This window comes from Winogradskyella poriferorum, from assembly GCF_050618035.1.
Taxonomy (GTDB): domain Bacteria; phylum Bacteroidota; class Bacteroidia; order Flavobacteriales; family Flavobacteriaceae; genus Winogradskyella; species Winogradskyella poriferorum_A.
In genome coordinates, this window is record NZ_JBODPY010000002.1 from 288,357 (window position 1) to 346,027 (window position 57,671).

General features: G+C 34.6%; 43 protein-coding genes and 1 pseudogene (2 of these 44 cut by a window edge). 25 read left to right on the forward strand and 19 right to left on the reverse strand.

The features are described from left to right. The 8 genes from ACRHOC_RS06160 to ACRHOC_RS06195 all read right to left on the reverse strand — a co-directional run. Window positions 1–829, reverse strand: the 5' portion of a protein-coding gene (locus ACRHOC_RS06160) for an AMP-binding protein (protein WP_431157711.1). 668 nt of this gene lie to the left of the window's left edge; only the first 829 of its 1,497 coding nucleotides appear in the window; it begins with the start codon at window positions 827–829; the stop codon falls past the left edge of the window. Window positions 830–990: 161 nt separating this feature from the next. Next, on the reverse strand, window positions 991–2,370 hold the full coding sequence (locus ACRHOC_RS06165; RefSeq protein WP_431157712.1) for a nucleotide sugar dehydrogenase: 1,380 nt from the start codon (window positions 2,368–2,370) through the stop codon (window positions 991–993). A 92-nt stretch (window positions 2,371–2,462) separates the two neighbouring features. Then, window positions 2,463–3,485 carry an NAD-dependent epimerase gene (locus tag ACRHOC_RS06170; RefSeq protein WP_431157713.1) on the reverse strand — a complete coding sequence of 341 codons (1,023 nt, stop codon included), beginning with the start codon at window positions 3,483–3,485 and terminating at the stop codon, window positions 2,463–2,465. A gap of 80 nt (window positions 3,486–3,565) precedes the next feature. Then, window positions 3,566–3,943, reverse strand: coding sequence for a hypothetical protein (locus ACRHOC_RS06175; RefSeq protein ID WP_431157714.1), 378 nt, complete (start codon window positions 3,941–3,943; stop codon window positions 3,566–3,568). 9 nt (window positions 3,944–3,952) lie between these two features. Beyond that, the gene (locus tag ACRHOC_RS06180) at window positions 3,953–5,152 is read right to left on the reverse strand and encodes an alanine dehydrogenase (RefSeq protein WP_431157715.1); all 1,200 of its coding nucleotides are present in this window, start codon (window positions 5,150–5,152) and stop codon (window positions 3,953–3,955) included. Between the two features lie 68 nt (window positions 5,153–5,220). Continuing rightward, entirely contained in the window at window positions 5,221–5,775 is a 555-nt protein-coding gene (locus ACRHOC_RS06185) for a hypothetical protein (protein WP_431157716.1), read from the reverse strand. Window positions 5,776–6,017: 242 nt separating this feature from the next. Then, window positions 6,018–6,482, reverse strand: coding sequence for a tRNA (adenosine(37)-N6)-threonylcarbamoyltransferase complex ATPase subunit type 1 TsaE (gene tsaE, locus ACRHOC_RS06190; RefSeq protein WP_431157717.1), 465 nt, complete (start codon window positions 6,480–6,482; stop codon window positions 6,018–6,020). 98 nt (window positions 6,483–6,580) lie between these two features. Further along, window positions 6,581–8,128: a PglZ domain-containing protein gene (locus ACRHOC_RS06195; protein WP_431157718.1), complete on the reverse strand. Its 1,548-nt coding sequence runs from the start codon at window positions 8,126–8,128 to the stop codon at window positions 6,581–6,583. Window positions 8,129–8,295: 167 nt separating this feature from the next. Between ACRHOC_RS06195 and ACRHOC_RS06200 the strand changes: the two genes are divergently transcribed. The 19 genes from ACRHOC_RS06200 (at window position 8,296) to ACRHOC_RS06290 (ending at window position 27,984) form a co-directional block, all read left to right on the forward strand. Continuing rightward, window positions 8,296–9,399 carry an HD domain-containing protein gene (locus tag ACRHOC_RS06200; RefSeq protein WP_431157719.1) on the forward strand — a complete coding sequence of 368 codons (1,104 nt, stop codon included), beginning with the start codon at window positions 8,296–8,298 and terminating at the stop codon, window positions 9,397–9,399. A 48-nt stretch (window positions 9,400–9,447) separates the two neighbouring features. Continuing rightward, the gene (gene lpxD / locus ACRHOC_RS06205; protein ID WP_431157720.1) at window positions 9,448–10,476 is read left to right on the forward strand and encodes a UDP-3-O-(3-hydroxymyristoyl)glucosamine N-acyltransferase; all 1,029 of its coding nucleotides are present in this window, start codon (window positions 9,448–9,450) and stop codon (window positions 10,474–10,476) included. Beyond that, the gene (locus ACRHOC_RS06210) at window positions 10,463–11,869 is read left to right on the forward strand and encodes a bifunctional UDP-3-O-[3-hydroxymyristoyl] N-acetylglucosamine deacetylase/3-hydroxyacyl-ACP dehydratase (protein WP_431157721.1); all 1,407 of its coding nucleotides are present in this window, start codon (window positions 10,463–10,465) and stop codon (window positions 11,867–11,869) included. Before lpxD ends, ACRHOC_RS06210 begins: the two co-directional genes overlap by 14 nt. Before the next feature lies 1 nt (window position 11,870). Further along, on the forward strand, window positions 11,871–12,656 hold the full coding sequence (lpxA, locus tag ACRHOC_RS06215; protein ID WP_431157722.1) for an acyl-ACP--UDP-N-acetylglucosamine O-acyltransferase: 786 nt from the start codon (window positions 11,871–11,873) through the stop codon (window positions 12,654–12,656). 8 nt (window positions 12,657–12,664) lie between these two features. Continuing rightward, complete coding sequence (efp, locus tag ACRHOC_RS06220; protein WP_431157723.1) at window positions 12,665–13,231, forward strand: elongation factor P; 567 nt, start codon at window positions 12,665–12,667, stop codon at window positions 13,229–13,231. Further along, entirely contained in the window at window positions 13,232–14,173 is a 942-nt protein-coding gene (locus tag ACRHOC_RS06225; protein ID WP_431157724.1) for a UDP-3-O-(3-hydroxymyristoyl)glucosamine N-acyltransferase, read from the forward strand. It begins immediately after the preceding gene. A 73-nt stretch (window positions 14,174–14,246) separates the two neighbouring features. Further along, the gene (sucD, locus tag ACRHOC_RS06230; RefSeq protein ID WP_431157725.1) at window positions 14,247–15,116 is read left to right on the forward strand and encodes a succinate--CoA ligase subunit alpha; all 870 of its coding nucleotides are present in this window, start codon (window positions 14,247–14,249) and stop codon (window positions 15,114–15,116) included. Between the two features lie 131 nt (window positions 15,117–15,247). After that, a complete protein-coding gene (fabG, locus tag ACRHOC_RS06235; RefSeq protein WP_431157726.1) occupies window positions 15,248–15,994 on the forward strand; it encodes a 3-oxoacyl-[acyl-carrier-protein] reductase in 747 nt (248 codons plus the stop codon). 39 nt (window positions 15,995–16,033) lie between these two features. Beyond that, on the forward strand, window positions 16,034–18,067 hold the full coding sequence (locus ACRHOC_RS06240; RefSeq protein ID WP_431157727.1) for a VWA domain-containing protein: 2,034 nt from the start codon (window positions 16,034–16,036) through the stop codon (window positions 18,065–18,067). A gap of 12 nt (window positions 18,068–18,079) precedes the next feature. Beyond that, the gene (locus ACRHOC_RS06245; protein ID WP_431157728.1) at window positions 18,080–18,892 is read left to right on the forward strand and encodes a prohibitin family protein; all 813 of its coding nucleotides are present in this window, start codon (window positions 18,080–18,082) and stop codon (window positions 18,890–18,892) included. A 222-nt stretch (window positions 18,893–19,114) separates the two neighbouring features. After that, window positions 19,115–19,972: an ATP phosphoribosyltransferase gene (hisG, locus tag ACRHOC_RS06250; protein ID WP_431157729.1), complete on the forward strand. Its 858-nt coding sequence runs from the start codon at window positions 19,115–19,117 to the stop codon at window positions 19,970–19,972. Between the two features lies 1 nt (window position 19,973). Then, window positions 19,974–21,260 (forward strand): histidinol dehydrogenase, encoded by a 1,287-nt coding sequence (gene hisD, locus ACRHOC_RS06255; RefSeq protein ID WP_431157730.1) that lies wholly within the window; start codon window positions 19,974–19,976, stop codon window positions 21,258–21,260. After that, window positions 21,257–22,294 carry a histidinol-phosphate transaminase gene (hisC, locus tag ACRHOC_RS06260; protein ID WP_431157731.1) on the forward strand — a complete coding sequence of 346 codons (1,038 nt, stop codon included), beginning with the start codon at window positions 21,257–21,259 and terminating at the stop codon, window positions 22,292–22,294. Before hisD ends, hisC begins: the two co-directional genes overlap by 4 nt. Then, entirely contained in the window at window positions 22,291–23,424 is a 1,134-nt protein-coding gene (gene hisB / locus ACRHOC_RS06265) for a bifunctional histidinol-phosphatase/imidazoleglycerol-phosphate dehydratase HisB (protein WP_431157732.1), read from the forward strand. The genes hisC and hisB overlap by 4 nt, the downstream gene beginning before the upstream one ends. Beyond that, complete coding sequence (gene hisH, locus ACRHOC_RS06270) at window positions 23,424–24,005, forward strand: imidazole glycerol phosphate synthase subunit HisH (RefSeq protein ID WP_431157733.1); 582 nt, start codon at window positions 23,424–23,426, stop codon at window positions 24,003–24,005. Before hisB ends, hisH begins: the two co-directional genes overlap by 1 nt. A gap of 1 nt (window position 24,006) precedes the next feature. Beyond that, window positions 24,007–24,723 carry a 1-(5-phosphoribosyl)-5-[(5-phosphoribosylamino)methylideneamino]imidazole-4-carboxamide isomerase gene (gene hisA / locus ACRHOC_RS06275; protein ID WP_431157734.1) on the forward strand — a complete coding sequence of 239 codons (717 nt, stop codon included), beginning with the start codon at window positions 24,007–24,009 and terminating at the stop codon, window positions 24,721–24,723. A gap of 10 nt (window positions 24,724–24,733) precedes the next feature. Continuing rightward, the gene (gene hisF, locus ACRHOC_RS06280) at window positions 24,734–25,489 is read left to right on the forward strand and encodes an imidazole glycerol phosphate synthase subunit HisF (RefSeq protein WP_431157735.1); all 756 of its coding nucleotides are present in this window, start codon (window positions 24,734–24,736) and stop codon (window positions 25,487–25,489) included. Further along, window positions 25,486–26,085 carry a bifunctional phosphoribosyl-AMP cyclohydrolase/phosphoribosyl-ATP diphosphatase HisIE gene (hisIE, locus tag ACRHOC_RS06285; protein ID WP_431157736.1) on the forward strand — a complete coding sequence of 200 codons (600 nt, stop codon included), beginning with the start codon at window positions 25,486–25,488 and terminating at the stop codon, window positions 26,083–26,085. Before hisF ends, hisIE begins: the two co-directional genes overlap by 4 nt. 93 nt (window positions 26,086–26,178) lie before the next feature. Then, the gene (locus ACRHOC_RS06290; protein WP_431157737.1) at window positions 26,179–27,984 is read left to right on the forward strand and encodes a GEVED domain-containing protein; all 1,806 of its coding nucleotides are present in this window, start codon (window positions 26,179–26,181) and stop codon (window positions 27,982–27,984) included. Between the two features lie 110 nt (window positions 27,985–28,094). Here ACRHOC_RS06290 and ACRHOC_RS06295 read toward each other — a convergent pair. The 7 genes and pseudogenes from ACRHOC_RS06295 to ACRHOC_RS06325 all read right to left on the reverse strand — a co-directional run. After that, window positions 28,095–28,244 (reverse strand): annotated as a pseudogene (locus ACRHOC_RS06295) (T9SS type A sorting domain-containing protein); the annotation flags it as partial. Between the two features lie 114 nt (window positions 28,245–28,358). Continuing rightward, on the reverse strand, window positions 28,359–29,345 hold the full coding sequence (locus ACRHOC_RS06300) for a PorP/SprF family type IX secretion system membrane protein (protein WP_431157738.1): 987 nt from the start codon (window positions 29,343–29,345) through the stop codon (window positions 28,359–28,361). Window positions 29,346–29,366: 21 nt separating this feature from the next. Then, window positions 29,367–37,580, reverse strand: coding sequence for a T9SS type B sorting domain-containing protein (locus ACRHOC_RS06305; RefSeq protein ID WP_431157739.1), 8,214 nt, complete (start codon window positions 37,578–37,580; stop codon window positions 29,367–29,369). 63 nt (window positions 37,581–37,643) lie between these two features. After that, window positions 37,644–40,073, reverse strand: coding sequence for a PorP/SprF family type IX secretion system membrane protein (locus tag ACRHOC_RS06310; RefSeq protein ID WP_431157740.1), 2,430 nt, complete (start codon window positions 40,071–40,073; stop codon window positions 37,644–37,646). Between the two features lie 3 nt (window positions 40,074–40,076). Further along, window positions 40,077–41,495, reverse strand: coding sequence for a gliding motility-associated C-terminal domain-containing protein (locus ACRHOC_RS06315; RefSeq protein WP_431157741.1), 1,419 nt, complete (start codon window positions 41,493–41,495; stop codon window positions 40,077–40,079). 147 nt (window positions 41,496–41,642) lie between these two features. Continuing rightward, the gene (locus tag ACRHOC_RS06320) at window positions 41,643–42,965 is read right to left on the reverse strand and encodes a hypothetical protein (RefSeq protein ID WP_431157742.1); all 1,323 of its coding nucleotides are present in this window, start codon (window positions 42,963–42,965) and stop codon (window positions 41,643–41,645) included. Between the two features lie 256 nt (window positions 42,966–43,221). Continuing rightward, window positions 43,222–43,677 carry a hypothetical protein gene (locus ACRHOC_RS06325; RefSeq protein WP_431157743.1) on the reverse strand — a complete coding sequence of 152 codons (456 nt, stop codon included), beginning with the start codon at window positions 43,675–43,677 and terminating at the stop codon, window positions 43,222–43,224. 367 nt (window positions 43,678–44,044) lie between these two features. Here ACRHOC_RS06325 and ACRHOC_RS06330 point away from each other — a divergent pair, with 367 nt between their 5' ends. Then, window positions 44,045–44,629, forward strand: coding sequence for a hypothetical protein (locus ACRHOC_RS06330; protein ID WP_431157744.1), 585 nt, complete (start codon window positions 44,045–44,047; stop codon window positions 44,627–44,629). A 70-nt stretch (window positions 44,630–44,699) separates the two neighbouring features. Here the strand turns inward: ACRHOC_RS06330 and ACRHOC_RS06335 are convergent, their stop codons facing one another. Beyond that, on the reverse strand, window positions 44,700–46,892 hold the full coding sequence (locus tag ACRHOC_RS06335; RefSeq protein ID WP_431157745.1) for an amino acid permease: 2,193 nt from the start codon (window positions 46,890–46,892) through the stop codon (window positions 44,700–44,702). A 131-nt stretch (window positions 46,893–47,023) separates the two neighbouring features. Here ACRHOC_RS06335 and ACRHOC_RS06340 point away from each other — a divergent pair, with 131 nt between their 5' ends. The 5 genes from ACRHOC_RS06340 (at window position 47,024) to ACRHOC_RS06360 (ending at window position 53,084) form a co-directional block, all read left to right on the forward strand. Beyond that, window positions 47,024–47,446, forward strand: a complete 423-nt coding sequence (locus ACRHOC_RS06340; RefSeq protein WP_431157746.1) for an ABA4-like family protein — start codon at window positions 47,024–47,026, stop codon at window positions 47,444–47,446. Next, window positions 47,443–48,240, forward strand: coding sequence for a hypothetical protein (locus ACRHOC_RS06345; RefSeq protein ID WP_431157747.1), 798 nt, complete (start codon window positions 47,443–47,445; stop codon window positions 48,238–48,240). Before ACRHOC_RS06340 ends, ACRHOC_RS06345 begins: the two co-directional genes overlap by 4 nt. Before the next feature lie 58 nt (window positions 48,241–48,298). Next, window positions 48,299–49,054, forward strand: coding sequence for a helix-turn-helix domain-containing protein (locus ACRHOC_RS06350; protein ID WP_431157748.1), 756 nt, complete (start codon window positions 48,299–48,301; stop codon window positions 49,052–49,054). A 171-nt stretch (window positions 49,055–49,225) separates the two neighbouring features. Next, entirely contained in the window at window positions 49,226–51,532 is a 2,307-nt protein-coding gene (locus ACRHOC_RS06355; RefSeq protein ID WP_431157749.1) for a T9SS type A sorting domain-containing protein, read from the forward strand. Between the two features lie 106 nt (window positions 51,533–51,638). Then, the gene (locus tag ACRHOC_RS06360) at window positions 51,639–53,084 is read left to right on the forward strand and encodes a transglycosylase SLT domain-containing protein (RefSeq protein ID WP_431157750.1); all 1,446 of its coding nucleotides are present in this window, start codon (window positions 51,639–51,641) and stop codon (window positions 53,082–53,084) included. 534 nt (window positions 53,085–53,618) lie between these two features. On the opposite strand, the gene ACRHOC_RS06365 is transcribed toward ACRHOC_RS06360, so the two are convergent. From ACRHOC_RS06365 to ggt, 3 genes are all read right to left on the reverse strand, one after another. Beyond that, on the reverse strand, window positions 53,619–55,286 hold the full coding sequence (locus ACRHOC_RS06365; RefSeq protein WP_431157751.1) for a hypothetical protein: 1,668 nt from the start codon (window positions 55,284–55,286) through the stop codon (window positions 53,619–53,621). Window positions 55,287–55,424: 138 nt separating this feature from the next. Beyond that, entirely contained in the window at window positions 55,425–56,258 is an 834-nt protein-coding gene (locus tag ACRHOC_RS06370; protein WP_431157752.1) for a dienelactone hydrolase family protein, read from the reverse strand. 41 nt (window positions 56,259–56,299) lie between these two features. After that, a protein-coding gene (ggt, locus tag ACRHOC_RS06375) for a gamma-glutamyltransferase (RefSeq protein WP_431157753.1) crosses the window boundary here: on the reverse strand, window positions 56,300–57,671 show its 3' portion. It continues 341 nt past the right edge of the window; 1,372 of the gene's 1,713 nt are visible here — the last part of the coding sequence; its start codon lies beyond the right edge, outside the window; the stop codon is at window positions 56,300–56,302.

The following is a 57,671-nucleotide window of genomic DNA, read 5'->3' on the forward strand; positions in this document are numbered from 1 at the left end:
AATGCGACCACTTTTCAACAAGCCCAACAGGAGATGCTTCTGCTGTCAGGATACAGTACCTTAGTTTCTTTAAATTAATTTCATCAAAGTAGGGTTCTAACATTCTAATCATGCTTGGTGCAAATATTCCAAATGTCAATTCATGATCATCAAGCAAACCATATACATAACTATATTTAATCTGATTATGTGGAACAGTGTATATACATGCACCATGAATTAGAGGCACTAAAAATGACTGAACAGATACATCAAAAGTCAGGTCAAAACATTGTAAACATTTGTCATTTTTATTGATTTTAAAACCAGTAGACATAAAAGCATCTACGAAATTATCTAAATTTTTAAAGGTAATTTGTACTCCTTTAGGTTTACCAGTACTTCCAGAAGTAAATAAAATATAAGCTAATGAATTATCATTATTTATTATATGATTAAGATTTACTTCGAATGAATCTAAATTTGAACTGTTGATAACCATATTTGAGTCAAACTCAGAATCTGTAGAAGAGTCAAGTACATTCTTTATACTTGCTTGTTCAATAATCTCATAATTTCGCTCAATAGGAAATTTAGGATGAAGGGGTACATATGCCATGTCACTCATCCAAAGAGCAAAAATACTTGCATAGGTAAATATGTCATCATTTACAACTAATCCAACTTTATTATCGTCGAAAGATATGTCGTTAATAAGAGATCTTTGTTTTCCAATTAACTCTAGGAAATTACTATAAGTATAAAAGTGATCATCAATACAAAAGGCATTGTTGTTTGGAAAGTGATTAGCGATGAAAAGAAACTTTTCAATTATTCTTTTACTAAACATAATAGGTTTGTCGAATTGGTTGCAGTCAAATTAAACAATTTAAAAATCTTGATACAAATTTTGGTTTAAAAAGTCGATGAATTAATAATAATTCAGTATGTAATGAACTTCAAATGTATAATATCTTATAAAACAATGATTTATGTATAAAGGATGAAATGCTATTTTCCTATCGATGAATATTCAAAGCCAATTCTCTTCATTTCTTCTGGGTTTAAGATATTTCTACCATCGAATATGAAAGCTGGTTTCTTCATGGTATTGAAAATCTTTTTCCAATCATAAGATTTAAATTCATCCCATTCTGTCATTATAGCGATAGCATGGGCATCTTTAACGGCTTCATATGGATCATCATGGGTTTCAACAAAGGATCTATTTTCTTCATCACTGCGAGTTTGAAGATAATTTAAATCATCATAGACTTTTTTACCTGGAACTTTAGGATCATATACTGCAATATTTGCCTGTTCACTCAACAAATGATCTGCAACATAAATGGCAGCCGATTCTCTTGTGTCATTAGTGTCTTTTTTGAACGCCCAACCTAACATCGCAATTTTTTTACCAGAAACCGTATTATAAAGTGTACTGATTAGATTATCTGAAAATCTTCTTTTTTGATGATCGTTTAATATGATTACCTGTTCCCAATAATCTGCAACTTCATTCAAACCGTAACTACGCGCTATATAGACTAAATTTAAAATATCTTTTTGAAAACATGAGCCTCCAAATCCAATAGACGCGTTTAAAAACTTTGGACCAATCCTAGAATCCATTCCTATCGCTTTTGCAACCTCAGTAACATTTGCTTCGGTACGTTCGCACAATTCAGAAATAGCGTTTATAGATGAAATTCTTTGTGCTAAAAATGCATTTGCCGTTAGTTTAGACAATTCAGAAGACCAAACATTAGTTCTGAGAATTTGTTCTTGGGGCACCCAACTTCCATAGATGTTTGCTAGTGCATCAATCGTTTCTTCAGATTCACCACCAATTAACACTCGGTCTGGTGCTAACAAGTCTTGAATTGCAGTACCTTCAGCTAAAAATTCTGGATTTGAGAGTATTGAAAATTTAACATCGTTTCCAGTATTATGCAAAATACTTTTTATGGCTTCAGCCGTTCTTACTGGTAAGGTTGATTTTTCAACTACAATTTTATCTGTTTTAGCAACGTCCGCAATGTTACGTGCACACAACTCAACATATTTTAAGTCGGCCGCCATACCTTTACCTTTACCATAGGTCTTTGTAGGTGTATTAACTGAAATAAAAATCATTTCGGACTCATCAATAGCTTTCTCAATATTAGTTGAAAAATGCAAGTTCTTACCACGAGTTTCTTCAACTATTTCAGCTAATCCAGGCTCATAAATAGGTAATTTAGATACATCTTCATCATTCCAAGCGTCAATTCTTTCCTGATTAATGTCTACAATTGTTACCTGAATATTTGGATTCATTTTGGCAATAACAGCCATTGTAGGGCCTCCTACGTAACCGGCTCCGATGCAACATATTTTATTAATTTTCATTCTATTTTATTTTAGATTTTATGGTAAATAATTTTTAAAAATTGTATTCACCAATATGTCTCGTTTGAAGTTTATTAAATTCTAAGTTTGCGTTAATTTTTATAGTAAGATTTAAACCAGTCAATAAAAGCTTTAACACCTATTTGTATCGATGTATTTGGGCTATAGTCAAAGTCGTTAATAAGAGCTTCTACATCTGCCCATGTTTTTTCGACATCACCAGGTTGTATAGGTAGCATTATCTTCTCAGCAGTTTTATTTAAATTTAATTCGATTTCTTTAATAAAATCTAGCAATTTAACTGAATTGTCGTTTCCGATATTGTAGACTTTATATAATTGATTATTTTTCTTCCTATGCTCTAATTTAGATTCACAAATTCGCACAACACCTTCTACAATATCATCAACAAAGGTAAAATCTCGCTCCATCTTACCATGATTAAAGACTTTAATTGGCCTATCATTTATAATTGCATCTGTAAAAAGGAACATTGCCATGTCAGGCCTTCCCCAAGGACCATATACTGTAAAAAATCTAAGTCCTGTTGTAGAAAAATTAAATAAATGACTGTAGGTATGAGCCATTAATTCATTGCTTTTTTTCGTGGCTGCGTATAAACTTATTGGATAATCTACATTATCGTCAGTAGAAAATGGAATTTTCTTATTTAGACCATATACACTTGAGCTACTAGCATAAACTAAGTGTTTAATTTTATTGTGTCTACAACACTCGAGAATATTTAGAAAACCTACGAGATTAGAGTCTACATAAGTTTCTGGATTTTCTAAACTATATCTTACACCAGCCTGTGCTGCCAAATTACAAACAATATCAAAGCCTTCTTTTTGGAATAATTCAGGAAGACTTTCACGATCTTCTAAATTCATTCTTACAAATGAAAAGCTATATTTATCACTTTTCGATAGTTTGTTAAACTGTTCAGCGTGAGTTCTATTAATTCCTAATTCTTGAAGTCTAGAATATTTTAAGTTGACATCGTAGTAATCGTTGATGTTATCTAAACCAATAACGTCATGGCCTTTCTCGGCCAATACCTTTGAAGTAAAAAAGCCTATAAAACCAGCGGCTCCTGTTACAAGTATTTTCATTAAATGGTAGATTTTAGATTTGGGCTCAAATATTGCGAATATATTTTAATCATTAATATATATACTACGAAAACATCAATTTATTCGTTAACATAGCTCATTGATAAAATCTTCGACCGCGATTCACAATTTTTAACGATTAATTGCATCTCTAAATCTTTGAAAATGTTAGATATATGATAAATATTACATGAATCCAAATTAGTCTGACTTTTTGAGAAATCTACATCTCCATAACGGATAAGATCCTTTACGATTGTAGAATCTAACTTATTCTTTTCAATAAAATTTTGTGCACTATCAGAATACGCAAGTGGTTTTGAGCTAATATTCTTTACTGTTCTTGCATTTGGACCATAATCGCATGAGGCCTTTTTACCACCAAGAAAAAACATGAGTATAATGAGTCCAATGGCAAAGCCTCCGAGGTAATATCCTAGTCGATGGATAAATTTCATAAGCCTATTTTAAAATATAAGAAGATTAGCGTCATTGTAATCCAGGTCATACCAATCGGCTACTGATTTATTGGTTAAAATTCCATGGTAAAAATACAATCCACTTTTTAAACCACGATCAAAACGTAATGCATTTTCTAATCCACCATATTCACCAATTTGTAATAGATAAGGCGTAAATATGTTACTAATAGACACGGAAGCTGTTCTTGAATATCGTGCCGGAATATTTGGAACACAATAATGTATAACGCCACTATGCTCAAAAGTAGGATGGTCGTGGGTTGTCACCTCACTGGTTTCAAAACATCCACCCATATCAATACTTACATCAATAATAATAGAACCATTCTTCATATGGTCAACCATGGTTTCTGTTACAACAACAGGAGAACGGTTGGTGCCACGAACTGCACCAATAGCGACATCACAACGCTTTAAGGCTTTTAATAAATTTTTTGGTTGCATGGTAGAGGTGTAAACATTCTGACCAAGATTAGTCTGCACACATCTCAACTTAGTTATTGAACTATCAAATATTTTTACATTAGCACCTAGACCAATAGCAGAACGTGCAGCAAATTCTCCGACAGTGCCAGCACCTAAAATGACTACTTCAGTTGGAGGCACACCATTTATGTTTCCCATCATTAAACCATTACCACCATTTACGTTAGATAATAGTTCTGAAGCAATTAAAATAGAGGCTGTACCTGCAATTTCACTGAGGGACCTTACCGCTGGGTAGGCACCATCTTCATCTTTTATAAACTCAAATGCCAGAGCAGTTACTCTTTTTTTAGCCAAAGCTTCAAAATAGGCTTTGCTTTGAGTCTTCATCTGAAGCGCAGAAATTAAAATGGTTTGTGGATTAATGAGTTCAATCTCATCTAAAGAAGGTGGCTCAACTTTAAGAATAATAGGGCAGGAGTAAACTTTAGATTTATCTTTTGTGAACTCCGCACCAGCTTCGGAGTAATCTTTGTCTTTAAATTTTGCGCCTTCACCAGCACCAGATTCTAAAAGTACACGATGACCGTTGGCTGTTAAAGCAGAGATGGCATCTGGAGTTAAACAGACACGTTTTTCTTGAAAATGGGTTTCCTTAGGGATACCTATAAATAATTCACCTTTTTGCTTAAGAATTTCTAGGGTTTCTTCTTGTGGTAATAATTGAGCCTTTGTAAATGGAGTTAAAGACTTGCTCATGTAAGTTAGTTAATAGTGATCTTAATGCAAGATAGTGAAACTCACTTAAATGTTACAAATAATTAATTCTAGAAATACTGGCTCACCTTTCCCCAAAAAGATTTTGGTTTTATCATAAACTCCTCCTCAAGTTCTTCCATGGTTTTGTCATGATCATTTATCTTGTCGAACATCTTGGCTCTGATTAGGTAGATTGACGGTATGACAATTGCCATAAATGGTAGGAGCCAAATAATATGTAATTCATCCATGTACTTATTCTCATCATTTAGGGCGCTTAAGGTTTGAAATGAAAACATAACTATTGGAATTAATAATGCATGATACCACCAATGTTTGCAAGTAAAAAACCAAATTAGAGATAAGAATAATGGCACAAACTTCATCATCAAAACCCAAATACCAGTATTTGCACTTTCATAATGATTACTATGGTAGGTGAAAAAGTAGGTTTCCCATACTTTTACATCTGGAACATACTCATACAAATAAAACAAAAAGGGAGTACCAGCTATTAAAGTAGCTAGGATACTCCCAGTTAAGATTTTGCGATTATAAGCCTTTTTATCCGTGTGTTGGTGGCTTAAGTTTTGTTTTGTCAACTTGTGTTGTAACTTGCTCATCTATGTCGATAATGTTAGCTGCTTGAACAGTGAATAACATTCCTCCGAAGATCGCAATCGCTAAAACTAGTTTTTTAGTTTTCATAATACTAGGGATTTAATTAATTAATTACTACAAATTTAGAGTAGTAAAATAGCCTGTGAAAATGACTATATGTTAAAAACCTAGTTATTTTGAGGTTCGAGTTACGGTTTTTCCGTAATTGGATCACTATCTTCTTTGAAATGTTGGGTAAACTTGTTTAAAGTTTAGGTACTGTCATGGCATTATTTTCGGTTAAACTTCTATTATTCATGGTCAATTTGAGGGATCTTGACTGATTGTCTAATTCAATAATAGTAATGGCACATGCATTATCGGGCAATAGGCCTTCTATGCGTCCTGGCCATTCAATAAAAATCCAATTATCTGTATATAAATAATCTTCAATGCCAAAATTAAAGGCGTCATCAATACTTTCTATCCTAAAGAGATCAAAATGATAAACTTTATCTTTAGGAGTTTTATATTCGTTAACAATAGAAAAAGTTGGACTAGAGGCAACATCACTACTTCCTAAGGCTTTTAATAAAGCACTGATTAGTGTGGTTTTGCCAACGCCCATATCACCATAGAACAGAATAGTTTTGCTATCAAAATGTTGTAGTAAGTCCTTTGATACTTCAGCTAAGTCTTCTAATCGATATTTAATTTCTAGGGTCTGCACCTATTTTTGCTACGATATTGAACAGCAATAATAGCTATTAATTTTGATAAAACCTAGAAAAAAGTGCATTTCATCGGATAAATGTGCTTTTAACGGATTTATTTCGGATCCAAAACTACAAAAGGAATAATCATTTCTTCGAGTGAAACACCACCATGTTGATAGGTGTTTCTGTAGTAGCTTACATAATGATTAAAGTTATTCGGATAAGCCAAAAATAGATCGCCTTTTGCAAAAACAAACGAACTGCTCATAGTTAAGGCAGGCAGGTGCACTTCCTTTGGGTTCTTTATTGCAATGACGTCTTTACCTTGGTAGGTTAAACTTCGACCTGTTTTATATCTTAAATTTAAACTTGTATCTCTATCTCCTATGACCTTCGAAGGTGCTTTAACATTAATGGTTCCGTGGTCTGTCGTTAGAATTAATTTAAAACCTAATTGTTGTGATAATTGAATCATCTCTAGTAAAGGCGAGTTCTTAAACCAACTTACTGTTAGTGAACGGTAAGCCTTATCGTTAGAAGCGAGTTCTTTTACAACTTCCATTTCGGTTTTAGCATGGGAGAGCATATCAACAAAATTATACACTACAACTGTTAGATCATTTTCCTTAAGAGATTTAAAATTATCAACTAGTTTTTTGCCAGATTTAAGATTGGTAATCTTATGATATTCATAGCTAAGATGATTAAGTCCTAAACGCTTTATTTGTTCTCTCAAGAAATCTCCTTCATGTAAGTTTTTACCACCTTCATCTGTATCGTTTTTCCAATACTGAGGAAATAGTTTTTCCATGTCCGACGGCATTAATCCAGAAAATATGGCATTTCTTGCATATTGAGTCGCTGTTGGTAGGATGGAAAAAAATGAATGTTCTGAGGTTTTCTTATAATAATTATTCACAATAGGCTCAAAGGCTTTCCATTGATCATACCTTAAATTATCTATAACTACCATTAAAGTCGGTTGTTTATCCGATAATTCAGGGACAACTTTTTCCTTGAATAAAGTATGTGACATAATAGGAGCGTCCGAATGCGGTTTGAACCAGTTAGCATAATTTTTCTCAATAAACTTTCCAAATTGAGTGTTGGCTTCAGATTTTTGAGATTCAAGAATATCTGTCATACCAATATCTTCAATATCTTCTAATTGCAATTCCCAATAAATAAGTTTTTGATATAAGTCTACCCATTCCTCGTAATTGTTCACCAAGGCTAAATCCATGGCAATTTTTCTAAACTCCTGCTGATAGTTGGAGGTTGTTTTTTCTGATACTAGTCTAGAGTGATCTAAATTCTTTTTAAGACTTAATAGTATTTGATTTGGATTAACCGGTTTAATAAGGTAATCGGCTATTTTACTACCAATGGCTTCTTCCATAATGTATTCTTCCTCACTTTTAGTAATCATTACCACTGGAAGATTAGCGCGTCGTTCTTTTATTTCATTTAGGGTTTCTAATCCTGTTAATCCTGGCATATTTTCATCCAAGAAAACAATATCAAAGTTTGTGTCATTAATTATTTCTAAGGCTTCTGTACCACTTTGGCAAGTGGAAACCTTATATTCTCTTTGTTCAAGAAATAAGATGTGTGGTTTTAGTAAATCTATTTCGTCATCAACCCAAAGAATATTTATCATGTTCGTGTATATTTGTTTTTTAATTAATGAAATAAATACGCTGAATTATTAAGAATAAGCTCAAAATATTTAACGATCCAATTTACGGATTTATTACTATTCCAAACTCTTTAATTTTTGATCTCATTGAGCACAGGTACTTTCAAAGATTAAGAAGAATTACACAGATGGGTTTGTCTTATTTAGTCTATCCAGGCGCACATCACACAAGGTTTCATCATGCGTTGGGAAGCATGCATTTAATGCAAAAAGCTGTCAATGTATTGCGTTTCAAGGGTATAGAAATTAACGAGGAAGAAGAAAATGCCTTATTAATAGCGATTTTGTTACATGATATTGGACATGGACCATTCTCTCATGCCATGGAACATAGTCTAGTTAGCGATATAATGCACGAGGACATATCGCTTCAATTCATGGAAAAGCTAAACCTTGAGTTTAACGGAAGTTTAACGCTTGCCATTTCTATTTTTAAAGGGGAATATAAGCGAAAGTTTATGTGTCAACTAATTTCGAGCCAACTTGATATGGACCGAGCAGACTATTTAAAACGTGATAGTTTCTACACTGGAGTGGCAGAAGGAAATGTCAATAGTGAGCGCCTTATAACCATGCTCAATGTTGTTGATGATAAATTGGTGGTTGAAGAAAAAGGTATTTATAGTATTGAGAAGTTTCTAATTGCAAGGCGCTTTATGTATTGGCAGGTTTATCTACATAAGACAGGATTAGTTGCAGAGCAATTACTAACTAGAACCTTAAAACGTGCAAAAGAGCTTGTAAAATCAGGAGAAAGACTGAAGTGTAGCGAAGCATTATTCTATTTTTTAATTAATGAAATCGATAACACTAATTTTGATGATAAAACCTTAGAGATTTTTTCTAAGTTGGATGATATTGATATTTTATCGGCCATGAAAGACTGGCAATATCACAATGATTTTGTTTTGAGTAATTTGTGTGATATGATTATTAATCGCGACTTGCTGAAAATTAAATTTAAAGACAAACCAATAAATCAAAAGGAATTGTCAGAACATTTAACTTTTTTAATGGACAAGTACAATATCACAGAAAAAGAAGCGTCTTATTTTGTTTTTACAGGTTCAATTACTAATCAAGCCTACAATAATAAAAAGGATAACATTAATGTGTTATATAAATCTGGTAAGATCAAAGATGTTACTAAGGTCGCGAATCAATTAAATTTAAAGGCGCTGAGTAAACCTATTACACAATATTATATATGTTATTCCAAAAGGAAAATGTGAGACATTTTTTCTATTTTTGCACCACATCTAAACTATAGAATTATTTAATTGAAGTTTACGGCAGAACAAATTGCAGGTATATTGGAAGGTCAAGTAGTAGGAGACCCATCAGTAGAAGTTTCCCAACTGGCTAAGATAGAAGAGGGTAAAAAAGGAGCTTTAACCTTTTTGGCCAATCCTAAATACAAACCTTACATATATTCTACTAAAGCTTCAATAACTATTGTAAATTCTGATTTTCAACCTGAAGAAGAACTCTCAACTACCCTTATAAAGGTTGACGATGCTTATGGTGCATTTACCAAATTACTCGAATATTACAACCAAATTAAATTGAATAAATCTGGAATTGAACAGCCTAGTTTTATTTCAGATTCAGCTCAATTAGGAGAAAACTGCTACGTTGGTGCTTTTGCTTATGTGGGTGATAATGTTAAGATTGGTAATAATGTAAAAATTTATCCAAACGCGTATGTGGGAGCTAATGTAGTATTAGGTGACAATACAATATTATTTTCTGGTGCAAAGGTTTATTCAGAATGTGTTGTTGGTAATAGTTGTGTCATTAATTCAGGCGCTATCATTGGAGCAGATGGATTTGGTTTTGCTCCAAATGAAAAGGGAGAATATTCTAAAGTACCTCAAATAGGAAATGTTATACTTGAAGATAATGTTGATATTGGTGCTGGTACGACCATAGATAGAGCGACACTTGGATCAACGATTATAAGAAAGGGTGTTAAACTCGATAATCAGATTCAAATAGCACATAATGTAGAAATAGGTAAGAATACGGTGATTGCGGCTCAAACAGGAGTTGCCGGTTCTACCAAGATTGGAGAGAATTGCCAAATTGGGGGTCAAGTTGGTATTGTGGGTCACATTACAATAGGTAACAATGTGAAAATACAAGCTCAATCTGGTATTGGTAGGCATGTTAAAGACAATGAGGTCTTACAAGGTTCGCCGGCATTAACTTATGGAGACTATAACAAGTCCTATGTCTATTTTAAAAACTTACCAAAAATTGTCAAAAATATTAACGATTTAGAAAAGAAAATCGATGGCGATAATTAAGACAGAGATAAAACAAAAAACTATAAAAAATGAAGTAACACTTAATGGTGTTGGTCTTCATACAGGCACTGATGTTACTTTAGTGTTTAAACCAGGTCTTGAAAATTCTGGTTTTATCTTTGAAAGAATTGATTTAGAAGGTTGCCCAAAAATTGAGGCAGATGCTAATTACGTAACCAATACACAACGTGGTACCTGCTTAGAAAAAAATGGTGTTACTATTCAAACTTGTGAGCATGTTTTAGCGGCATTGGTTGGTCTCGATATTGATAATGCAATTATAGAGCTTAATGCTTCTGAACCTCCAATTATGGATGGGTCTTCCAAATTTTTTATAGAAGCTCTTGAGAAAGCTGGTATTGTTGAACAGAATGCATTTAGAGAGGAGTATGAAGTAACACAGGTTGTATCGTATTCAGATGAAGAATCTGGTAGCGAAATTTTATTAATGCCCTCAAAAACTTATCAGGTTACAACGATGGTAGATTTTGGTACTAAAGTTCTTGGAACTCAAAATGCTACTATGAACAACGTATCTGAATTTAAGACTGAGATTGCAGATGCGAGAACCTTTAGTTTTCTGCACGAACTCGAGATGCTATTGGAGCATGGCCTAATTAAAGGCGGTGACCTTAACAATGCTATTGTGTATGTCGATAAGGAACTTTCTAACGACACCATGGAGAAGTTGAAGGTTGCCTTCAAAAAAGATAATATCGCAGTAAAGCCGAACGGTATATTAGATAACTTAACATTACACTATCCCAACGAAGCAGCACGTCATAAATTACTGGATGTAATAGGTGATTTGGCTTTGATTGGCACTAAAATTAGAGGTAAGGTTATCGCAAATAAACCTGGACACTTTGTTAATACACAATTTGCAAAGAAAATATCCAAACTCATTAAGAATGAAAGGCGAAATAATGTCCCTCAAGTAGACTTGAATGCGCCACCTTTAATGGATGTTAATCAAATTATGAATATGTTACCTCATAGACAACCTTTCTTGCTATTAGATAAGGTTTATGAGCTAACAGATAATCATGTCATCGGAATGAAGAACGTAACGATGAATGAGGAATTTTTTAGAGGTCATTTCCCAGGTGCACCTGTGATGCCTGGAGTTTTAATTGTTGAGGCCATGGCACAAACAGGTGGTATCTTAGTACTTAGTACAGTGCCTGATCCTGAAAACTATCTGACGTTTTTCATGAAGATGGACAACGTTAAGTTTAAACAGAAAGTTGTTCCTGGTGATACGTTAATATTTAAATGTGAATTGATAACACCTATTCGAAGAGGAATATGCCATATGCAAGGGTATGCCTATACCAATGGTAAGCTATGTGCCGAAGCAGAATTAATGGCTCAAATTTCAAAAGTAAAATAACATGAACCAACCATTAGCATATGTACATCCTGGAGCAAAAATTGCCAAGAATGTAGTAATTGAGCCCTTTACAACTATTCACAATAACGTAAAAATTGGAGAAGGTACATGGATTGGTAGTAATGTTACCATTATGGAAGGTGCGCGTATCGGTAAAAATTGTAATATTTTCCCGGGAGCAGTTATCTCAGCTGTACCGCAGGATTTAAAATATAATGATGAGGATACCACAGTTGAAATTGGTAATAATGTAACTATTAGAGAATGCGTTACCATCAATAGAGGTACAACCGATAAAATGAAAACAGTAATTGGTAGTAATTGTCTGATTATGGCTTATTGTCATATTGCTCACGATTGTGTTGTAGGGAATAATTGTATTTTTTCAAATAACAGTACGCTTGCTGGTCATATAACGGTTGGAGATTATGTGGTACTTGCTGGTATGACAGCTGTTCATCAATTTTGTTCAATTGGCAATCATGCTTTTGTTACAGGAGGTTCTTTGGTGCGTAAAGATGTACCACCTTATGTAAAAGCGGCACGTGAGCCTCTATCTTATGTTGGTATAAATTCAGTTGGATTAAGACGCAGAGGATTTAGTACCGAAAAAATTAGAGAAATACAGAATATTTTTAGAATTCTATATCAGAAAAATTATAACAATACCCAAGCCTCAGAGATTATTGAAGCCGAGATGGAGGCAACTCCAGAGCGTGATGAAATATTGCAATTCATCAAGAATTCTCATAGAGGAATAATGAAAGGGTATTTTAAATCAAATTAATATTTTAAATGGCAAGTACATCTGACATTCGTAACGGGTTATGCATCAAGTATAACAACGATATTTATAAAATCATTGAGTTTTTACATGTAAAACCTGGTAAAGGACCAGCTTTTGTAAGAACAAAATTAAAAAGTGTAACTACTGGAAAGGTAATTGATAATACTTTCTCCGCTGGTCATAAAATAGAGGATGTTAGAGTAGAAACACATAAGTTTCAATACTTATATAATGATGGAGAATTCTATCATTTTATGAATGAAGCGGATTATACTCAAATTCGTCTTCTAGAATCTGCATTAGATAGAGCAGACTTAATGAAAGAGGGTGAAATCGTAACTATTCAGATTAATACTGAGGATAATATGCCATTATCTGTAGATATGCCAGCTACAGTAATATTGGAAGTTACGCACACTGAACCAGGAGTAAAAGGAAATACAGCTACTAATGCGACCAAACCAGCTACTGTGGAAACAGGAGCATCAGTTAATGTACCTTTATTTATAAATGAAGGTGATAGAATTAAGATTGAGACAGAAAAGGGTACTTATAAAGAGCGTATTAAGGAATAAATGAAATTCCCGAGGCCATATACTTTAAGTGAAATAGCATCATTAATATCCTGTGATTTTATTGGAAGTCCAGACTTTATGGTTTTGGGTATGAATGAGATTCATGTTGTTGAACCGGGAGATATTGTTTTTGTAGACCATCCTAAGTATTATGACAAAGCTTTAGAATCTGCAGCCACCATAGTTTTAATAAATAAAGAGGTCGATTGCACAGAAGGAAAAGCACTTTTAATTTCTGATGATCCGTTTAGAGATTTTAATAAACTAACCAATCATTTTAAGCCTTTTGCTCCTAGTAATGTTGGTGTAGCGTCTAGTGCTTCAATAGGAGAAGGAACAGTAATTCAACCTAATTGTTTCATAGGAAATAATGTAACGATTGGTAAAAACTGTGTCATTCACTCTAATGTGAGTATTTATGATGATACTATTATTGGTGACAATGTCATTATCCATGCTGGAACAATTTTAGGTGCCTCGGCATTTTATTATAAAAATCGACCAGAGGGCTATGATCGATTATTATCTGGTGGTCGCGTTGTAATTAAGGACAATGTCGATATTGGTGCGGCTTGTACCATAGACAAAGGTGTTACTGGTGATACTACTATTGGTGAAGGTTCAAAGCTCGACAACCAAATTCAAATTGGTCATGATACTATTATAGGTAATAAGTGTCTTATTGCATCGCAGACAGGTATCGCTGGTTGTGTAGTTGTTGAAGATGAGGTAACCATTTGGGGTCAAGTAGGAGTAACTAGTGGAATTACAATAGGTAAAAAGGCAGTTATTCTTGCGCAATCAGGAATAAGCAAAAGCTTAGAAGGCCATAAAACTTACTTCGGTTCTCCAGCTGAAGACTCTAGAAGTAAATTCAAAGAAATTGCAAGTATCAGACAAATTCCTAACCTTGTCAAATCAATAAAAAAATTATCACAATAAATACTAAAAGCATCTATTTAAAAAACGGAAATAGCTTATTTTTGCATCGTTTTTTAATAAAAAATTAAAATCAATGAGTGTATTAGTTAATAAAGATTCAAGAATTATAGTTCAAGGATTTACTGGTAGTGAAGGAACATTTCACGCTGGGCAAATGATTGAATACGGAACAAATGTTGTTGGTGGTGTAACGCCAGGGAAAGGTGGACAAACCCACTTAGATCGACCAGTTTTTAACACAGTTTCTGAAGCTGTTGAAAAAGTTGGGGCAGATACAACTATAATTTTTGTTCCACCTGCATTTGCGGCAGATGCAATTATGGAAGCTGCCGACGCAGGGATTAAAGTAATTATTACTATTACAGAGGGTATTCCAGTTGCAGATATGATTAAAGCTGCTGATTATATCAAAGACAAAGGATCTCGTTTAGTAGGTCCAAACTGTCCAGGCGTTATAACTCCAGAAGAGGCAAAAGTTGGTATCATGCCAGGATTTGTTTTCAAAAAGGGTAAAGTAGGGATAGTTTCAAAATCTGGAACGCTTACTTATGAAGCGGCAGATCAGGTTGTAAAACAAGGACTTGGTATTACAACCGCTATTGGTATTGGAGGAGATCCAATTATTGGTACAACTACTAAGGAAGCGGTAGAATTATTAATCAATGATCCAGAAACAGAGGCTGTTGTAATGATTGGTGAAATAGGTGGTCAATTAGAGGCAGACGCGGCAGAATGGTATAAAGCAAGTGGAAGTAATAAGCCAGTTATTGGTTTTATTGCCGGCGAAACTGCTCCTGCAGGCCGTACGATGGGTCACGCTGGTGCAATTGTTGGAGGTAGTGATGATACTGCGCAAGCTAAGAAGAAAATTATGAGAGCTTGTGGTATTCATGTTGTTGATTCACCTGCAGAAATAGGCAAAAAAGTAGCAGAAGTATTATAATACAGAGGCACATATAAAAGTTAAAAACCTTACAAAATCTTGTGAGGTTTTTTTATTTCGTGCAACTTGTAATTATTATATTTGAGAGAAGACATTGATAAAATTTAAACTAACTAATCAATAAATCATCTATGAAGTTATTAGAAGGAAAAACAGCAATTATTACAGGTGCTAGCCGAGGAATAGGAAAGGGTATAGCAGAAGTATTTGCAGACCACGGAGCTAATATAGCATTCACATACAGTTCTTCTGTAGATGCTGCAAAAGCTTTGGAAAAAGATTTAAATGAAAAAGGAGTTAAGGCTATTGGTTACCAAAGCAACGCTGCGAGTTTTGATGAGGCTCAAAAGTTAGCTGAAGATGTTTTAGAAGAATTTGGTTCTATCGACATATTAGTTAACAATGCAGGAATTACAAAGGATAATCTATTAATGCGAATGGGCGAAGAAGATTTCGATAAGGTAATTGAAGTTAATTTAAAATCTGTATTCAACATGACAAAAGCGGTACAGCGCACTATGCTTAAACAACGTAAAGGCTCTATTATCAACATGAGTTCTGTTGTTGGTGTAAAAGGTAACGCAGGTCAAACTAATTATGCTGCATCTAAGGCAGGGATTATAGGTTTTTCTAAGTCAGTAGCTTTGGAGTTAGGCTCTAGAAATATTCGAAGTAATGTGATTGCGCCAGGATTTATAGAGACTGAAATGACAGCTAAATTAGATGAAGAAACTGTGAAAGGATGGCGAGCCGCTATTCCTTTAAAACGTGGAGGTACTCCGGAAGATATTGCAAATGCATGCGTATATCTCGCAAGTGACCTTAGCGCTTATGTAACTGGCCAAACCTTGAACGTAGATGGTGGCATGTTAACGTAAAGGAAATATCAGGCAATTCTATTTTTGAGTTGCGTTATTATGCAAACAGAAACGATTTTATATATAATCATAGCTGGAATCGCAGCGCTTTCATTAGCGCTGTTTCAGTATATATATAAATCGAAAATAAACACAAAACTTAAGTACGGATTAACAGTTCTTAGGTCAATTAGTCTATTAGGTATATTAATACTTATAGTCAATCCTAAGGTTGAATCTGTTAACTATTACACAGAAAAACCTAATCTGGTATTAGCTATAGATAATTCAGAATCTATTTCATATTTAGATCAGGATTCTATTGCAAATTTGGCCATTAATGAACTAAGAAATAATTCAGAATTGAATGACCGTTTTGAAATCGATACATACACATTCTCAAAGGAGCTCAATTCTACCGATAGCATTTCATTTAATAAAAGTCAGACGAATATTTCCAGTACTCTAAGTCAGATTTCCCAGGTCTATAAAGAAAAAACGGCACCTATTATTTTAATTTCAGATGGTAATCAAACACTCGGGAATGATTATAGTTTTATGACTAATACTGTTAATCAGCCTATTTATCCCTTGATATTAGGAGATTCAACACTATATTCAGACTTAAGGATAAAACAGCTTAACGTAAATAGATATACCTTTTTAAAGAATAGGTTTCCAGTTGAAGTTATATTGAGTTATTCTGGTCAGGAAACCATATCTACTGAAGTTAAAATATGGAGAGGAAATTCAGTTGTTTTTAGCAAAACGGTTCAGTTTAGCGACACTAAAACGTCAGAAATAATTAATACTACATTACTAGCCAACAGTGTAGGAGTTAAAACATATAGGGTGGAGCTTGTTCCATTAGATGAGGAAAAAAATAAAGTAAATAATTATCAAAATTTTGGCGTTGAAGTCATAGATCAAAAGACAAATATAGCTCTCGTATATGATCAACTCCATCCAGATTTAGGAGCGCTAAAGAAATCTATTGAGAGTAACGAACAAAGAAGTGTTTCTATATTAAAGCCAAATGAATATATCTCTCAAATTGATAATTTTCAATTAGTTATATTATATCAGCCGAATAATAACTTCAATAATATTTTGAGGGAAATAAAACAAAGAAACTTAAATACTTTCATCATTACTGGTGTAGCGACTGACTATGAATTCATAAATAACACTAACCTTAAAGTTCTTTGGGAGATATCCAATCAGACCGAGGATTTTCAACCAGAACTTAATCGCAATTATAGCACCTTTATTGTTGACAATATTACTTTTGAAGATTATCCTCCGTTAAAATCTGAGTTTGGCGGATTTAATTTTTTAGTTCCTGCAGATGTCATCTTATATAAAACCGTAAATGGAATTAACACTGGTGATGCAATGCTTGCGACGTACGACTTTGATGATATGAAGCATGCCATGCTAATTGGAGAAGGTATTTGGAGATGGAGAGCCCAGTCCTATTTGGATACAGAAAGTTTTACAGACTTTGATAATTTTCTTGGCAAACTGATTCAATATTTGAGTTCTAACAAGAAGAGAAGTCGATTAAACTTAGACTATAAGTCTTTTTATAATGGCAATGATGATGTTATTATTTCGGCTCAATACTTCAATAAAAATTTTGAATTCGACCCTAAAGCTTCTTTAAATATTATCTTAAAGAATAGTGAGACAGATGAAATAAGAGAGCTACCACTTCTTATTAATGGCACTAATTATCGTGTTGATATAAGTGGTATAGATGCTGGTACTTATACCTTTACAGTAAGGCATACGAGCGAATCTGTTTCTGCTTCAGGTAGTTTTCAAATTTTGGAATATAATGTAGAACAGCAGTTTTTAAATGCTGACATTAATAGATTGCAGTCGCTAGGGAATAACAGTGAAGGCAAGGCATTTTATGCTACTGAGCGTATGCAATTAATTAACAATTTATTAAGTGACAGTCGTTATGTCGCAGTGCAGAAAAGCACCAAAAATATCGTACCTTTGATTGATTGGAAATATCTACTCGGAATTATTACAATAAGTCTATTTTTCGAGTGGTTCATTAGAAAATATAACGGATTAATTTAAATAGAATTTGTAATGGAAAAATTACCTAAGGTTGGATTACCAATATTAGTAGGAATTATTTTTTTAGTAATTGTAATTGCTAAATCAGCAGTAACTATAGGGCCTGGAGAAGGAGGCGTTATTTTTGAGCGTTTTGGAGATGGTATAAATGTAGAAACAACTTATGGAGAAGGCTTCCACATTGTGGCGCCATGGAATGACATGCTCATTTTTAAGGTAAGACAGCAGTCTATATCAGATAAAATGAATGTACTCTCTGTAGATGGACTTCAAGTGCAGGTAAATGGTACGATTTGGTTTGAACCAGAGTATAGTAACCTTGGACGTTTAATTAAAACCAAAGGTGCTGATTTTATTGTTGAATTATTAGATCCAGCAATTAATTCTGCGGCTAGAAGTGTGGTAGGACGTTACACACCAGAGCAATTATATTCAAGTAAAAGAGATGTTATTGAGCAAGAAATATTAGAAGAAGTTCGTAAAGAGCTAGATGGCCAATACATTAATGTAAAACGTGTACTTGTAGAAGATGTTACATTACCACCTTCAATTAAAGATGCGATTGAGCGTAAATTGAAACAAGAGCAAGAATCGTTGGAGTATGAGTTTAGACTAGTAACTGCCGAAAAAGAGGCTGAGAAGCAACGTATTGAAGCAAAAGGTAAGGCTGATGCTAACCGAATTTTAAGTGCGTCTTTAACGGATAAAATTCTTCAAGACAAGGGTATTGAGGCTACTAATAAGTTAGCAGAATCGCCTAATAGTAAAGTAGTAATTATAGGGTCAGGAGAGAGTGGAATGCCTATCATATTAGGGAATCAATAAAATTTTTAAAAAAGACTTGGAATTGTAAAATTATTTTACAAAACTTTGCTTTAACAAAATAAGTAATGTTAAACAATCAATTACATCATCATTTTCAGGTAATCGCTCAAGCGAGGTGAAGATGTATTGATTAATGTCAAAATATTTAATAAAACCCGTTTGAGAATATCAAATGGGTTTTTTTATTGACTCTATTGATGTTTTCAAGACAAAAAATTTAAAATGAGTACACTTAAAATTGCAGTTCAAAAATCAGGTCGATTAAATCAAGATTCTTTAAAGATTCTCAAAGAAATTGGTATTTCGATAGATAATGGTAAGGATCAACTTAAGGCTTCAGCAAGAAACTTTCCGCTTGAAGTTTTTTATCTCAGAAATGGTGATATACCACAGTATTTAAGAGATGGTGTTGTAGATGCAGCTATAATTGGAGAAAACGTATTGGTAGAGAAAGGCGATGATATTACAGTTGTTGAAAAACTTGGATTTTCAAAATGTCGTGTTTCAATTGCTGTACCTAAATCATCTGATGCTACAAGTTTAAAAGATTTAGAAGGAAAGAAGATTGCAACATCCTACCCAAATACAGTTAACCAATTTTTAAATCAAAATGGAATCAGTGCAAATCTTCATATTATTAATGGTTCTGTTGAAATTGCACCAAATATTGGTTTAGCGGATGGTATTTGCGATATCGTTTCAAGTGGTAGTACACTATTTAAAAATGGTTTAAAGGAAATTGAAGTATTATTGAAGTCTGAAGCGGTACTAGCAACTTCGCCTAAAATTTCACCTGAGAATCAAGCTATAATTGATAAAATTCAGTTTCGTTTAAAATCTGTTTTAAGAGGACGTCAAAATAAATACGTCTTATTAAATGCTCCAAATGATAAGCTAGATAAGATTATAAATATTTTACCAGGAATGAACAGTCCAACAATTTTACCTTTAGCTAAAGAAGGTTGGAGTTCGTTACACTCCGTGATTAATAAGAATGATTTTTGGAATGTCATTGATGAGCTTAAAGCAAATGGTGCAGAAGGAATTTTAGTTTGTCCAATTGAAAATATGGTATTGTAGTATGAAGATTTTTGAAAATCCAAATCCAAAAGACTGGGCAAAATTATTAGAGAGACCCACCAAAACCGTAGATGATATTGAAGCTATCGTTAATGATGTGTTTAGTGATGTAAAGGCCAATGGTGATAGCGCTATAAAGTCATACACATCCAAGTTTGATAAGGTAGATCTTGATAGTTTAGTTGTTTCTGAAGCGGAAATAGTAGAAGCAACAGAACGCGTGTCTAAGAAGCTTAAAAAAGCCATAAAGTTAGCCAAAAGCAATATTAAGGCGTTTCACAAAGCGCAAAGAACAAATAAGGTGTTCCTTAAAACCATGAAAGGTGTGACCTGCTGGCAAGAAAAGCGACCAATTCAGAAAGTAGGCTTGTATATTCCTGGTGGAACAGCACCTTTATTCTCAACGGTTTTAATGTTGGCTATTCCTGCTAAGATTGCTGGCTGTAAAGACATTGTTTTATGTTCACCACCAAACAAAGAAGGTAAAATTGCTGACGAGATTTTATATACAGCAAAGCTGTGTGGTGTAACTAAAATTGTAAAGGTAGGAGGAATTCAAGCGATTGCCGGATTAACCTTTGGTGCACCATCCATTCCTCAGGTCTATAAGATCTTCGGTCCTGGGAATCAATATGTAACTGTAGCAAAGCAATTAGCAACAAAATATGGTGTAGCTATCGATATGCCTGCAGGACCAAGTGAATTATTGGTTATGGCAGATGAGTCTGCGAATCCAGCTTATGTGGCGTCAGATTTATTAAGTCAGGCCGAACATGGATCAGATAGTCAGGTTATTCTAGTAACGACATCAAAGAGTTTTGCAGAAGACGTCAATACAGAAGTTAAATCACAATTAGAAGTCTTACCAAGAAAAGCTATGGCTTCAGATGCCATCAATAATTCTAAATCAATCGTAGTAGATAATAATGAGATAGCACTCGCGTTGATTGATGCGTACGGCCCAGAACACTTTATTGTTGCTACAAATGATAACGATTACTTTGTGGAAAATATTGGAAACGCAGGTTCTGTCTTTATTGGTAATTACACACCTGAGAGCGCTGGTGATTATGCTTCTGGAACAAATCATACATTACCCACTAATGGTTTTTCAAAGGCTTATTCAGGAGTTAATTTAGATAGCTTTCAAAAGAGCATGACCTTCCAGAAAATATCTCAAAAAGGAATTAAAAATATTGGACCTGCTATTGAGTTAATGGCGGAAGCAGAAGGGCTACAGGCTCACAAAAATGCAGTAACATTGCGTTTAAAAGATTTAGAATCATGAATATAGAAAATCTACTTCGTGATAATATAAAAAGCATTAAGGCTTATTCATCGGCTAGAGATGAATATAAGGATGCTTCTGCAGATATGGTTTTTATTGATGCTAATGAGAATCCATTTCAGTCAACTGTTAATCGTTATCCAGATCCTCAACAAACAGCTGTAAAGGAAAGACTGTCCTTACTTAAAGGTGTTGAGAAGTCACAAATACTTTTAGGTAATGGTAGTGATGAAGTTTTAGATTTAATCTTCAGAGCCTTTTGTGAACCCAAAACAGATAATGTCATAACACTTCCACCAACTTATGGCATGTACAAGGTTTTAGCCGATTTAAATGCTATCGATATCATTTCAGTTGAGTTAGATTCTAATTTTGAGCCTAAAGTTGATGAGATTCTCAAAGTACAGAATAGTAATTCAAAATTGTTGTTCTTATGCTCACCAAATAATCCAACAGCAAATAGTTTCAATGTTGATAAAATTGAAACTTTAATCAAAGGATTTAAAGGAATCGTGGTTATTGATGAAGCTTATATAGATTTTTCGAGTCAAGAGAGTTGGGTAAGTCGACTTAGTGAGTTTCCTAATCTTATTGTAACGCAGACCCTTTCTAAGGCTTATGGCTTGGCAGGAATTCGATTGGGGATTTGTTATGCGTCGGAATTCATAATTTATGTATTGAACAAAATCAAGCCACCATATAATGTTAATCAATTAACACAGACTAGAGCTTTAGAAAGACTTGAAGCCATTAGAGATGTGGAAAATGAGGTGGCTAACATTTTGGAACAACGTATTAGGCTAAGACAAGAATTAGCTTCTATATCATTTATAAGTAAGATTTATCCTTCTGATGCGAACTTTATTTTAGCAAAGGTAGATGATGCTAATTTGAGATATAACCAGCTTATTGAAAAAGGTATTGTAGTGCGAAATAGAACAACACAACCACTTTGCGAAAACTGCCTGCGTTTTACAGTAGGTACGGCAGACGAAAACGACATATTAATTAAGACATTAAATCAGCTATCATGAAACCAGTTTTGTTTATAGATAGAGACGGCACACTCATACGCGAACCAGCAGATGAGCAAATTGATTCATTTGAAAAGTTAGAGTTTTACCCTAAAGTATTTCAATACTTAAGTAAAATAGCTAATGAATTAAATTTTGAAATTGTAATGATTACAAACCAAGATGGTTTGGGTACTGAGGTGTATCCAGAAGATACGTTTTGGCCGGTACATAATTTTGTAATTAAATCATTTGAACAGGAAGGTGTTGTGTTCGAAGAACAATTTATTGATCGAACATTTGCAAAAGATAATGCACCAACACGCAAACCGAATACAGGACTTTTGACCAAATACTTCTCTGATGACTATGATTTAGCCAATTCATTTGTAATTGGTGATCGCCTTACAGATGTTGAGTTAGCCAAGAATTTAGGTGCGAAAGGCATTTATATTAACGATAATACAAATCTAGGAACTGACGAAGTAACTGTTAGTAATTCTGAACTGGATAAGTTTATAGCTCTTGAATCCAATGATTGGGAGGAAATCTATGAGTTTCTGAAAACTACTGAACGCAAAGGCAGTATTGAGCGTAATACCAATGAGACTAAGATTAAAATTGATTTGAATCTAGATGGTGTAGGGCAAAGTAATATTGATACAGGCATTGCCTTTTTTGATCATATGCTAGATCAAATCGCCAGACACGGTCAAATAGATCTAAATATTAAAGTTGATGGTGATTTAGAAGTCGATGAGCACCATACTATTGAGGATACGGCTATTGCACTTGGAGAAGTATTTGCTACAACACTTGGTAATAAACTTGGTATTGAACGCTATGGCTTTTGTTTACCAATGGACGACTGCTTAGCGCAGGTTGCCATAGATTTTGGAGGAAGAAATTGGTTGGTTTGGGATGCTGAATTCAATCGTGAAATGATCGGTAAAATGCCAACGGAAATGTTTTATCATTTCTTTAAATCCTTTACAGATGGTGCTAAATGTAACCTCAATATAAAAGTAGAAGGAACAAACGAACACCATAAGATTGAAGCTATTTTCAAGGCCTTTGCAAAGGCAATTAAAATGGCTGTAAAGCGCGATGTGAATAAGATGATTCTACCATCTACAAAAGGTATGCTCTAATGGATTTGAAAATAGTCAATTACGGTGCAGGTAATATTAAAAGTATTCAGTTTGCTTTTCAACGTTTAGGTTATGATGCAGTTTTAACTGCTGATCCTGAAGCTTTATTGAAAGCTGATAAGGTTATTTTTCCAGGTGTTGGGGAAGCGAGTTCTGCTATGCGTAAATTAAAGGAAAGCGGTTTGGATACTTTAATTCCAGAACTCAAACAGCCTGTTTTAGGGATATGTTTGGGGATGCAACTAATGTGTAAGTCTACACAGGAAGGTGATACAATAGGTTTAGGCATATTTGATACTGATGTAAAACGTTTTTCAAATGAAGTGAAAGTGCCTCAAATGGGATGGAATACCGTAACTAACCTAAAGTCTGATCTATTTAAGTCAATAGAAGAAGGGTCTTTCATGTACTTAGTTCATAGCTATTATGCTGAAAATTGCAACCAGAATATTGCAACGACAGCTTATGAGTTGGAGTATGCCTCTGCTTTAGAAAATGATAATTTCTTTGGTGTTCAATTTCATCCAGAGAAATCAGGAAAGGTTGGTGAACAGTTATTAAAGAACTTTTTAGAATTATAAGATGCGAATTATTCCAGCAATAGATATTATTAATGGACAGTGTGTACGCCTTACAAAAGGCGATTATGACACTAAAAAAGTCTACAATGAAAATCCCTTAGAAGTGGCCAAAGCTTTTGAAGACTCAGGAATTCAATACTTACACGTGGTGGATTTAGACGGTGCTAAGGCTAGCCATATTGTAAACTATAAAGTTTTAGAAACTATAGCTTCAAAAACCAATCTTAAAATTGATTTTGGTGGAGGATTAAAATCCAATGAGGATCTAAGGATTGCCTTTGAGTCTGGAGCCAATCAAATAACAGGTGGAAGTATTGCTGTTAAAAATCCAGAGGTATTTCAAGGTTGGATTACAAAATATGGTGCAGATAAAATTATACTTGGTGCAGATTGTAAAGATGAAAATATTGCCATTTCTGGATGGCAAGAAGAATCGAATTTAAAAGTTATCCCATTTATAAATGACTATCAATCGAAAGGCATTGCGTATGTAATTTGTACCGATATCTCTAAAGACGGCATGTTAAAGGGACCATCTTTTGATTTATATGAAAGAATTTTAAAGGAGAATTCAGCCATAAAGCTAATAGCATCTGGTGGTATTTCCCAATTTGACGAACTACCTCGATTGGCAGAAATGGGATGTGAGGGTGTCATTGTAGGTAAGGCGATATACGAGAATAGAATTTCATTAAAGGAATTAGAACAATTTATTTAAATAATTAATCATGCTTACAAAACGAATTGTTCCTTGTTTAGATATTAAAGATGGTCGTACGGTTAAAGGTGTCAATTTTGTCGATTTAAGAGATGCTGGTGATCCTGTAATATTAGCGAAACAGTACGCTGAACTTGGTGCAGATGAGCTCGTATTTTTAGATATTTCTGCAACGCAAGAAAAACGAAGAACCATGCATGATATGGTCTTAAAGGTTGCAGAGCAGGTTAATATTCCATTTACTGTTGGCGGTGGAATTTCTTCTGTTGAGGATGTCGATGATTTATTACACTGTGGAGCTGATAAGGTGTCCATTAATTCTGCGGCAGTAAAACGTCCAGAATTAATAAATGAGCTATCAAAAAAATTCGGAAGCCAATGCGTCGTAGTTGCGATTGATGCCAAAAAAATAGGAGAGGAGTGGATGGTTCATTTGGCAGGAGGAACAGTTCCTACAGAGATAGGATTATTTGATTGGGCTAAAGAAGTTGAAGAACGTGGTGCAGGTGAAATATTGTTCACCTCAATGAATCATGATGGGACAAAAGGTGGTTTTGCTAATGAAGCTTTAGCTAAGCTTTCAGAGCTTGTGAATATCCCAATTATTGCATCGGGTGGCGCAGGAACAATGCAACACTTTGTAGATACTTTTAAGCTAGGTAAAGCTGATGCAGCATTAGCTGCAAGTGTTTTTCACTTTGGTGAGATTCCAATTTTAGAATTAAAACAAGAATTAAAAAGAAACGGAATAGAAGTAAGATTATGAAAATAGACTTCAATAAAAGTAGTGATGGCCTTGTGCCAGCAATAATACAAGACGCGAAGACTAAAAACGTATTAATGCTAGGTTATATGAATCAAGAGGCCTACGATAAAACAAATGAAACTGGACTAGTAACCTTCTTCAGCCGTTCTAAATCTCGATTATGGACTAAAGGAGAGGAAAGTGGTAATGTCCTTAAATTGGTTGATATTAAAATAGATTGTGATAACGATACGCTCTTAGTCATGGTCAATCCCGAAGGTCCTACATGCCACACAGGGACAGATACTTGCTGGAACGAACAGAATGTTCAATCTTTTGGATTTCTGAGTACTTTAGAAAATGTAATTACCTCGAGAATTGAAAATGCAGAAGAACAGAAATCATATGTAGCTTCTCTATTTGCAAAGGGTATAAATAAGGTTGCACAAAAAGTTGGGGAAGAGGCCGTAGAAGTTGTTATTGAAGCAAAAGATGATAATGATGACCTTTTCTTGGAAGAAAGTGCAGATTTGTTGTTTCATTATTTGATGTTACTCCAAGCCAAAGGGTTCAAACTCCAAAATGTCATTAATGTTTTAGAGGGTAGACACAAATAGTGCATTTCATCGATTAAATGTAAATAAATACGATAAAAAGTAATTTTTTCAATTTAATGTGTATATTGCATACCGTTAATCAACCCAAATCTTATGAAAAAAATTACCTTATTACTATGTGGTTTACTTTTTATTTGTGTTTCGAGTCTTGTTAATGCACAAAGTTGTGCGTTCGACCAAAAACGTTTTGAGCTACAACAAGATCCTGCTTATATAGCTTTAGAAAGAGAGGCTGAAGAGAAGATTCAAAATTCTATTTTAAATGGGAATTTTACTGAGCGCAATGGTAATGTGATAACCATTCCCATAGTAGTTCATGTGTTGCACCTCGGAGAAGCCGTAGGCTCAGGTTCTAACATATCTGATGCACAAATTCAAAGTAGTATAGATAATCTTAATGACTTTTACCGTGGACAAACTACGAATAGTCCTATTGATTTTGAAATTGAATTTGCCTTAGCACAACGCGATCCAGATTGTAATGCTACAACTGGTATAAATAGAATCGATGCTTCTGGATTATCTGGGTATTCTCAACACGGTGTTAACGTACTTAATTCTAATGGAGCAAGTTATAGCGATATTAGTAATTTAATTAGTTGGCCTCAAACAGATTATTTCAACGTATGGATTGTTACTGAACTTGATGGAAATAATGGTGGCTTTGGATTTCAAGGTTATGCATATTTTTATAACGAGAACTTTGGTACTCATGGATCAGTGATGATGAGCACTGTATTCGGTTATGATCCTGGCAACACCAATGGATGGGGTTTAAATTCTAATGGCGATAATAGTACTGTTGTGCATGAGGTAGGACACTTCTTTCACTTATATCATACGTTTCAAGGTGATGACACAAATAATGATGGAGTTTCAGACGCTTGTCCTGCAGACGCTACTGTAGGAACAGATAGCGATGGTTGTAGTGATACTGTGCCTCATCAAAGAGAAACTAGTACATGTCCTGCAAATAATACTTGTACGGGAAGCGCTTGGGTAGACGATAATACAATCTATAATGTAATGAGTTATTACAATTGTACAGATCGTTTAACCAATGATCAAAAGACACGTGCTAGAGCTGCAATGGAAGGAACTGCATTGTCTTTGTCTAAAGGAAGTGAAGCTCCTGTGGTAGGTTTTACTGCTCCAATAGCTGCTACTTGTAATGTTAATTCGCCAGCTGTTAATAATTTTTCTGGTATTACCAGAATTACGCTTAATGGTACAACGTTAAGCTCCTCTACTACGGAAGGTGATTCTGGGAATTTAGATAAAAGTCAAAATTGTACAGGTTTGTTTTCTATTGATACTGGTACTACAAATACCATGAATGTAACAGTCACTGCTGGAAATTTCCACCAGTTAGGAGTGTGGATAGATTGGAATAATGATGGTGACTTCGAAGACACAGATGAACAGCAACATTTATCTAATGATATTGTTGGTAGTGGGACAGTTAATTTTGATTTAACATATCCAACTTCAATACCATATGATAGTTATATTAGAATGCGATTGGTTACCGATGTTGATGATCGCTTTGGTGGTGTGGATTTAATTGACTCTGCTTGTTATTCTTCATTAGTTTACGGACAATCTGAAGATTATGCGCTTTACGTAGAATCAGCAACTTTAAATGTAGTTGATGAAACCTTTGGACATTTACAGATTTATACAACTTCAGGTCCAAAACAATTGCATTTAGAAGGTCAGTTATTAACAGCCTCACAATTAAATCTATATGATATTAATGGGAGAAAAATCTCCAATTTTGGATTAGATCAAACTTCAATACATAATGTATTAGACTTGTCCAGTTTAAGCATTGGAGTCTACATAATTGAAATTACTGATAATACATTATCAAGAAAAGAAAAACTTATTGTAAGATAATAATTAACTCAACACTTTTAGACACTAGGCAAAAAGGCCAATATTTATTGAATATTGGCCTTTTATCATTTTTTGTTGAAACTTTATTATTCGAGTAAGAGAATATTCTACTAATTAATAATTAATTTCTGCACCTTGCTCTTTGCGTTATTATTGCTGAGTAATATGATGTAGATACCAGAACTTAAATTTGAGACATCAATTGAATAATCATTCGAGTTTATGGATTCTGATAAAATTTCACTTCGATGTATATTGTAAAATCTGAACTGAACTTTTTAAAAATCATCAGTTACTTTAATTATGTGATTTTGATTATTAGAAATTACTAATTATTAATTCACAGAGGTATATAAAGCAAAGAAGTATTCAGCCTACAGTCTATAATAACTCTGACTCGTTCCTCTTGTACATGCACAATTGCTGGCACCTTGGAAAAGATCTAAACCAATGGTTACAACGTGAGTTCCAGAATTAAAACCAGATAAATCATTCATGGTAATCTGATAGCTATAGGCGAAATATAATCCATTATGCATAATGCCACCCATAGGACCTATATTTAGTGGGTCTAAGAATTGATCATTAAGAAAGCGGTAAGACGCACCAACCCAGTAATAATTTCTATCTCTATTGAACTTACGATATTTAAAATTAATATCAGTAGCAGATCTATTATCACTGTCAAATAATTGGAAGAAAACTGAAGGCTCAAACTCTACATCTTTATTGGTTTTACTTCTTAACACTAAGCCTGAGTAGAGCTGGTAGTTAAGAAGTTGATTAGGCTCTACACCTGTAAAATCGTCAATATCTTTTTCAATTAAATTATTGGCATTAAGACTAATAAAGAAGTTTTTCCAACGGTATAAAATACCAGCATCAAAATTGTTATTATTGATAGAGCGATCGTCCGTAATAGCAGGATCTAATATTGGAATTTCATAGGTAGTATTAAAGTTTTCGATATCGATTCTGAAGCTGTTAATATTATATGAAATACCAAATGATAAATATTGCTTCGACTTATAGTCTAAGGTTAAATGATGCGCATATGAAAGCTTTAATCCTTTTTGCCTGGTATTACCATTCTTATCATTATAGGCAGAGACACCAATCCCTGATCGGTTAGCAAATCTAAAGTCTGCGTAAACAGATTGATTATCAGGTGCATTTTTAATACCTACCCACTGTGTTAAACCATTTGCTCTAATCTTTAGATTATCACCAATACCAGCATAGGTAGGTGAAATCACAAAATCATTGTCTGCTAAATATTGTGTCCAAACAGGTAAATTCAACTCTTGGCCAAAACCACAAGTTGTAATAAATATGAATAATATTAGTATTCTTTTTTTCATCTTAATTTCTTCAAATTTCAATTACCTGTAAAGGGTAAAATGTCCTACAAATTCTTTATCTACATTAGGATCGTTTGTTTTAACAACAAACCAATAATCACCAGTTGGCAATTCTTGTCCGTTATATCTTCCATCCCAAACTTCTCCCACTGTATAAGTAGCCACCATTCTTCCATATCTGTCAAAAATGTCGAATGTTAGGTTTGGATAGTTTTCTGTACAACCTGGAGACCAAGTGTCGTATTCACCGTCACCATTTGGTGTAAACCAGTTTGGAATACAGATATCAATAAACTCAAGCTCTATTTGAGCCTCGGCCATACAACCACTACTATCAACAACAGAAATGGTATAGATACCAGATTCTGTTATTATAAAAGAGGTTTCATTACCATAATCTTCACCATTCATAAAGAAGGTATAATTACCATTACCACCAGTTGCATTAGCAATTATTTCATTAAGGTCTCCTTCAGATAATTGTAGTTCTACAGGTTCAAAGCCTTCAATATCAAATAGGGGTGTTGTCTGTTCACAACCATTAGTGTGTCTAACAGTAACACTATGATCAGGACCTACAGGTACATTATTGAAAATATTACTTGGCTGAAATGGTCCTCCATCTAATGAATAGTCTAAATCATCTAAATCAGTAATTGATTCATCAACGGTGATAGTAACTGTATTACCTTGGGAGTTATCTAAACAAACATACTCTACTATAACATCGGGATTAATAAAAACGGATTCTGGGAAAGTAATATTCCACTCTGACTCACAGCCTTCTGCATCTCTTACAAATACTGTATGATCACCACCATCTAAATCTGTAAAATCAAACTGGGTTTGAGTTGGTAATCCTGTTGTATAAGGGCCATCATAGTTATCAAGACTTACGCTATAAGGTAGATTACCACCAGCGATATCAATACTAAACTCACCGTTAGCATCACCTGCACAGACTTCTGGATAGAAAGAATCTGGAACAATAGATAAGATGACCTGTTCTGGTTCAGAAATTGTAATATTGAAGGTTAAGTAACAACCAAGTTCGTCTTGGACTATAATATCATAATCACCAGGTGCAAGATTTTCAAAGATATTGGTTTCAAAAAATTGATTCAACTGTGGTGAAATTGCATACTTAATGACACCTGTACCACCAGTTGCATTAATTTCTACTGATCCATTTTCGGTGCCTGTACATGTTACATCATTAATTGCTAATGTTGCATCTAGAGATTCACTTGGTTCAGTAATTGAAATTGGAGCAGAAATAGCTGAACAATCTAAACTTTCAACTAAAACAATATAATCGCCTGCAACTAATCCTGTAAAATAACCTGGCAGTTCCTCATTGGCTGTGATTGGATTCCCATTCCCATCTTGTAATGTATAGACATAATTGCCTAATCCACCTTGCGCAGTTGCTGTTATTGTTCCGTTGTCATCACCTGCACAATTAATAAATGGGTTTGTTGATTCCAATAAAATATTCAATTCTGGTAACGGATCGATTGTAATTTCATTAGAAATTGTAGCAACACAATTGTTAGCATCTCTAACATAATAGGCATATGTACCAGGATTTACATTAATCGTTGTTGACGTTGTAAATGTTCCTAAAATGTTAGTAAAGTTGGCATCATCACTGTATGTGTAATTTCCAGTACCACCTGAAGCACTTAATGTAAGTGTGCTATTCGTATTACACGTTTGTGTACTGTTGACAACAAGATCAGCCGTAATAGAAGTAGGCTCCTCGATAACAATGTCTAATGATGTTGTAGAACAATTAAGTCCATCTTCGATCGTAATATTATATGTACCTGCACCTAAATCAGTAAATACGTTTGAAGTCTGTGGTCCAGAAGAACTCGGAGTTGGCAATATAGTGTTAAGTGTATATGTATAATTACTGCCTTGACCTCCTGCAACATTTGATACTGTGATACTTCCGTTTTGATCACCAAAACATGCCAATGTAGATGTATTTGCATTAAAATCAGCTGTTATAGGCGTTGGTTCTATTAAGGTAATTGGTGTAGAAGCAATACACCCTTCAGCATCAATAACATTAATAACGTAATTACCAGCACTTAACCCTTCAAAGGTACCTGAAGACGAATAAGGCACATTGGCATCACCCGTTAACTCATATTGGTAATCACCCCAGCCACCTTCGGCAATCGCGATAATAGTTCCTTGGTTATTATCACAAGAGACATTAGAGGTTTCAGTAGCTGTGACAGTTAATGTATCTAACGGTGAAGGAATAATAACATCAGAATTTGCACTACAAAATGGGACATCTGATTCTGTAATTTCAACAGTGTAAGTTCCACCTGTTAATCCGGTAATGGTTATCGGGTTAGTTGTTGTACTTGTATTAACAACACCAAAAACAGAAGTATTGGTACTATCAAAAACTTCATAACTGTAAGTCCCACTATAGCCGTTAACTAACAAATCAAAACTTCCTGAATTATCTCCAAAACAAGCTACCAAATAAGGAGTTGTTGTAATAGTCGGTGGTGTTGCTTCAGGTACAGCAATAGTAAAATCTGTAATACATAATGTAATAGCGTCAGTAACGGTTACGGTATAAATATCAGCTGGTAAGCCAGAATATACATTTCCTGTTAGAACCGCAGTTGCAGGATTAGGACTAATGGCATAGGTATAACTTCCAGATCCTTGGGTTGCATTAATAGTAATTTCACCATCATCATTATTGCATGATGGATTCGCTGATAATGTTCCATTTATTTCTAAAGGTGCATATACATCAATAGACACTAGATTTCCACATCCATTGGCATCTTGAACTTCAATAGTATGTGTCCCAGAAAATAAATTTAATATTGTTAAAGGGAATGTCTGAACTTGATATGCTCCACCATCTATACTAACACTATACGGAGCTATTCCCGGAGTATCTAAGGATACATTAATTTCAAAATTTCCATCAGTTAATACGCAATCATCAATAACTGAAGCTGATATAACAGGTGTATCGTCTTGTGGTAATATCACAACAGGGCTACTAACCACACAATTATAAGCGTCGAGTACATGGATGTAGTAATTTCCAGCATCTTCGTTAAATATATTGGTACTAGACCAACCTGCATCCGAAGCCAATGGTGCAGTTGCGGTAGTTGTAATTTGATATTGATAGGGTGGAGTACCATTAAATCCAAAAGCACTAATTACTCCAGAATTTGCATTACAATTGGCATTTTGATCTATGCTAACCGATAATTCTAATGGGAAGGCAGATTCTGTGATGTTAAATGGACTTGTAACTACACCACATCCAGCATTAGGTCCTGTGGTTTCACTTACCCAGACAAAGTAATTTCCTAAAGGTAGAGGTCCTAAATTAGAAACAGTTAATGTTCCATTAGCATTCACAGTTCCAGAACCGGTTATACCTGTAGATACCTGTGAAAGCGAATCAAATATCTCGTAATCTACATTAACAGCAGTTCCGTAAACACTATTAATAGTAAAACTAACATTACCATCTGCACTTCCTGTGCACGTTATATTTTCTGATCCAACAGCACTTAAAGTTAAAGTTGAGCTTGTTGGTATAGGAGCAGTTGCTGGTTCGTAATAACTACAGTTTGTAGACTGATCATAAACGATAAATGTATAAGAAACACCAGGAGTAAGACCAGTAAATGTAGCTGACTGACTACCAGGTGCATCTTCTGGTATCCACGAACCTGGAGGGTTAGGATAAACAGAAATAGGACCTTGATAAATACTAAAAAAGAATGGACCGCTACTTGCTAACGAACTACCAATACTAACAACCGCTTCACCACCAGTAGCACAATTTACTGTAGTATTAATATTAATATCTAAATCAGTAGGAGGAGAGGCCACTAACACATCCTGTACTAGTACTGAACAACCATTGGCATCAACAACATTAATCTGGTAAAGACCAAAATCTACAACATCGAAACTTACGGAAGTTGAACCTGTAGCATTTAATTCTGAGTTTGAATATCCGTTAGTACCTGTAACAAAATAATTATATGGTGCAGTTCCTCCAGTAACAGAATCTATAATTACTGATCCTTGAGAAACACCACCTGCAGAACAAGTTATATCTACTGTACTGTAGTTTACAATAATAGCATCTGGTTCATTTATTACCACCGTTTCTGTATCAGTACAGGCATTTGCATCCGTTAAGGTAATCGTATAAGAACCTGCAGGTAGATTAGATGTTTGTGTTCCATAATCAAATCCTGAGGTATCATTAAATACATTTATTGTATATGGTGGTGTACCTGCGTTTGGATCTATTGTAATATCTATTGATCCATTAGAATCACCATTACATAAAATATCTTGACTTTGAGTAATAAGATCAATTACGGGAGGTGATAACTGACTAATTGTTATTTCTTGGGATAAGGCCGTACATCCATTTCCATCGGTAATTTCAAATTGGTAAGTACCATCTGTACTTGCTGTATATGCAAATGTAGAACCTGTTGCTCCTTGAGGTGCAAAAGCACCACCATTAATTGATACAGCATAGGTATACGGTGCTGGACCAGTTATGGTACCTGTAATTATGGCGTCTGGACTTATTGTACAATTTAAATCTTGAGTTAAAACAACATTTACAGCTGGTGCAGGAATTGGATCAATTGTATAAGACTCTACGTAAGTACATCCATTTTCATCTCTAATCTGAAAGGTATATGTGCCAGGCTCTAAACCAGTAAAACTATTTAAAGTTTGATAAGGTGTGGAGTAGATAGCTGGTGCAATAATTTGATATTCTCTTGTTCCTGTACCACCGGTAACACTTGTCACTGTAACTGTTGAAGTGTTTGTTGGACATGTAATTGGAGTAGAACTAAAATCCATATCTGTTGGTGGATTTATAGGATCGATAGTTACACTATTAGCAACATACGTACAAATATTTCCATCACTAATTGTAATTGTATATGTGCCTGGTGTTAATCCGTTAAATACATTACTCACTTGGTAATTTACACCATCAATACTATATGAGTAAGGTGGTGTTCCACCAGTTACATTAGTTACTGTAATTGCCCCTGTGCCAACACATGAAAAATTGGATGTTAATTCTGCAGTTCCAGAAATAGCAGTGTTTTCGGTAATGGTAACAGTTTGTGTTGCAGTATAACACACTGAACTACCTGAGGTGTACTGTATTATTACTTCATAATCACCAGCAATTAAACCAGAAAAAACTGAAGAGTTTGAAAAGGTTGTACCACCATATATACTATATTCGATACTATGTCCATTGGGATTGGTTACATTAATAGCAATAGCTCCTGTGTCACCAGTTCCACCGCATAGAATATCTGTAGTTGAAACATTAAAAACAGGTTCTGGAATGCTATCAACATTTATAGTAGTTGAGGCACTACAATTATTAGAGTCAATTACTGTAATATCATAAGATCCTGCATTAGTAACCGTATATACAGGGTCTGTTTGAAATACCGTTGTACTATTTATATAATAGAAATAAGGAGGAGTTCCACCTTCAGGATAAATTGTTATCTCACCATCACTACACGATAGTGGTGTGGTTAAGGCTGCAGTAACAGAAAGTAATGGTGGATCAGAAATTGTTACATCTTCAGAATAAAGACAACCATTTTCAGATTCTACAGTTACTGTGTAAGTACCAGGGTTTAAATTTTCAAAGTTATATGTGTTTTCTAAAATTGGTCCAACATTATTAACGAGTGTTCCTCCATTGTAAATAGAAAATGAATATTGTGGATCTATATCATTTGCGGCTAATAATACACTACCAGGTTCACCATGGCATAATGGTTGAACAACCGTTGCTTCACCTGTAAACTCTCTATCTCTAATTAATACATCCAATACTGAGAACACACATGGGTTTGTAGGCACTCCAATTTGTCTGATATAAACAGAGTAATTTCCCGGTGTAGAAACTGAAAAGATATTACTGGCTTGATAATTAATGCCGTCTAAACTATATTCATATCCATTAGGTACATCATTTACAATGATACTACCTGGTGTAGAACATATTATGTCGTTTGCTATTACAGAAGGTTCTAACAGATTGGTATAAACATTAAAATAGAATTGATTGAAACACCCTCCTGGATAATTAATGGTTAATCTAAATTGACCAGCAGTGTCCGCTAAGAAATTTGGTCCTGTTTCAACTTCATTCCATACACAAACAGGATCTTCATTTGCACAATCAGGATCTGTAACCGCCGCACAACTTGTCTCATCTAGCTGTTCCCAAATTATAGTCGTTGAGTTAGATATGTTTGTTTCAATAAATCTACTGTCATCACCACCACATAAAAATATATTTGGTAGTAATTTTCCATCATTAGGACAAGTGACAACTTCGTCTGCATAAGGTATAACAGGATTTGTTACATCACCACCAAAAAGTTGAACATCAAAAATCTGTTCTATAGATTGGCATGGTGCGATTGCTGTATTAAAAGAATAGTACGTTCCGGTAGCATTTACAGTGATAGTCTGTGTAGTTCCAATTACTGGTGTACCTGTTGGACTTGTTGACCAAGAATAGGAATCATATCCATCTGCTGCTGTTAATTCAACTGTGCTACCACATAAAATAACTTCTTCCCTGAATTCACAATCTAAGTCAGCTAAGAAATTAGTTGCCTGTGGCGTAAACAAACATCCCGTATTACTATTTAAACTAGGATCGTCTGTAATCTGAAAGGTTGGATTATAAAATCCATTATACGTCGCATATGCTTGATTATTGATAATATTTGAACAGGCATCTGCTAAATCACCACAAGTATTAACAACTTGAACTTGTATTCTAATTTCGTAAACAGGATCATTTTCTTCAACTAGTGAATTATCAATATCGAAGATAATTTCTCGTGTAACAGGATTGTAACTAGCCACCGTAACTCCAGGTGGGAGTACAAGATCTTCAGGGTAATTAAAAATGATATTAATTGGAAGGATATCTCTAATCTGAAAATTAGTAGCATTATCATTACCCGTATTTTGAAAGCCAATCACATAATTAAGTGAAGCTCCTAAGTCCACTAACTCTCCACCAATATCATTTCCTAGATCATCTTCTACAATCTTTGTGAGAACAATTGCAGGTTCGATTATTTCTACGGCAAAAGCAAAGAAATATGGAAAATAGGTATCGCCACTTGTTTCTAACCGAATAACTCCAGAAGTGGCGTCGTTAGCTATGACGGAATTACCTGGATTAGGTACTGCAATTACACCTGTATCAAATCCTAAAGTATTAGAACTATTAGGCACTCTGTTGTTAACTGGCATGGCATTAAGCTGCGTCACAGAGCTATTAAAGAAGTTGGTTGCAGGTCTATCTGCAGTAGATAAATTTACACCATTTAATAAAAGTTGATCTCCTAATATTGGACTATCACCTTCTAAAGTTGCAAAAGCAAAATTTGCTCTTACAGGAGCAGGAGCAGGTACTGTTCTAAACCCATCTACAGGAATATCTAAAGCTGGATTGGCTCCAGGGACAGAAATTGCACTAAACCCATCAAAACTGGTAATGGATTTTCCAGGTAAAGTAGGGTCCTCATAAACTACAAACAATGACCAACCAGCTGATTGACCAGTTCCGTTATAAGGATTAAAAGTAGAAGTCTCTCCTGTACCAGAAGATACATTAGCGACCGTATATGTTCCTAAATCGTTGGTGTAATTTGTAACGATATCTGTAACATCTGCAAAACAAGCATATGAAAAACTATCACCACCATCTACAGTTGTACCATTGGCGTCAAAAATAATTTCTCCAGTAACATCAAAGTATCCTCCTTCAGGACCTCTAAATCTGACTTCATTTATAGGTTCAGATCCTGGATTAACGGCTCCCCAATACAAACCTGCGTAAATAATTCTATAACAGTTAGGGTTAGGTATTTCTAAATCTGCACTCGAAGAACTAAATGTAGTTGGGTCTCCATCAATATCGATGTATTGCATATCAACATTGTGGTTATAGACATTAGGATCGTTAAAGGCATTGTTGTCTGGTCCGAGTATATTATTACCAATCAATAAGATGTCCCCTTTTAAATCTTGGTCAAACCTCGGTGTGAATGGTTGGTAATTTTGGGCATATGCCTGAACCCCTATAATTACTGATGTAATCAGAATTAAAATTCTTGAAAATGTAGGTCTTTTCATGGTTTTTAATTTTGTGCTTATCTAGTCCTAAGGGCATAGAATAGATAATGCTTTGCTTAACTATTAATTCTCTATTTTAACGAGGGACATTTTTACATTATATGGTGTCGTTCCTTTATTATTAAGAGCTGCATTTGCTTCTCCTAGATTATTAAATTTATTGATATAGATGTAATACTTACTCGTATTGACGTCATAGAAGAAATTTACACCTTGCTCTCCAGAGGCAACTAATTTGGTGACAAAATCATTTCGCTTTGTTACATCTTTATGCACTGCTAAAACAAGATAGAAGCCGTTTTCTTCATTACTTATGTTCTTTAATATTTTTATGTTATTACCTTGATCTTCTCCAAAATCAAAATCGTTCTCTTCATATGGTGTACTTGCAAGTTTTGTATTTCTCTTTATGTTTTCTAACGTTGTGCGATCTTGCGCATAGCGTTCTTCTTCGTTATCATAAGCTGCTCTTACGATACGTCTTCTTTTCTCAAATTCTGTAGCAACTCTAATGGTTTCTAAACGTGATTCTAACTCTGCTTTAGTCCTTACAGCTTGTAATTGTTCAGCTTCAAGACGTTTTATTTTGTTCTTATAAAACAGTAGAACAGTATCATTTGTTAAGGTGTCACCAATAATGGTACGCTCTTCGTATAATGCTTTTAATTCTTTTATTTTATCATCCTGGTCCTTAATAACATCTTCAAGATCAGATTTAATAGATCTTAACTTATTGTTTTCAGCGGTTACACTTTTAAATGGTCGTGGTGCTACAGTAATACCTTGTTCACTAAGATCATTTTCTTCTTTTAATGCCTTAAGGTCTTCATCCTTAACATTTATAATGTCTGTGTATTCATTCAATAATTTGTCTTGCGCTTTTTTACTAGCTTCTACTAAAGTATCTAGACCTAACATTGCTTTACCAAATTCATCTTTTGGTTTAGTAATTAACTCTTCCTTGCTTTTTTCTGCATCAGCTTCTTGTTTAGCCTTTTGCTCAGCCAAAAGTTTTACTTGTGCTTCAGCTTCTTCCTTAGCTTTCTGCTCAGCTAATAGTTTCGCTTGTGCTTCAGCTTCTTCTTTAGCTTTCTGCTCAGCTAATTGTTTAGCTTGTGCTTCGGCTTCTTCTTTAGCTTTCTGCTCAGCTAATTGTTTAGCTTGTGCTTCGGCCTCTTCCTTAGCCTTTTGCTCAGCTAAAAGTTTTGCTTGTGCTTCAGCCTCTTCTTTAGCTTTTTGTTCTGCTAATGCTTTTGCACGAGCTTCAGCCTCTTCTTTAGCCTTTTGTTCTGCTAGTGCTTTTGCACGAGCTTCAGCTTCTTTATTAGCTTTTTGTTCGGCCAATGCTTTTGCACGAGCTTCTGCTTCTTCTTTGGCTTTTTGTTCTGCTAATAGTTTTGCTTGTGTTTCTGCTTCAGCTTTAGCCTTTTCTTCTTCTAATAACTTAGCCTCTCGCTCTAAACGACGTTGTTTAGCACGCTCTCTAATTCCAGCAAGTTCTTCTTCTGATGCCTTTTTAACTGGTTTAATAGTCTTTTTAGTGTCGAATATTAGTCCACTAACTTCATCATCACCATTATATTTAAATTTCTTTTTGTTGATGATTCTGTAAGCCAATGAAATTTCATGAGATGTACCAAATTCCACTTGATTCCCTAGAGCTTTTTCGATATTAAATTCTAGTGCAATGTTTTTAGTAACATTAACACCTAATCCTCCAGACATCCCAAATAAATTATTGTATCCAATTTGAAACCAGAGGCCTTTAGGAACATCTAACATAGCAAGTCCAGAAATTACAGTTTTTTCAGGTCTAAATTCAGCCATTAGAGCACCTGAAAATTTAGTATTATCAAAGAATCCACGTCCATCAAAATACCCAGTATGCATAATATGAGCTTTAATAGCTTGTCTTGGATCATCTTCAATCATTGATGATGTTCCAAGATTGTATAATACGATGTTGTTGAAAGAGATACCGAAATCTAAAAATTTAGTACCATAATTTATACCTGGATTTACAGTCACTAAAGTGTTTGATGGTACATTTTGTAATGAAGGATCATCAAAGTTTGTTACCACATTTCCTGTATTTATACCACTAGTATATGCACCAAGATTTAATCCGAATGTTAAGTTACTATCTTGCTCTAGTTTTACATTATAGGCGAAGTTTAAAACACCACCAAACGTAGTCAATACACCATAATTTTGTTGAAATGCTGATACACCAGCACCAATATTTTCTGAAAATCGTCCTGAGTAACTAGCTAATAAAGTCTCTGGTGCATTATTAAATTGAGTGCGCTCTCTTTTACTTGTTGCATTTATAAATCTATTTTGCTGACGCACAAACGTAAATGTAGGATTGATTGCAAAACGATTAAAAACCAAAGAGTTTCTTATTGGTAAATCAAATGACACTACTCCATCATCTTGTTGTGCAAAACCAAGTTGCACAAATACTATTAATATGATGACTAAGCGTTTCAAATCTTACTTAATAACTGTTATTGTTCCTTTTTTGACAACACCTTCGGACGTGGTGATGATGTAATAATACAATTGATTCACCTGATTAAGATTAAGGTCGTTTTGTGGCCAATTATTTTGATAATCGATAGTTTCAAAAACTACCATACCTAATTCATTTAAAATCACAACTTCGGTGTTGGTTCCTGTAACATACTTTAATGGTAATTGCCATGTATCATTTACCATGTCACCATTTGGGCTTATTATATTCGGTATATCGTCTACATCCGGAAATTGATTAAAGTCCTCAACAATACTGAACATATAGGCTACAGAAGCTGTACACCCAGTAGTTTCTGTTATAACAACTTCATAATCACCAAAATCAGAAGCCGTGTAATTAGTACCATTTACACCAGCTATGAGTTCATCATTAAAGTACCATTGAAACTCTGGTGCAATTGCATCAGTAGCGACCTCAATAGCTAAGGTTTCGCCCTCTTCAATATAATTTACGGCATCAACATTTATAGCACTTTCAAATAGTTCACTAACTAAATCTATAGAACCAGATGCTGAACATTCACCTAAATCAACTTGTACTGAAAAAGTGCCTGAATCTGTTGTTTGATACATTTGACCAGTTGCTTCAGGAATTAATATTCCATCTTTAAACCATTGATAACTATTACCACCAATTGTACTTAAGGTTGTAGAACCTTGTTCTGGACAATAAGGGTTTCCTAAGCTCGAAGAAATTGTGATATCTGCTTCACCCGAAGTTGCTTCTGTTATGGTAACACGATTTGAAAAAGAATTTGAGGTACAGGTACCATAATTAGTTTCCACAAAATAAGTTCCTTCTACACTTACTGACAGCGTAGGACCTTCAGCTACAAATTCAGAAGTTGTCGGACTGGTTTCCTTATACCAGTTAAAAGTTAATGAAGGATAGTTTAGTGGAGAGTCATTATTTTCATTTCCAGGATTGTCTATCGATAATAAATAACTTCCGCCTGTACAAAATGCACCTGTAGACACTAAATTATTAATAGAGAATGGTGTATCCTGAAGCTTATAATAGGCTGCAAAACTTGCAGAGCCAGAACTTGTTGATGCTGGCGCACTACTTTTTACTCTTAATTTATAATTCTCTCCAGAGGTTGTTTCTGGCAATGAGAACTCCAAAGTTGCAGGTGAAGTTGTAAATTCGTTAGGTTGTGATGTATAAATAACTACTGCTTCAGAAAAATCACCATCTGCATCAGACATTTCAATACTAAACTGGTTAGAAGATTGTAAGGCACTTTCTGGTGAAAATACAAACGATAAAGAATACGAATTAAATTCTTCGTTAGCGCATGCTTGCGAAAACCCTAGGTTTGGTGTCCCTAAAACTACTTGTGCCGATACTTGGTCTTTAATACTAATAAAGATCAAACAAAGGCAAAACAAGCATTTCTTCAAAGATGAGATCGTAAGCATGAGTAGGTCTGTAGTTATTCTTCTATAAGCTGTGTTTTTGAAATTTTATATATAAGTTTCAATGAAGCGGTTATAAAATTTCTAATAGTCTTGTCCTATGAATTAATTGTCATCTTCATCTTCATCATAGTAATCATTTGATGCTATGATGCGATTAATTCTCAATCTAAAATCAGGATATTTCTTATGGTTACTTGCAATGAATGTTTCTGTATCTGGTGCTTTTGAATACACATTGTTAAATGCTCTACTACCATACCAGCTCTCTAAATCATCATTATTAGTATACCCTTCTCTAAAAATGTTGCCATTACAATTGTTGAAATATGTTCTAACAAATTCAATCTTTCTTAAGCTTGCATCTGTCATTTTTATATTCTCATCTAGAACTACTGCAGGATTAAACCCAGAGATAACGCTTCTATCACTAACAAAAGTGACATCATTACCTATATAGATAGCCTCTTGTACCAATCCTACTTCTATGTCTGAAGCTAAGTTTGAAGACACATTAACTAAGCTTAAGTTTTCAGCATTAACATTTGTGTAAGCCTTAGATGGATCTGCGTCTTCTTTGATGTCATAAGACTTTAGGTATAAAGCTCTAGAACCATCAGAACTAGAAACATATGGAGATCTAATAGCGATAGAATTTAAAATATTACACTGTGCGCCATAGTTAAAATTATAGTCGTTCTGATGAGAACGATAAGAGACCATTTTAACTAGGATTAAGTTACCTCCTAGTACATTAAATGAGCTACCACCGCAATAGCCAACCATTACATTATAAATAGTAGTATCGCTTCCAACACCAGCTAAAGTTAGTCCACTTAAATTACCGTGCTCTCGAGTACGATTTCCTGCAAACTCAATTCTAACGTATTTAATAATACCAGAATTACTTTCAGGATTTTCACCTCCATAAACAATATCCATAAAGGAAGAAGGCTTTAATCCGTAGTTTAAAGATGACTCGTTACCATATGTATTTAATGGTGCGTCTCCAAGAACAAAAACGCCTCCCCAATCTCCAGGTTTCTTCACACTTCTGTTAGAAGTAAAAATAATAGGATCGGTTTGTTTTCCTTCTGCAATAAGCTTAGATCCTTTACTGATTATTAAAGATCCTTTGGTCTCAAAGTCTCCTAAAATAACCGTACCAGGCTCAATGGTGAGTGTAGCATTATTTGTAACAAATACATCACCAACAAGAAGATAGGTGTTTCGTTTTGTAAGCTTAGTATCACTATCAATACGGCCACTTAATATTTGATTTGGTTCTTCGTAATTAACTTTACTTGGTTGAAATTCGGTCCAATTGTCTAACCAGTTATCATACCCAATAATTCCTTTCTCTTGTTGCGCAAAAGAGATGCTTAGAAAAGAAATCATTAACAATGCGGTAAGTGTAAAATTTCTCATGGTAGTTCAGTTAAGTTTTTATTATTTGCGGTTGTTTTATTAATGACTCAAACATAACTATAAAGCCTATGAAATACAAAAAATATCGATGAAATGCACTATTTTATATGTTTTTGTTTTAAATTCCTACAAATATTGCATTTATCTTAAGATTAGGCATTTATGACTTGTTAACCTGGAGCAGGTTGCACATAAAAAAACCTCGACGCTAACGCCGAGGTTTAATTACTAACTAAATATAAAATCAAAATAAAAACTAATTTGTTTTGAAGTCGTCGTACGTATGTAAGGCTTTTAAAGTTTCTTCATAAAATAAAATCGCAGCGATTAAATCTGATGTGTCTGAATAGGGTAGAATCTTCTTTTGAAATTCTATTGTACTTTCAAAATATTCACCAGAAGCTTCAAGATTTTCTTCAAGAGCGCGCTTGTTATCTTTTGTTTCTGGTATACCTAAAGATTCTAAAGTCACTCCAGGTTTTGTTGCAAAAGCAATATTTGGTAAAATATTTACGATTACTTCTATGCGTTCTATATATAATACAAGCAATTCGCCTTTTGGCATATTATCTAAATCCGTTCTACTATGGTATTTAGATATACTTGTTTTTCCACTAATAATGCTTTGAGGTTGATCCTTCTTTTTTTGTGCGAAGCTCATACTGATCATAAGTAGAAATAAGACACTAAAAAATGTAATTTTAGTTTTCATGTTCATGGGTTTGATTTGGATTTTCTACAGCAAATCTATACAAATAATCCATAAATCCAAGAAAATTTAACGATTATTTTTATCCTTTAAATGCAAAAAACTTAGATAAACGGCATTATTATTGGATTAAAAGCATATTTATTCGACGAAATACTATTTGACATTTGGTCAATTTCTAGTCCATTTTAGACCAGAATTTTTGGAATTTTTTAGCTCTAAAAACATAATGAAAAGATAAAATAAGTGTGTTTTTCATCGGTAAAATTGACATTTTTACTCTTTTAATCGACAATATTTGATATTCATATGATTTTTAGGGTGTTACGATCTTAAAGATAGAATTTTGAGTGAACCCCAAATTCAACACATGATGAAACGTATCTCCAACCTGCTTTGCATTTTCTTTTGCCTTAGTACAATAAATAGTGTGTATGCACAGGATAGTTTATTGGATAATCATCCTATTTATGATTATGTAAATGTGCAATTGAAGAATTCGGATACTATTCCAGATTATAATACCAAAAAAGAAAAACTTAAAGTTACAGGAACCATTTATTTAAGTGATGGTACAACACCAGCAAGCGATGTAATCTTATTTATAGAGCAGGCTGATGAGAATGGTAATTTTGATTTAAGAGAGGAAAACGATAAACGTTATGTACACCATAGTGCACAGGTAAAAACAGATGCCGATGGTAAATACACGTTTTACACGTTTGTTCCTGGTAATGATAGACGATACAATCAACCACAACAAATTTTTCCTGTAATAAAGGAGCCTTCTAAAAAGGCTTATGAAATAAACACTTTCTTATTCGACGAAGATCCATTGCTATCTAAACGATGTAAAAAGAAAATTAAAAAACAAAATAATGTTGCGCGTATTTTACAGCCTAAAGAAGTAGACGGAATATTAGTGGCGCAACGAGATATCATATTAAATCCTTAAACCTAAGTCTGCATAATTTAGTCCCTTAACCATGTTTAGGAAAGTCGTAATTAACCATTGCGACTTTTTTTTATGCCAGTATACTTTCATGGCCTGAGTCCTTCACAAATAGGCAAGAGCTATTTGTCTTTGCAGTCATATCTTTTATAAAATGGAATTTTAAATTGGGTTCCATACCAAAGATATTGAGATCTGCACTTGGTGCATTGGTGACAATTTCATTAAAATCACCTACAAACAATTCCGTTAACGTGTTTGGTAATCGCGCCAGATTAATGAGATCATTCAAAAATTCAGTAGCTTCTTTTCGATCTTCCTCATGCTTTAAAACTGTAATAAGGCGAATTTGTGCCGTCCAATTCATTTTTAATTTATAAGCAATAAGGATCGATAGGTCTAGGTTACCTATATCCCAACCTAATTCCCAATTACCTCTTCGGTCGCTCACCCAAACATTTATAATGTTTTTTTGCCCTAGCAAGGCTGTTTTATGCAACGAGAATAAAAGAATACCTATTTCTAATCGTATGGATTCGTTCATTACAGGACGAAGTTCATTCTCATAATCATCATGATCTTGAAGATTTAAAAACAAAATATTAGGTCTAAAAAAGGCACCTTGTAAAGCTTGACTGCCGTAATTAATTCCATTAGCAAATTCATCCGTATGAATAACAGTAGAAGAGGAGAACACACCTTTCTCTCTAAAGGAGGCGGAAATCTCATCTAATGTATGCTCTAATTTATTTTCTTCAGTAAACGGCTCTATACCTAATAGTTTAATTGATCCTTTAGGCATTGCTATGTTCCTTAAAAACTCAAAAGATCCTTTAAGACCATTAACATCTCTTACAGGTACCATTAGATTGGCTTTCCAGGCGCGCTGTTGCATCTTTTTCATTCCCCAAGTATGTTTTGCGGCCCATTCTGCAAAAGACACAAAAAGTCCCGAACGTACATCCTCAAAAGGCGTTTCTAAGTTTTGGCGCGATAAATAATAATAGACGGTTAGTACGATCATTATCGAAATTAAACTCACCGTTGGATTAATTATAAACATGGCAAATACAGAGGAAATAAGCCCTAGCCATGGCACCCATCTTTTTATTTTAAATATTGGACGATAACTAATCAATCCAAGATTTTGCTCAATAATCACAACGATATTAATCATCGCATAAGTAATTAAGAAAAACAAAGTCACTAAAGGCGCTACTGCATTAAGGTTACGCATTAATAGTGTTAGGAATATGAGTATCCCAGTTACCATCATCGCATTTCTTGGCTGTCCATTTTTACTTTGTCCAGCTAATACTTTAGAATAAGGTAAAACATTATGTTCGCCCATAGCAAATAATATGCGAGACGATCCCACAATAGATGCTAGTGCAGAGGAGAAGGTAGCACCAAGTATACCAGCAATAATTAGTGGTCCGAAATAGGCTTTCTCTACCATGATATAATAATCACTAATTAATTCTTGCTCTGTAGCACTTCTACTAATCCAAAAGGCCAAAGCCATGTAGATGACAAAACTTACACCAATGGCCCAGAGTGTGCCATTAGGTATACTTTTTTTAGGATCTTTTAGTTCTCCCGACATATTTGCACCAGCCATTATACCTGTGGCTGCGGGAAAAAAGACCGCAAAGACCACCCAAAATGAACTCCCACTAAAACCATTTTCTACTGAGCCTCTAAACGAACCCCAACTTAATGAATCACTTAAAGGCAAGGTCATTGAGCCTTCATATGCCGCAATAACAATAGATACAAGGGACAGAATAATAATACCCATGATAATAAACTGGGTCTTTATGGCAAGATTAGCGCTGATATATGCGATGATAAATAAAATTCCAAAGACAACAACATCTACTAAAAAGGCATTATGATCTGGAAAAATGCCAAGCCAACCTTCACGAAAACCAAAGATATACATAGTAACAGCAAGGCCTTGGGAGACATATCTGGGTATCCCTAAACTACCACCAACTTCAAGCCCTAAAGCCTGTGACACAATAGCATAGGCACCTCCAGCACCAATTCTAATATTTGTTGTGATAGCCGACATAGATAAAGCCGTGCATAAGGTAATTAGGAAGGACATTATGATAATTAACCAAGCACCAAGTAGACCAGCATTACCAACTACCCAACCAAGTCTTAAGTACATAATAACACCAAGAATGGTTAGTAAAGTTGGAGTGAATACACCTCCAAAAGTTCCGAATTTTTTAAGTTGATGAGTTTGGTTAGGCATTGTATAATTGGTTAATAGACTCAATGTAGTAATTTCTATCGGAAAATCCTTTTTAAGATCTTAATTATACCTCTCATTTATGGTTTCAACAATTTGATGTAACTTAAACATCATAACTATAATCAATTCGTATGTCAACTCCAGAAGTTTTTTCATTAGCCAATCTCATGGCTATGCCAATGTGGCTTTTAATGATTGCCTTGCCTAAATGGAAGGTTACTCGATTTTTAATTGATTTTAAAATCATTCCACTTTTACTTTCGGTTATTTATGCCATTTATATCATCACTTCAATGTTAAGTGGTCCACCGATGGATTTTGGAAGTTTAGAATCAGTGATGTACCTATTTACTTTTGAAAATGCAGTGCTGGCAGGTTGGGTACATTATCTTGCTTTCGATCTGCTCGTTGGGATGTGGATGTTAGATGAGAACAAAACATTAAAAATTCATCCTATTCTTATGGCGCCTTGTTTAATAGGAACCTTTATGTTAGGGCCTATTGGATTTATGATATTTATGATCATTAGAGCTATTAAAAAACAAAAAGCGTGAAGCACTTAAAAGCAATCTTTAAAACCGTTAAGCGGGAAAGTCCAATCCTGTACCTTATCACGATGGTCCTTTTTACAGGTGCGGTTTTGAGTATTCCAGCAATGCTTATGGACGATCGTGAAATTATGGGCATTAATATTTGGATAAAACCCTTTAAGTTCTTTATCTCTACAGCCATTTATACCCTAACCGTAGGCTATATTATTACGTTCTATCCGTTCTCCAATTTAAAATCTCATATTATTCGAAACTTGGTGTCTTGGACGATGCTTTTTGAATTAGTCATAATTACAATACAAGCAATTAGAGGTGAACTATCGCATTTTAATACAACTTCGGCACTCAACGGTATTTTATTTGGCCTTATGGGCATTTTTATTGGTATCAATGTACTTGTTATGGTATTCATGGCTTTTGAAACTGTACGTTGCAAACTCAAGCTTTCTAAAGTAATACAATATGCGCTGTTTTTAGGGTGGCTGGTGATCATCTTTGGAAGTTGGATTGGCGGTCAAATGATTGAACAGATGTCGCATAATGTTGGTATACAAGATGGAGGAGAAGGTTTACCATTACTAAACTGGAGCACCATAGGTGGTGATCTTAGGGTTGCTCATTTCTTTGGGTTACATAGTATTCAGATCATTCCCATCTTTGCTTTTTTCATAACTAAAAAAGTAAAAACAAGTTTCAAGATTCAAATCCTATTAGTTTCTGTATTTGCTTTATTATTCGCTTCGTTTGTCTTTTACACCTATTATCAAGCGTATCGAGGCTTGCCTTTTATAGCATGAAATATAGCCTATTGAAAATGCCATTAAAATTTACTAACTTGTTGTAAAATAGAAATCTATGTTTTTAATGGTAATTGAGGTTAGTGATTACATGTCTAGAGTAGAGGCTTCTCAATACACCATTTTCACCCAGAAATTTCATTCTAGCGTATCTAAAACCATTCAAAAGCATAACGGTGTTATAAGAAAGGCAGACAATAACCACTACGCTGTAACTTTTAATGATGTGAGTAGTGCCATGCAATGTGCATTGGATGTTCAATATAAATTTAAATATGTAACACCAAAGCATAAATCCTTTAGTCGTCAACTTAAAATCGCTTTAATAGAAAGTGCTGATTATAATGCCAAAGCTTTAGCCAAGTGTTTAGAGTACTGTGAATTTATAAAAGATCAGTTGGTAATCTCATCGCGCGTTAAGGCAGAATACTTAGAGCAGAATACACATGCTAAAATCGATAAGACATTAGTACGAGTCCTTAAAGAAAAGGAAGAACACTTTTTTAATGGGTTTATGGATTATCTTGAAACCCACTGGGGACGCGATGACTTAAGTATTCATCATTTTATCAAAGCCTTAAATATTACTTACGGTCAACTGTTTTGGCGTTTAACCCGCTTAACCGGTCTAACACCACGAAAATTTATAAAGCGCTTCAGGTTACATAAAGGTATGTTGATTTTACATCGCCAGCGTCTAAGTATTACTGAGGTTGCTAAACGTATTGGCTTTAAAAGCGCGACACATTTTTCAGATAGCTTTCTAGAAACATACGGTATACGGCCATCAAGATATGTGCAACAGCATACTTAGATTTTGTGTTTTTGTTACTTCAGTAATTATCTCATGTATTTTAAAACCGGTTTAATTATATATTAAATAATCGTAAACAGTTTAATATCAATAGTTTTAATTATTGATTTTGAATTTCTATTACCTATATTTATAACATTAATCAATCCACCTTAGTAATTTATTATTACCATGAAATATCTTTATTTAGTCCCCCTCGCATTATTATTTTCACTTTTTAGCCATAGCCAATTACAGATTACAGCAACAGATACAGAGTTTACAATTGATTTTGACTCTACAGTTTCTGATGTAAGTAATGGAGCTTTTGATGCATCGGGTTTTACACCAACGCCAGCAACGGGTCAATTGGACTCAGATGCTTGGGCAATTGCAGGATTTAGTGATGGAAGTTTAGCTTTTGGAGGATCAAATATTACTGGTGATTTCGCAAGAGGAACATCAACTGGTGGTAAGACTACAGGAGGTATCTACGCCTTTGAGACAAGTACTGGCAATTACTCGTTTGGTATCCAACCAGGTGGATCAGATTTTACACCTGGAACCATTACACTTAAAACACAAAACCAAACAGGTTCTACGGTAACCTCAGTGAATATAGAATATCTTCTCAATGCTTTTAATAATGAAGAAAGAAGCAATAGTTTAAATTTATCATATAGTACGGACGATATTGCTTATACTGCAGTACCTTCAATGGATTTTACTACTATACAAGGTGAGAGTACAAATCCAACTTGGGAATCTTCTTTGAGAGGAATTACAATTACAGGTTTGTCTATTGCGGATGGTCAAGATTTTTACATTCGTTGGACTGGTAATGATAATGGAGGAAGTGGTTCAAGAGATGAATATTCTATTGATGATATATCTGTATCCTTCGAGCCCTCAGTTTTTAATTTTGGATATGATGGTACCACATGGACGCCAAGCGATCCTTCCTCAACAGGAACGGCCAGAGCATTAATAGTTCAATCTGGAGCGCCAGTTGTATCTGCTAGTATTACGTGTGATAATTTAATTCTTGAAGCCGGAGCTGGCCTAGATTTAACTAGTGGAACAGTTACAGTTAATACCCTTGCAGAATTTGAGTCCTCTTCAAATAGCTATTCTAGTATAAGATTTAATGGAGGAACCATAAGTGCTACAAATGCCATTTATAATAGATATACAAACATTGGTGGTGCAGGTGTTACGGGAGGTAACGATTTAATTTCACCACCAGTAACAGTATCCGATTTTGGAGACTTTGTAATTGCAAATCCAAATCTTGTGTCTAGTGGTTCAGTAATTGCATTTGCCACATTTAATAAGGATATGGATTCTTATGATAATTTGGACTCTACGACTAATGGTGATGATGCATTAGGCTCAACTGTTGGTTATAGATCTGCAACTGTAGATGGTAGTACGGTTTCATTTGAGGGCAGTCTAGTAACTGCAGATAGTGATGCTACCATATCGGTTGGTACTGGGACTTTTGGCAAATGGAATTTAATAGGTAATCCTCTACCAAGTTTTTTACGAATTGGTAGTTTTTTCGCTTCAAATGATGCTTCTAATTTTGATGTAAACAACGTGGCAATTTATGGTTATGATGCCGATGATTCTGACGGAAGCGTTTGGACCATATGGGATTTAAATACAGATCCTAATTCCACTATCGCACCAGGACAAGGCTTCTTTGTGGCCTCTAATACTGGAGGCGGTAGGACAATTAGTTTTAATCTTGCAGATACAAGGACAGGTGTAGCTGATGACGACTTTATTGCTGGTCGTACTAATACTACCAATTATGCGCACACTATGTTATTGTTGTTAGATACTGACGTTAGTTATGAGACTAACATTTATTTTAGGGATATTAATACGAGAGGCTTAGACCCTGGATATGATACTGGTGCCATTTTTAATAGTGCCGATGGAATTTTCACGCATCTGGTAGAAAACAATCAAGGTGTAGAGCTATACAATCAATCCTTACCATTTTCAGATTTATCAGATATTGTTGTGTCTTTAGGTGTAAAATCACCAGCTTTAGAGGAAAGAACAATTCGATTAGATCCATCTTATACATTACCAAGTGGTATTAATGTCTACTTAGAGGATAATGTTGAAAACGAATGGACACTTTTAAATACTAGTGATTATGTGTTTACACCTAATACGGAGTTGGTAGGTGTCGGACGCTTTTATATTCATTTTTCTTCGCAGGTTTTGTCAAATCCTGAAGCTGATTTAAGTACGATTCAATTATTCGTAGATAATAATTTGAAGCAATTACAGATTAATGGGTCATTATCTAAGAATACGAACATATCAATTTATGATCTTCAAGGTAGAAGTGTAACACACAATATTCTTAATACTGCATCTAGTTACAATACAGTAGATGTAAGTCAATTTACTTCAGGTCTTTATGTTGTTGAAATCGTTGATGGAAACAAGAGGATTAGTCAAAAAGTAATTATTAGATAAGCTTACTTTAAATATTTCTGAATTTAAACTTTTGTTTATACCATATGCTTTTGGGATTTGCATAGTCATATTTCACTTTGGTAATAATTACTATATTTGAGTGTATATGATGAGCAACCCTAACAAGCATATCATTCTTTTTCTTTGGCTTTTGCTACTAACTACTTGCCAAAATGAAGCTTCAAAAACCGATAAAGATTACAATCCTATTGTAGCCAATTCTGTAGATCGTGATTTAGATACGATTAAAGAAGATGGTGTTTTACGAGCCCTTGTGGTCTATAGTAGTACCAGTTATTTTTTATACCGTGGACAACCCATGGGTTTTGAGTATGAATTACTAAGACAGCTTGCCGAGCATTTAAATCTTAAGTTAGAGATTGTTGTGTCTAAAAATCTGGACAATGAATTTGAGGTTCTTAATAGAGGCGATGTTGATCTTGTTGCTCATGGAATGACGATTACAAAGCAACGACAATGGGAAGTTGATTTTACAGAATACCTCTATCTCACACGACAAGTATTAGTGCAACGCAAACCCGATAATTACAGACAATTGTCGTATAAGTCTTTGAGTAAAGCGGTGGTAAACGATCCAATTGAACTTATTGGCGATACGGTTTCAGTGCGGAAGAATTCCTCTTATTTTGAACGTTTACAGAGCTTATCTAATGAGATTGGAGGCGATATAATTATAGATACCTTAGACAGTTCATTGTCTACAGGAGAAATCATAGATAAGGTGGTGAGTGGTGAGATTAAGTATACTATTGCCGATGAGAATCTTGCTAAAATAAATGCGTCTTACAGTCCAATATTAAAGATTGATGTTCCAATTTCTTTATCGCAACGCATTGCTTGGGTTACGCGCAAAAAGTCAAAACTGTTTAGAGCAGAAATTGATAAATGGATTCTATCAAGACGAAATAAGAAGGCCTTTAATATTGTATACAACAAGTACTTTAAAAACAAGCGCTCCTTTAAAAGACGCACTAAGAGCGATTATTACAGTCTTACCAATAATCAGATAAGTCGTTATGACGATCTTATTAAAAGCTATGCCAAAACCTTAGACTGGGACTGGCGTTTGTTAGCAGCTCAGGTCTATCAGGAATCGCGTTTTGATCCTACAGCAAGTTCGTGGGCAGGCGCAGAAGGACTCATGCAGGTTATGCCAAACACCGCAGAAGCATTAAATATTAGTGATCCTTCCAACCCTGAACAAAGCCTTAAAGGTGGTACTAAATACCTTAGGCAATTGTATGAACAATTTGCACATATACCAGATAAGCTCAACCGTATTAAATTTACTATGGCTTCTTATAATTGTGGTCTTGGTCATGTACAAGATGCACAACGATTGGCCGAGGTTAATGGATTAGACCCAATACAATGGGAAGATAGTGTAGAGGATATGCTACTCGCTTTACGTTATCCAAAAAACTACAACCATAAAGTTGTAAAATATGGTTATGTACGTGGCTCAGAACCCGTAAATTATATAGCGCAGATTTTTGAACGCTATAACCATTACAAACAGTTTATAGATTAATTGTTCTAGAAGGTAACTTATACTTTATTGACATAGTATGTTAATAACAAGTAAGTTAAACTTTGTTGGATTAGTCTTATGCATGCATAATTTTATTATTTTTGAGCAATCGAAGTTCAGTTAGGGTAACTTTGATATCCAACCTAGTTATAGCTAGGTTATTCCCTTACTAATAACTATAAAGCACCTTTTTGGTGCTTTTTTTATGATAAAATAGTGAAGTTATAGGTTAATATTATTGTTTTAATTGGCTGAATGTATAGATAACTTTAATGCAGACGTTGAATGAAACATAAAGTAATTGATTTGTATAAATCGCTAAAAAGAAACATTTAACGTAAAAACACTTAAAACTCTTGACGGGACCTCAAGAGTTTTTTGTTTATTAATCATAAATAGATTTAGTTTAATAGCAGAATATCTGTTAGATAGACTATCAAACCTTATTATACAAATGTTCTATAATTTATATTATGTAAAATAGTATTTGTGGAGACCAACAATCATCTCCTCTATATCTTCACGATTAATTTTCTATTGTTTGTTGAGTTTATCTAAAGCAGATTGAGCACTTTTAGCTAATGCACTTTCAGGATTTATAGTAATAACTTTATTATAGGACGCTTTGGCGTCATCAAAGTTTTTGGCAACAGCTAATGCATCACCTAAGTTCTTCCAAGATATTTGAGAATTTGGATACGCCTTTGTCGTTAATTGCAATATTAATAATGCGCCATCATTACGCTCACCACCAATCATATTAAAAGCCGCTTTATTGAACTGGTCTTCAAAATCAATAAAGCTATAACGTTCATCTTTTACCATTGCCATGGTATCGCGCTGTAAACGTTCCATATCACCTGCCATAAATAAATTCGTAAGATGTTCCATAGGATTTAATATAAACCCTTCTGTACTAAAGGATAAGGCTTTTTCTAATACAGGATCTTCACTATTAGCATATTCAGCAAAGGTCATGTCTACTGGTACTTGTGGGATCGTCCAATCGCCGTTTTCCCATTGTGGTTTGTCCTGCCACCACGCAAAGGATAAATACACTGGTAACTTACTATTTGGTAATAATACACGTCTATTATCACCATAAAAATTAATATTCTCACCACTAGGTTCGCCTACAAATACCACATTAGTATAGTTATGCAACTCGTTTACAAGATTCTGACAGGCTGAAAATGTACGTCTGCCCACAATAACAAAGAAATGCCCTGGCCTGTTTATCTTTTCGGATTTAATGATGCCAGTGACGATTGGCTTATTCTTATAATTATTACCACCACCATTGAGTCGTACATCTAATATGAGTTTCTCCACGTCATTAGTATCAATAAAGTCAAACAGCTTGGCATAGAATGTTGGTATATCCTCTGATGGATCGTCTTGTATTTGGCTATGACGTACGTAAACCGTCTTTTCTTCAGGTAAATATTCGTAATAATAGATCTTATCTAAATGCTTTAAGTATAACGGTGTAACCTCTTGATTACGTGAACTTAATAATTCTTCATCTTGTGTAATGTAACCATAACTTGTACGGATTTGATCTGGTGTAATCGACTCTAAAGTATAGTCGAAGGTTTTACCCTCTTTTTCTACGGTGAGTGTGATCGATTGTTTTAAGGATTCAGTAATCTTTTGAGCATGTAAAAACTCTGGTATACTCAAATAATTAATACCATAGCCCTTATAAAATTGTTCATTTTCAACAGGAAAAGCAGGTCGCATTAAGTTAATGGCCTCCTCTACCTCTACACCTTCTATTTTAAGAAGCTTTGCACCTAATATGGCTTTGTGAGACTGCTGTGTACCTTCAATAAAAACACCATCTTTAAAATGATATAGATTCACTGGTAACTTATGGAAGTCCATAATACCATCGCGATTTCCTACAACGGTATGACCATATTCAAATAACGCCACGATTCTTCGAAAACCTACTAATATCTCATGTTTTTCTAGTGTTGGAATAGCTTCATGGAATTCATCCACAGCTGTATTAAAGGTTTCGGATGTTACTTTTTTAAATAAGAAAGGATATTGTTCGTTTACCGTATTTTGAAGAAAACGCAGGTCTTCCTGCCATTCTGCAGTTGTTGGGTTATTTTGTGCGTTGATTGGTGCAACTAAAAAAACTGCCAGTACAAAAATAAGTACATGAAACAGACGATTGATTGGTGGTTTCATAGGATTGATTGTTGATTGATTCTGTTTTTAGACCGCAAGAAATTTGGCAATGCCAGTTTCCTGTCTATGTATTAATAGACCACGATAACACAGAAATGTTACAGTTTGAGGTGATTAATTAATCAAACTTGTTTAATCTTAAAATACCTCTCTAAGCATTTGCTTAAGACTCTCCCAAGATTTAGCATCGGCATCTGCATCATAGGCAAAAGGCATATTAAATTTTTCGGCATTGGCATCTGCTGCTTTAGACGTAAAACTATGCAAGACATCAGGATAAGAAATGTATTCATATTGTGCCCCAATAGAATCCATGGCCTTTTTAAAGGTGGTCACCGATTCTGGATTAACAAATGGGTCTGCACCTCCATTGCATACTAGGACACGAGCTTTTAGTTGGTCATTTGGCATTACAGGTAAAGCAACACCACTATGAAAAGCCGCAACACCATCTAAATCTGCACCACTATTCGCCATGGTGAGGACCACACTCCCACCAAAACAATAACCTATGGCTGCCATTTTATCACCATCGACCATATCGTGCTGCTTCAAAAGGTCTACGGCCGCATTAAAGCGTGCTTTTGCTTCAGGTAGATTCATAAATACACTTTGAGCAAACTTCCCTGCATCTTCTGGATGTGAGGCCTGCTTACCATCACCATACATATCTATGGCCATAGCTGTATACCCTAATTCTGCAAGCATATCGGCACGTTCTCTAACATAATCATTATGGCCCCACCACTCGTGTACAATTAAAACTGCTGGTCGTTTTGTCGTTATACTTTCGTTATAGGCGATGTACCCCTTCAAATTGGTAGAATCGGTAGCATAGGTTACTTCCGTACCTTTTATTTTTATCGTTTCAACTTCTTCTATGACTGTTTCAGTAGTTGTATTAGTATTGTCTTTACAGGAAAAACCAAAGACCAACACTAGTAGCACTAGTATAATTATAGACTTTCTCATTTTATTCAGGATTCGTTAGTTACCTAAATATAGTAATATTATTAATAGCCGGCAGCTTGTCCATCTTTTCGACTCTCGGAAGCACCATGGTATACTTTGTTCTTATCGTCCCACATAATAGCTTGGTAACCACCATAGACACCTCTAGCCGTGCCGATACCATGTCCTTTGTCCATTAACCCTCTAATCGTTTCATAAGGAATTCCAGACTCTGTTCTTATAGTGCCTGAATTAGTTGTGGTTTTTCCCATTGGACTAGCACCACCAGTATGATCCCACCGAGGCGCATCACCTGCCTCCTGAAGATTCATACCAAAATCGATGAGATTCATAACGATTTGCGTGTGTCCCATAGGCTGAAAATCACCACCCATAACACCAAAACTTACAAATGGCTTACCATCTTTGGTAATAAATGCTGGGATTATAGTATGAAAAGGTCGCTTACCAGGTTCATAAGTATTTGCCTGTCCACGTTTTAAACTAAAGAGCTCTCCTCTATCCTGAAGCATAAATCCTAATTTAGGAGGCACCATCGCTGAGCCCATACCACGATAATTACTTTGAATAAGGGATATCATGTTACCCTCCTTATCAGCTACCGTCATATAAATAGTATCACCTTCTGAAATTTCACCAGCACTGTAGGTTGAAGCACGATCACCTATTTGCTCACGTCGTTTATTGGCATATGCATCAGATAATAATTCTTCAACAGGTACATCAAAGAAATCCATATCTGCATAGTATTTGGCACGATCTTCAAATGCTAACTTTTTAGCTTCTGTAAAGAGATGCAGATGTTCTACACTTCCAAATTCAATATTAGAAAAGTCGTAACCTTTTAAAATCTGAAGCATTTGTAAAGCGGCTATCCCTTGTCCGTTTGGAGGTAATTCCCAAACATCATAGCCTCTGTAGTTTATAGAAACAGGTTCTACCCACTGTGATTTATGATTTGCTAAATCTTCAGCAGACAAAAAGCCTCCTTGTGATTTAATGAAATCACCAATAGTTTTTGCAATGTCTCCTTTATAAAAGGCATCTCGCCCACCTTCAGCAATTTTTCTGTAGGTATTGGCTAAATATGGGTTTTTATAAATCTCACCTTCGTTAGGCAACTTACCTCCATTTTGATTTATGTAAGTGTCTTCGATATTAGGAAACCCTTTTGACTGAAAATAAGGCACACTGCGTTGTAAATACCAAGCAATAAGTTCGGTTAAAGGAAATCCATTATCAGCATAAGAAATAGCTGGTGCCAATATATCTGAAATCGGTTTTGTTCCAAACTTTTTATGAAGTTCAAACCATCCATCAACTGCTCCAGGCACACTTACTGGTAAAGGCCCTAGAGAAGGTATTTTAGTCATTCCTTCTTTTTCAAAATAGTCTAATGTCAGACTCTGTGGT

Coding starts and splice junctions, on each gene's coding strand:
- fabG (WP_431157726.1), top strand. CDS start 15,248: ATGAAGTTATTAGAAGGAAAAACAGCAATTATTACAGGTGCTAGCCGA.
- ACRHOC_RS06185 (WP_431157716.1), bottom strand. CDS start 5,775: ATGAGCAAGTTACAACACAAGTTGACAAAACAAAACTTAAGCCACCAA.
- ACRHOC_RS06240 (WP_431157727.1), top strand. CDS start 16,034: ATGCAAACAGAAACGATTTTATATATAATCATAGCTGGAATCGCAGCG.
- hisG (WP_431157729.1), top strand. CDS start 19,115: ATGAGTACACTTAAAATTGCAGTTCAAAAATCAGGTCGATTAAATCAA.
- ACRHOC_RS06335 (WP_431157745.1), bottom strand. CDS start 46,892: ATGCCTAACCAAACTCATCAACTTAAAAAATTCGGAACTTTTGGAGGT.
- ACRHOC_RS06210 (WP_431157721.1), top strand. CDS start 10,463: ATGGCGATAATTAAGACAGAGATAAAACAAAAAACTATAAAAAATGAA.
- hisC (WP_431157731.1), top strand. CDS start 21,257: ATGAATATAGAAAATCTACTTCGTGATAATATAAAAAGCATTAAGGCT.
- ACRHOC_RS06355 (WP_431157749.1), top strand. CDS start 49,226: ATGAAATATCTTTATTTAGTCCCCCTCGCATTATTATTTTCACTTTTT.
- ACRHOC_RS06350 (WP_431157748.1), top strand. CDS start 48,299: ATGTTTTTAATGGTAATTGAGGTTAGTGATTACATGTCTAGAGTAGAG.
- hisB (WP_431157732.1), top strand. CDS start 22,291: ATGAAACCAGTTTTGTTTATAGATAGAGACGGCACACTCATACGCGAA.
- efp (WP_431157723.1), top strand. CDS start 12,665: ATGGCAAGTACATCTGACATTCGTAACGGGTTATGCATCAAGTATAAC.
- ACRHOC_RS06245 (WP_431157728.1), top strand. CDS start 18,080: ATGGAAAAATTACCTAAGGTTGGATTACCAATATTAGTAGGAATTATT.
- ACRHOC_RS06200 (WP_431157719.1), top strand. CDS start 8,296: ATGGGTTTGTCTTATTTAGTCTATCCAGGCGCACATCACACAAGGTTT.
- ACRHOC_RS06300 (WP_431157738.1), bottom strand. CDS start 29,345: ATGAAAAAAAGAATACTAATATTATTCATATTTATTACAACTTGTGGT.
- ACRHOC_RS06370 (WP_431157752.1), bottom strand. CDS start 56,258: ATGAGAAAGTCTATAATTATACTAGTGCTACTAGTGTTGGTCTTTGGT.
- ACRHOC_RS06170 (WP_431157713.1), bottom strand. CDS start 3,485: ATGAAAATACTTGTAACAGGAGCCGCTGGTTTTATAGGCTTTTTTACT.
- hisH (WP_431157733.1), top strand. CDS start 23,424: ATGGATTTGAAAATAGTCAATTACGGTGCAGGTAATATTAAAAGTATT.
- ACRHOC_RS06330 (WP_431157744.1), top strand. CDS start 44,045: ATGATGAAACGTATCTCCAACCTGCTTTGCATTTTCTTTTGCCTTAGT.
- ACRHOC_RS06180 (WP_431157715.1), bottom strand. CDS start 5,152: ATGAGCAAGTCTTTAACTCCATTTACAAAGGCTCAATTATTACCACAA.
- sucD (WP_431157725.1), top strand. CDS start 14,247: ATGAGTGTATTAGTTAATAAAGATTCAAGAATTATAGTTCAAGGATTT.
- ACRHOC_RS06320 (WP_431157742.1), bottom strand. CDS start 42,965: ATGAGAAATTTTACACTTACCGCATTGTTAATGATTTCTTTTCTAAGC.
- ACRHOC_RS06175 (WP_431157714.1), bottom strand. CDS start 3,943: ATGAAATTTATCCATCGACTAGGATATTACCTCGGAGGCTTTGCCATT.
- hisIE (WP_431157736.1), top strand. CDS start 25,486: ATGAAAATAGACTTCAATAAAAGTAGTGATGGCCTTGTGCCAGCAATA.
- hisA (WP_431157734.1), top strand. CDS start 24,007: ATGCGAATTATTCCAGCAATAGATATTATTAATGGACAGTGTGTACGC.
- ACRHOC_RS06340 (WP_431157746.1), top strand. CDS start 47,024: ATGTCAACTCCAGAAGTTTTTTCATTAGCCAATCTCATGGCTATGCCA.
- ACRHOC_RS06305 (WP_431157739.1), bottom strand. CDS start 37,580: ATGAAAAGACCTACATTTTCAAGAATTTTAATTCTGATTACATCAGTA.
- ACRHOC_RS06360 (WP_431157750.1), top strand. CDS start 51,639: ATGATGAGCAACCCTAACAAGCATATCATTCTTTTTCTTTGGCTTTTG.
- ACRHOC_RS06290 (WP_431157737.1), top strand. CDS start 26,179: ATGAAAAAAATTACCTTATTACTATGTGGTTTACTTTTTATTTGTGTT.
- lpxA (WP_431157722.1), top strand. CDS start 11,871: ATGAACCAACCATTAGCATATGTACATCCTGGAGCAAAAATTGCCAAG.
- hisD (WP_431157730.1), top strand. CDS start 19,974: ATGAAGATTTTTGAAAATCCAAATCCAAAAGACTGGGCAAAATTATTA.
- ACRHOC_RS06225 (WP_431157724.1), top strand. CDS start 13,232: ATGAAATTCCCGAGGCCATATACTTTAAGTGAAATAGCATCATTAATA.
- ACRHOC_RS06195 (WP_431157718.1), bottom strand. CDS start 8,128: ATGATAAATATTCTTTGGGTTGATGACGAAATAGATTTACTAAAACCA.
- ACRHOC_RS06165 (WP_431157712.1), bottom strand. CDS start 2,370: ATGAAAATTAATAAAATATGTTGCATCGGAGCCGGTTACGTAGGAGGC.
- ACRHOC_RS06325 (WP_431157743.1), bottom strand. CDS start 43,677: ATGAAAACTAAAATTACATTTTTTAGTGTCTTATTTCTACTTATGATC.
- ACRHOC_RS06365 (WP_431157751.1), bottom strand. CDS start 55,286: ATGAAACCACCAATCAATCGTCTGTTTCATGTACTTATTTTTGTACTG.
- hisF (WP_431157735.1), top strand. CDS start 24,734: ATGCTTACAAAACGAATTGTTCCTTGTTTAGATATTAAAGATGGTCGT.